The 57671-nt window shown below is 49.8% G+C and carries 53 protein-coding genes (2 of these 53 running past the window's edge); 31 read left to right on the forward strand and 22 right to left on the reverse strand.

The genetic code is table 11. From position 1 onward, the window contains the following. From GN278_09590 to GN278_09600, 3 genes are all read right to left on the reverse strand, one after another. Positions 1-1782, reverse strand: partial view of a sarcosine oxidase subunit alpha family protein gene (locus GN278_09590; GenBank protein ID XAT60962.1) — the 5' portion only. 1218 nt of this gene lie to the left of the window's left edge; only the first 1782 of its 3000 coding nucleotides appear in the window; its start codon is at positions 1780-1782; its stop codon lies off the left edge, out of view. Positions 1783-1849: 67 nt separating this feature from the next. Next, positions 1850-2179 carry a sarcosine oxidase subunit delta gene (locus GN278_09595; GenBank protein XAT60963.1) on the reverse strand — a complete coding sequence of 110 codons (330 nt, stop codon included), beginning with the start codon at positions 2177-2179 and terminating at the stop codon, positions 1850-1852. 51 nt (positions 2180-2230) lie between these two features. Next, the gene (locus GN278_09600; protein XAT60964.1) at positions 2231-3475 is read right to left on the reverse strand and encodes a sarcosine oxidase subunit beta family protein; all 1245 of its coding nucleotides are present in this window, start codon (positions 3473-3475) and stop codon (positions 2231-2233) included. A 177-nt stretch (positions 3476-3652) separates the two neighbouring features. Here GN278_09600 and ccmI point away from each other — a divergent pair, with 177 nt between their 5' ends. The 3 genes from ccmI to GN278_09615 are packed head-to-tail and all read left to right on the forward strand — an operon-like array spanning position 3653 to position 5609. Next, entirely contained in the window at positions 3653-4894 is a 1242-nt protein-coding gene (gene ccmI, locus GN278_09605; GenBank protein ID XAT60965.1) for a c-type cytochrome biogenesis protein CcmI, read from the forward strand. Beyond that, positions 4891-5364: a Holliday junction resolvase RuvX gene (gene ruvX, locus GN278_09610; protein ID XAT60966.1), complete on the forward strand. Its 474-nt coding sequence runs from the start codon at positions 4891-4893 to the stop codon at positions 5362-5364. Before ccmI ends, ruvX begins: the two co-directional genes overlap by 4 nt. A gap of 11 nt (positions 5365-5375) precedes the next feature. Continuing rightward, entirely contained in the window at positions 5376-5609 is a 234-nt protein-coding gene (locus GN278_09615) for a DUF1289 domain-containing protein (protein ID XAT60967.1), read from the forward strand. Between the two features lie 38 nt (positions 5610-5647). Here GN278_09615 and GN278_09620 read toward each other — a convergent pair whose 3' ends face one another. Next, positions 5648-6415, reverse strand: a complete 768-nt coding sequence (locus GN278_09620) for a hypothetical protein (GenBank protein XAT60968.1) — start codon at positions 6413-6415, stop codon at positions 5648-5650. Positions 6416-6481: 66 nt separating this feature from the next. Continuing rightward, the gene (locus GN278_09625) at positions 6482-6778 is read right to left on the reverse strand and encodes a hypothetical protein (protein ID XAT60969.1); all 297 of its coding nucleotides are present in this window, start codon (positions 6776-6778) and stop codon (positions 6482-6484) included. A 173-nt stretch (positions 6779-6951) separates the two neighbouring features. On the opposite strand from GN278_09625, the gene GN278_09630 reads away from it, so the two are divergent. Next, a complete protein-coding gene (locus tag GN278_09630) occupies positions 6952-8481 on the forward strand; it encodes an AMP-binding protein (GenBank protein ID XAT60970.1) in 1530 nt (509 codons plus the stop codon). A gap of 1 nt (position 8482) precedes the next feature. Continuing rightward, positions 8483-9520, forward strand: a complete 1038-nt coding sequence (locus GN278_09635) for a 2-dehydropantoate 2-reductase (GenBank protein XAT60971.1) — start codon at positions 8483-8485, stop codon at positions 9518-9520. A 32-nt stretch (positions 9521-9552) separates the two neighbouring features. Here GN278_09635 and GN278_09640 read toward each other — a convergent pair whose 3' ends face one another. From GN278_09640 to dusA, 3 genes are all read right to left on the reverse strand, one after another. Further along, positions 9553-10083, reverse strand: coding sequence for an NUDIX domain-containing protein (locus tag GN278_09640; protein ID XAT60972.1), 531 nt, complete (start codon positions 10081-10083; stop codon positions 9553-9555). 82 nt (positions 10084-10165) lie between these two features. Continuing rightward, positions 10166-10741: a hypothetical protein gene (locus tag GN278_09645; GenBank protein XAT60973.1), complete on the reverse strand. Its 576-nt coding sequence runs from the start codon at positions 10739-10741 to the stop codon at positions 10166-10168. Beyond that, complete coding sequence (dusA, locus tag GN278_09650; protein XAT60974.1) at positions 10741-11751, reverse strand: tRNA dihydrouridine(20/20a) synthase DusA; 1011 nt, start codon at positions 11749-11751, stop codon at positions 10741-10743. The genes GN278_09645 and dusA overlap by 1 nt, the downstream gene beginning before the upstream one ends. 135 nt (positions 11752-11886) lie before the next feature. Between dusA and GN278_09655 the strand changes: the two genes are divergently transcribed. From GN278_09655 to kdsA, 4 genes are read left to right on the forward strand one after another with little or no spacing between them, the layout of a single operon-like run. After that, positions 11887-12885, forward strand: a complete 999-nt coding sequence (locus GN278_09655) for an NAD-dependent epimerase/dehydratase family protein (protein XAT60975.1) — start codon at positions 11887-11889, stop codon at positions 12883-12885. A 59-nt stretch (positions 12886-12944) separates the two neighbouring features. Beyond that, positions 12945-13907, forward strand: a complete 963-nt coding sequence (locus tag GN278_09660; protein XAT60976.1) for a KpsF/GutQ family sugar-phosphate isomerase — start codon at positions 12945-12947, stop codon at positions 13905-13907. Next, positions 13904-14695 (forward strand): 3-deoxy-manno-octulosonate cytidylyltransferase, encoded by a 792-nt coding sequence (gene kdsB / locus GN278_09665; protein XAT60977.1) that lies wholly within the window; start codon positions 13904-13906, stop codon positions 14693-14695. The genes GN278_09660 and kdsB overlap by 4 nt, the downstream gene beginning before the upstream one ends. A 2-nt stretch (positions 14696-14697) precedes the next feature. Next, on the forward strand, positions 14698-15525 hold the full coding sequence (gene kdsA, locus GN278_09670) for a 3-deoxy-8-phosphooctulonate synthase (GenBank protein ID XAT60978.1): 828 nt from the start codon (positions 14698-14700) through the stop codon (positions 15523-15525). A gap of 29 nt (positions 15526-15554) precedes the next feature. On the opposite strand, the gene GN278_09675 is transcribed toward kdsA, so the two are convergent. Beyond that, positions 15555-16385, reverse strand: coding sequence for an EamA family transporter (locus tag GN278_09675; protein ID XAT62623.1), 831 nt, complete (start codon positions 16383-16385; stop codon positions 15555-15557). Positions 16386-16732: 347 nt separating this feature from the next. Here GN278_09675 and GN278_09680 point away from each other — a divergent pair, with 347 nt between their 5' ends. The 4 genes from GN278_09680 (at position 16733) to GN278_09695 (ending at position 20274) form a co-directional block, all read left to right on the forward strand. Continuing rightward, a complete protein-coding gene (locus GN278_09680; GenBank protein ID XAT60979.1) occupies positions 16733-17602 on the forward strand; it encodes an ATPase in 870 nt (289 codons plus the stop codon). 30 nt (positions 17603-17632) lie between these two features. After that, positions 17633-18556: a homoserine O-succinyltransferase gene (locus GN278_09685; GenBank protein XAT60980.1), complete on the forward strand. Its 924-nt coding sequence runs from the start codon at positions 17633-17635 to the stop codon at positions 18554-18556. After that, the gene (locus GN278_09690) at positions 18540-19499 is read left to right on the forward strand and encodes an alpha/beta fold hydrolase (GenBank protein XAT60981.1); all 960 of its coding nucleotides are present in this window, start codon (positions 18540-18542) and stop codon (positions 19497-19499) included. Before GN278_09685 ends, GN278_09690 begins: the two co-directional genes overlap by 17 nt. Positions 19500-19653: 154 nt before the next feature. Further along, complete coding sequence (locus tag GN278_09695; protein ID XAT60982.1) at positions 19654-20274, forward strand: TetR family transcriptional regulator; 621 nt, start codon at positions 19654-19656, stop codon at positions 20272-20274. 106 nt (positions 20275-20380) lie between these two features. On the opposite strand, the gene GN278_09700 is transcribed toward GN278_09695, so the two are convergent. Then, positions 20381-21046 (reverse strand): response regulator, encoded by a 666-nt coding sequence (locus tag GN278_09700; GenBank protein XAT60983.1) that lies wholly within the window; start codon positions 21044-21046, stop codon positions 20381-20383. A gap of 601 nt (positions 21047-21647) precedes the next feature. Here GN278_09700 and GN278_09705 point away from each other — a divergent pair. From GN278_09705 to typA, 3 genes are all read left to right on the forward strand, one after another. Beyond that, the gene (locus tag GN278_09705) at positions 21648-22136 is read left to right on the forward strand and encodes a hypothetical protein (GenBank protein XAT60984.1); all 489 of its coding nucleotides are present in this window, start codon (positions 21648-21650) and stop codon (positions 22134-22136) included. 269 nt (positions 22137-22405) lie between these two features. After that, complete coding sequence (locus GN278_09710; GenBank protein ID XAT60985.1) at positions 22406-23950, forward strand: methyltransferase; 1545 nt, start codon at positions 22406-22408, stop codon at positions 23948-23950. Positions 23951-24147: 197 nt separating this feature from the next. After that, complete coding sequence (gene typA, locus GN278_09715; GenBank protein XAT60986.1) at positions 24148-25968, forward strand: translational GTPase TypA; 1821 nt, start codon at positions 24148-24150, stop codon at positions 25966-25968. 68 nt (positions 25969-26036) lie between these two features. Here the strand turns inward: typA and GN278_09720 are convergent, their stop codons facing one another. The 3 genes from GN278_09720 to recA form a co-directional block, all read right to left on the reverse strand. Then, positions 26037-26324 carry a DUF1330 domain-containing protein gene (locus GN278_09720; protein XAT60987.1) on the reverse strand — a complete coding sequence of 96 codons (288 nt, stop codon included), beginning with the start codon at positions 26322-26324 and terminating at the stop codon, positions 26037-26039. Further along, entirely contained in the window at positions 26324-28993 is a 2670-nt protein-coding gene (gene alaS, locus GN278_09725; GenBank protein ID XAT60988.1) for an alanine--tRNA ligase, read from the reverse strand. Before alaS ends, GN278_09720 begins: the two co-directional genes overlap by 1 nt. 155 nt (positions 28994-29148) lie before the next feature. Then, positions 29149-30225, reverse strand: coding sequence for a recombinase RecA (recA, locus tag GN278_09730; protein ID XAT60989.1), 1077 nt, complete (start codon positions 30223-30225; stop codon positions 29149-29151). 181 nt (positions 30226-30406) lie between these two features. Between recA and GN278_09735 the strand changes: the two genes are divergently transcribed. Next, positions 30407-31012, forward strand: a complete 606-nt coding sequence (locus GN278_09735; protein ID XAT60990.1) for a gamma-glutamyl kinase — start codon at positions 30407-30409, stop codon at positions 31010-31012. On the opposite strand, the gene GN278_09740 is transcribed toward GN278_09735, so the two are convergent. From GN278_09740 to guaB, 3 genes are all read right to left on the reverse strand, one after another. Further along, positions 31009-32811 carry a response regulator gene (locus tag GN278_09740; protein ID XAT60991.1) on the reverse strand — a complete coding sequence of 601 codons (1803 nt, stop codon included), beginning with the start codon at positions 32809-32811 and terminating at the stop codon, positions 31009-31011. The two genes, GN278_09735 and GN278_09740, sit on opposite strands and share 4 nt — an antisense overlap. A gap of 178 nt (positions 32812-32989) precedes the next feature. Next, positions 32990-34150 (reverse strand): RsmB/NOP family class I SAM-dependent RNA methyltransferase, encoded by a 1161-nt coding sequence (locus tag GN278_09745; protein XAT60992.1) that lies wholly within the window; start codon positions 34148-34150, stop codon positions 32990-32992. 3 nt (positions 34151-34153) lie between these two features. Continuing rightward, on the reverse strand, positions 34154-35602 hold the full coding sequence (gene guaB, locus GN278_09750) for an IMP dehydrogenase (protein ID XAT60993.1): 1449 nt from the start codon (positions 35600-35602) through the stop codon (positions 34154-34156). Positions 35603-35779: 177 nt separating this feature from the next. Here guaB and speB point away from each other — a divergent pair, with 177 nt between their 5' ends. Together speB and GN278_09760 are read left to right on the forward strand one after the other, a co-directional pair. Next, entirely contained in the window at positions 35780-36742 is a 963-nt protein-coding gene (speB, locus tag GN278_09755) for an agmatinase (protein XAT60994.1), read from the forward strand. Positions 36743-36848: 106 nt separating this feature from the next. Continuing rightward, entirely contained in the window at positions 36849-38891 is a 2043-nt protein-coding gene (locus GN278_09760; GenBank protein ID XAT60995.1) for a DUF4445 domain-containing protein, read from the forward strand. A 13-nt stretch (positions 38892-38904) separates the two neighbouring features. Here the strand turns inward: GN278_09760 and GN278_09765 are convergent, their stop codons facing one another. After that, entirely contained in the window at positions 38905-40425 is a 1521-nt protein-coding gene (locus tag GN278_09765; protein ID XAT60996.1) for a cryptochrome/photolyase family protein, read from the reverse strand. Between the two features lie 21 nt (positions 40426-40446). After that, positions 40447-40884, reverse strand: coding sequence for a tetratricopeptide repeat protein (locus tag GN278_09770; protein ID XAT60997.1), 438 nt, complete (start codon positions 40882-40884; stop codon positions 40447-40449). Positions 40885-41165: 281 nt separating this feature from the next. On the opposite strand from GN278_09770, the gene GN278_09775 reads away from it, so the two are divergent. The 3 genes from GN278_09775 (at position 41166) to GN278_09785 (ending at position 43985) form a co-directional block, all read left to right on the forward strand. Beyond that, positions 41166-41786, forward strand: coding sequence for a hypothetical protein (locus tag GN278_09775; GenBank protein XAT60998.1), 621 nt, complete (start codon positions 41166-41168; stop codon positions 41784-41786). A gap of 223 nt (positions 41787-42009) precedes the next feature. Beyond that, positions 42010-42387 carry a hypothetical protein gene (locus tag GN278_09780; GenBank protein ID XAT60999.1) on the forward strand — a complete coding sequence of 126 codons (378 nt, stop codon included), beginning with the start codon at positions 42010-42012 and terminating at the stop codon, positions 42385-42387. A gap of 317 nt (positions 42388-42704) precedes the next feature. After that, entirely contained in the window at positions 42705-43985 is a 1281-nt protein-coding gene (locus GN278_09785; protein ID XAT61000.1) for a DUF3422 family protein, read from the forward strand. A 63-nt stretch (positions 43986-44048) separates the two neighbouring features. On the opposite strand, the gene GN278_09790 is transcribed toward GN278_09785, so the two are convergent. From GN278_09790 to GN278_09800, 3 genes are all read right to left on the reverse strand, one after another. After that, complete coding sequence (locus GN278_09790; protein XAT61001.1) at positions 44049-44960, reverse strand: ABC transporter permease subunit; 912 nt, start codon at positions 44958-44960, stop codon at positions 44049-44051. Beyond that, positions 44953-45960, reverse strand: coding sequence for an ABC transporter permease subunit (locus GN278_09795; protein XAT61002.1), 1008 nt, complete (start codon positions 45958-45960; stop codon positions 44953-44955). Before GN278_09795 ends, GN278_09790 begins: the two co-directional genes overlap by 8 nt. 78 nt (positions 45961-46038) lie before the next feature. Continuing rightward, positions 46039-47739, reverse strand: a complete 1701-nt coding sequence (locus GN278_09800) for a peptide ABC transporter substrate-binding protein (protein ID XAT61003.1) — start codon at positions 47737-47739, stop codon at positions 46039-46041. A 314-nt stretch (positions 47740-48053) separates the two neighbouring features. Between GN278_09800 and GN278_09805 the strand changes: the two genes are divergently transcribed. The 9 genes from GN278_09805 (at position 48054) to ilvN (ending at position 57331) form a co-directional block, all read left to right on the forward strand. Then, positions 48054-49883 carry a dipeptide ABC transporter ATP-binding protein gene (locus GN278_09805; GenBank protein ID XAT61004.1) on the forward strand — a complete coding sequence of 610 codons (1830 nt, stop codon included), beginning with the start codon at positions 48054-48056 and terminating at the stop codon, positions 49881-49883. A 2-nt stretch (positions 49884-49885) separates the two neighbouring features. Beyond that, positions 49886-51055: an acetylornithine deacetylase gene (argE, locus tag GN278_09810; protein ID XAT61005.1), complete on the forward strand. Its 1170-nt coding sequence runs from the start codon at positions 49886-49888 to the stop codon at positions 51053-51055. A 3-nt stretch (positions 51056-51058) separates the two neighbouring features. Next, positions 51059-52222 (forward strand): amidohydrolase, encoded by a 1164-nt coding sequence (locus tag GN278_09815; GenBank protein ID XAT61006.1) that lies wholly within the window; start codon positions 51059-51061, stop codon positions 52220-52222. A 569-nt stretch (positions 52223-52791) separates the two neighbouring features. After that, a complete protein-coding gene (locus GN278_09820; GenBank protein ID XAT61007.1) occupies positions 52792-53079 on the forward strand; it encodes a hypothetical protein in 288 nt (95 codons plus the stop codon). Between the two features lie 159 nt (positions 53080-53238). Then, positions 53239-53595 (forward strand): 30S ribosomal protein S6, encoded by a 357-nt coding sequence (gene rpsF, locus GN278_09825; protein XAT61008.1) that lies wholly within the window; start codon positions 53239-53241, stop codon positions 53593-53595. 23 nt (positions 53596-53618) lie between these two features. Beyond that, complete coding sequence (gene rpsR / locus GN278_09830; protein ID XAT61009.1) at positions 53619-53846, forward strand: 30S ribosomal protein S18; 228 nt, start codon at positions 53619-53621, stop codon at positions 53844-53846. Between the two features lie 12 nt (positions 53847-53858). Then, entirely contained in the window at positions 53859-54497 is a 639-nt protein-coding gene (gene rplI, locus GN278_09835; protein XAT61010.1) for a 50S ribosomal protein L9, read from the forward strand. Positions 54498-54948: 451 nt separating this feature from the next. Beyond that, positions 54949-56706 carry an acetolactate synthase 3 large subunit gene (locus tag GN278_09840; protein XAT61011.1) on the forward strand — a complete coding sequence of 586 codons (1758 nt, stop codon included), beginning with the start codon at positions 54949-54951 and terminating at the stop codon, positions 56704-56706. Positions 56707-56755: 49 nt separating this feature from the next. Next, the gene (gene ilvN / locus GN278_09845) at positions 56756-57331 is read left to right on the forward strand and encodes an acetolactate synthase small subunit (GenBank protein ID XAT61012.1); all 576 of its coding nucleotides are present in this window, start codon (positions 56756-56758) and stop codon (positions 57329-57331) included. Between the two features lie 23 nt (positions 57332-57354). Here ilvN and GN278_09850 read toward each other — a convergent pair whose 3' ends face one another. Further along, positions 57355-57671, reverse strand: the 3' portion of a protein-coding gene (locus GN278_09850; GenBank protein XAT61013.1) for a hypothetical protein. It continues 31 nt past the right edge of the window; only the last 317 of its 348 coding nucleotides appear in the window; the start codon falls outside the window, past its right edge; the stop codon is at positions 57355-57357.

Raw genomic sequence — 57671 nt, forward strand, 5'->3', positions numbered from 1 at the left:
TGAAATCGGCGTATAGGGAGGGCGGAATGTTGTCGTACCAACGTTAGGAATTTCAGCGTTCAGCGCGCCGGCCAAAGTAGCTAGACCATTAATATTGGACAGTTTACCCTGATCTGTGGCCATGCCCAAAGTGGTATAGCGCTTGGCGTGCTCGACACTTTCAAAGCCTTCTTGCGCCGCCAGTTGCACATCATTAACTTTCACATCGTTTTGATAGTCTAAAAAGGCTTTGCTGCGTAGTTTGATCCCCGCCCCTTGCGGCATCATCCAAACTGCTTGGATCGGAGCTTCGACACGCGGGCTAGCCTTGGTCCGTTTAGGCTTCTTTTTAGATCCGGTCGCTGAAGCTGTCTGAGCGGCAGCATCCGCCAGATTCTCGTCCAAATCAAAACACCCATTTGCCGCACCTGCAGCATATACGAAAGGGTTGCCTTCCTGATCTAAAGGGGGGTTATGCACATCCGGGCGAAAGAAAATTTCACGGTCATCCCACAGCAGTTTTCCCCCGCAATGCGACCACAGATGAACAACGGGCGACCAGCCGCCGGACATAGCAACACAGTCGCATGGAATTTCTTCCAAGATCGCGCCCTCACCGACCTGCGCGCAGATAGAAACGGATTGAACCCGCTTGCTGCCATGGACTTTGGCAATCCCTTTGCCGGTTTCGACCCGTATGCCAAGCGCCCGAGCATCATCTGCCAGTGCGCCGCCACCATGCAAGCGCGCATCAACGATCAAAGGCACCTCTAGACCTGCATTTTTTAGTGTAATTGCAGTACGATAGGCATCATCGTTATTGGTCACAATGACGGTTCTATCACCTACCGAAACGCCAAAGTTTACCACATAATCACGTAAAGCTGACGCCAATATAACACCAGGTATATCATTTCCGGCAAAACTCAGAGGACGCTCAATAGCCCCTGTGGCTGTTATGATGCGGCCAGCACGAATGCGCCACAAACGATGACGTGGTTTCGCATCAGAAGGATCGTGATCATTGATCCGCTCATACCCAATCATATAACCATGATCATAGATACCTGCAGCCATCCAGCGCGTGCGCAACGTTACATTACTCATCTCTTTCAAGGCCGTCAGAGTTTGATCCACAAAGTTATCCACAGGCTCACCGGCTATTTCACCGCCGTCCACAGGCGCCCGACCACCCCAGTTTGAGGCTTGCTCAACCAAAAGCACCCGCGCGCCGGTTTCACCAGCGGTTTTTGCCGCCTGCAGGCCCGCAACTCCCCCACCAACAACAACCACGTCATAGAAACTATAGATATGCTCATAGGTGCTGTCGTCAGTGTCTTTCGGGGCTTTTCCCAACCCCGCCGAGTACCGAATGATCGGCTCATATATATGTTTCCAAAAGGGTCGAGGATGGATGAACATTTTGTAATAAAATCCCGCGGGCAGAAAACGCGCGAGAGCGTTGTTAATAACTCCAACATCAAAATCGAGGCTCGGCCAGTGATTTTGCGAGGTTGCAGACAAGCCATCAAAGAGCTCGGTCGTGGTAATGCGCTGATTGGGTTCAAATTGACCACCTCCGCCAAGATTGACCAAACCGTTAGGCTCTTCTGATCCGCTCGCCACAATACCCCTTGGACGATGGTATTTAAACGACCGGCCAACCAGCATTTGATCATTTGCAAGCAGAGCCGAGGCCAAACTATCCCCCGCATAACCTGTCATATGCTTACCGTTAAAACGAAACTTGATTTGTTTGCTTTTATCAATCAGGCGGCCACCTGCAGAAAGACGCGTACTCATGTGACTTCCTTTTTAAGTATCATCAAAAGAGTGCCTTTTATAAAAGGCATTAAATCCAGAGACAGCATTATGAAAACTCCCTCCATGACCAACCCGGGCGTTTTTTAGAAATTTTAACTTTAAGGTCTTTGGGCGGCTCAAGGCTTTGCGCCGGATATGTGCCAAATACCTCAAGGGTGACGGTGCATCGCGCAGCATGAAACCACTTGCCGCAGCCGTTCGCATGGCGCCAGCGCTCAAAATGCACGCCTTTTGGGTTTTCGCGTTGAAACAGGTAGCCTTCAAAATCCGCATCCGAAGATCCCGGTCCATAGCGCTTAAGATGGGCCTCGCCGCCGGGCGTCAATTCGGTCTCTTCGGCGTCAACGCCGCAATAGGGACAATTAAGAATAAGCATACTGCAATCTCCCGAGTGCAATGAGAACAGTAAAAAACACAAAACGCTCCATCAGTGAGCCACCCCAGCTGCGACGCTTTCATCGATAAACTTGCCTTCTTGAAAGCGGTCGAGTGAAAATTCTGCGGTTAAGGGTGAATGACCTTTAGCCATCAATTCGGCCATCCCCCATCCAGATCCCGGGATTGCTTTAAAGCCGCCGGTTCCCCATCCACAATTGATAAAGCAATTCTCAAGCGGAGTTTTGGACAGGATCGGCGAGCGGTCGCCAGTCATATCCACGATACCGCCCCACCAACGCAGCATTTTAAGCCGCGATATCATCGGAAATGTCTCAACCAGGGCGCGAACGGTTTCTTCCACATGGTGGAAGCTTCCGCGCTGGGTATAATTGTTATAGCCATCCGCACCGCCACCGATGACCATTTCGCCTTTGTCTGATTGGCTCATATATCCGTGCACCGTGTTGGCCATCACCACAACATCCATACAGGGTTTAATCGGTTCGGATACCAAGGCCTGCAAAGCCACAGACTCGATGGGCAACCGAAACCCTGCCATATCAGCAAGCACACCAGAGTGTCCGGCCACAACGACGCCCAGTTTATCGCAGTCTATCGCGCCTTTGGTAGTGTCCACTCCGACGACCTTGCCACCAGACTGACGCACGCCCTTGACCTCACACTGCTGAATAATATCCATACCCATATCCGAACAGGCCCTCGCATACCCCCAAGCGACCGCATCATGCCGCGCAGTACCGCCTCGCGGCTGCCACAGCGCACCAAGCACCGGATAGCGCGGTCCGTCAATATTCATGATTGGGCAAAGCTCTTTGACCTTTTGCGGACCTATAAATTCGGTGGTGACCCCCTGCAGGGCATTGGCATGTGCCGTGCGCTGATATCCGCGCACCTCATGGTGGGTCTGCGCCAACATCATCACGCCCCTCGGGCTGAACATTATATTATAGTTGAGGTCCTGACTGAGGTTTTCATAGAGCCCCCTGGCTTTTTCATAAATTGCCGCGGATGGGTCCTGCAAATAATTTGAACGAATAATTGTGGTGTTACGCCCAGTATTTCCACCGCCAAGCCAGCCTTTTTCAAGCACAGCCACATTGCGAATGCCAAAATTGCGGCCAAGGTAATAGGCAGTAGCCAATCCATGTCCGCCAGCGCCAATAATAATCACATCGTATTTTTTCTTTGGCAGAGGGCTGCGCCAAGCGCGCTCCCAACCGGAATGAAAGCGCAATGCTTCACGGGCCACAGCAAAGGCAGAATACCGTTTCATAAAGCCTAGCTCCAATTGACTTGTTATCTCATTGACCTTTTGACAAAATCTACTGCATGCGCCGCACCCCAGAGCGTCACAAACTCAATGACTTGCGACATCTGGCGCAGAATCGGATTTTGCCCTTTTTTCTATACACAATCAGCGCTACATACAGGCTATCACAGCGGGGTCTGAATGACATTTTGGCTTTTTACCATTGGATTATCGACCGTCATTGCCGGTTTTTTAATTCTCGTGCTGCGCAGTACGCGCACAGCGCAAACAGGTACTGAGGCCGAAATCAGCTTTTACAAAGCGCAGTTAACCGACATTGAGCGCGACACCGCTCGCGGTATACTTGACCGACATGATGCAGAACAAATGCATGCCAAAATAGGTCGCAAAATTCTACGGCTTGATAGCTCAAGATTTGAAACTGCGCCGCCCAAGGCGCTTAAGCCGTCCATTTTATTGAGCTTTATTATCGCACTGGCTGTTATTGGCGGCTCACATCTGCTTTATCTTCAGCTTGGCGAGGCGTCCTATCCAAACTTACCGCAGGCTGATCGCATCGAAAGAGCGGCATTCCTACTTGAAAACCGTCCAAGCCTTGAGGAATACGCAAAATCTTTTGCCTCGCAGCAGCAACCGCGAGAGATATCAGAGGATTATAGCGGCTTGGTCGCCGAACTGCGCAGCGCTATTGCAGAAAACCCATCGGATTTGAAAGGTCTGCGGCTTTTGGCGCGCGTTGAAGCAGGATTGCAGAATTATTCTGCTGCCAGCACCGCGCAAAGGGAAGTTCTCAACCTCTTAGGCGCGCAAGTCACAGCAGAAGACCATTTGGATTATGCAGAACTGCTTATCCTGTCCGTTGGCGGCTATGTTGCGCCAGAGGCCGAAACCGCACTGCAAGCCGCATTGCAACTAGATCAACAAAATGGTGGGGTGCGCTATTATATCGGCCTGATGTTTACGCAAAACGACCGCCCAGATCTTGCCTTTAAATTATGGCGTGATCTTTTGTTTAAGGGCCCCGAAGATGCGCCATGGATTGACCCCATCCGGGCACAAATTCAAGAGGTTGCTTTTTATGCCGGCGTTCATAACTTCTCTTTGCCTGAGCAGTCTTCTACAAGCGCGCTCGCACCTGTGGCCCCTGCCCTAAGCAATGACGCGATGGAAGCAGCGGCACAATTAAGCCCTGAAGAACGCTCTGATATGATCCAGAGCATGGTTGCTCAGTTGGAGCAGCGATTGCAAGGCGAAGGTGGGTCCGCCGAAGACTGGGCACGACTGATTTCAGCCTATGGTGTTCTTGGGGATGACACGGCACTGCAAACCACTTATCAATCCGCAATAACGAAATTTTCGACAGACCCAGCCGCGCTAGTGCTATTGCAAAATGCGGTTGAATCTGCCCGAGGCTCGCCGTGATTTGTGAGGATATTGACAGTTTTGCTGCCGCTGTGCGGCCACTTCAACCTTTGATCGGGCTCGATCTCGGGACCAAAACTATTGGCGTTGCGATATCAGATAGCTTGCGCCTCACCGCGACCCCAACAGAAACCATAAAGCGGGTTAAATTCACCACTGATGCGGCCCGGTTGACGGATATGATCACGGAACGTGAAATCGGTGGAATTATCCTTGGCCTGCCCCGCAATATGGATGGCAGTGAAGGGCCACGGTGCCAATCCACCCGCGCTTTTGCCCGCAATCTATCGCGTATTTGTGATCTTCCGATCGGGTTTTGGGATGAACGCCTGTCAACCGTTGCCGCCGAAAAAGCGCTGCTTGAGGCGGATACTTCCCGAAAACGTCGCGCTGAGGTAATCGATCATGTGGCAGCATCGTATATTCTACAAGGGGCGCTCGATAGATTGCGCCATATGGCCAACAACTAAGGGCGAATGTTTTGAGCAATCAAATATGGAAGCGAGATGAGATCGCATCACCCTGTATCAAAATCTGCGTTGTGCATCCGGTAGAGCGCATTTGCACCGGCTGTTACCGCAGCATTGACGAGATTGGCACTTGGTCAAAGTTAAGCCCCGAGGAACGCGCTGCGATCATGCAAGAGCTGCCCAATCGCGCTGCTTTATTGAAAAAACGCCGTGGGGGGCGCGCCGCACGGATCACGCGCGCCTAAATGGAAAAGGATTTCTGACACAAGGCGGCGCTCATTGACTAAATATGGTTCCAAAGGGCTTTCTCCCTTAATTCAGGGCGGAAATAGGCTATCATCCGTCCTTCGTCTGGGGTTTTAGCGCCACTTCCCCATGGGGCAATCCCATGCAGGGCCAAACGGTGCACGACATAGGCTTCGCCCGGTTGGGCATGAACTGCCACTCTTTTGCAGCGCTCGAAAACCTGCCGCCGTGCAGTTTGATACACCTCGGTGACATCAAGATCTGCCCAACTGGGGGCTTCAATGCGCTGAAATGCCCTTTGAAATGCCTCAGCCATAATCAGGTGTGAGCCTTCCCAAACCACCATCGGGCTGGCAGCAGGCGAACAAGTATTTAGCGGCAGACCTAAAATAAACGCATGCGGTTCTTTGAGCATACGGCGGCGGTCTGGCCCCACGGCCAAAAGCCCGTCCACATGCGCCGCATCACGGTTTTTACGGTATCTAAAACCGGCCTCGGTCTCACCTTGTCGGGGTTTTGGATAACCGGGATAGATCACGGATAATTGCGCCGGATGAAACGGCAAATAGTCCATTTCTGACAGCCAATCAATTACTTTACCCGCTAAAGGAACCCCGCCCAAGGCGCCCTGCCCGTCCGATGCCAGCGCATCGACCCCGACAAACCAAGTGCCTTGGCATTGCAGCCATTTTTTGCGCATTTCGGGCTGCTCAACAACCGCCTTTGCCTGAATTAACGCCTCTTGCGCCCATGCGGCAATAGCAGGGTCATAGGAAAACCGCTTCCAGCCTTTTGTTGCGAACACTTATGCCTCCTGCCGTGGTTTAGCGAAGCGTATCGCAGAGGCCACACGCACGGCAATAGAACAGACTCAAAAATGCGAATTTGTAAGTATTTTATAATCATCCAAGAGTGCGACTGGCAGCCCAAGCGACATGGTTTCAAACCCACGACCCTGCATCAGCACGCACATTTTACCTTTACGATCAGTTCTTGCGGCAAACCAAGCGCGGGTTTTTTCATTGCGGTAAATTTCCACCAAGTTTCCACCTTTTGATAGGCCTCGAAATAAAATCCGATAGGTTTTGGTTTTACCAAGCACCACTTCGCGCGGATCACAGGCAAATGCTGGTGTAGCCATCAACAAAATAATCAACAAATATTTCATGTAGCCTCCACATTGCGCTGCTGCGATTCTGGCGGAAAATGCACAGAACTTGGTTAAGCCAGCGTGCGCAGTTTATGCTATTAGGCGCTCTGGGCTTTCGCCTATTGAAGTTGCTTGGTTTTTGGCTGTAGCCTGCTCACAATTACCCAAAGCACGAGCAGACAGCGGCAGCAATGACACAAACACTTGCAAAAATGATCTCGCAGCATCCAGATAGCGCCCCAGCATTGGGCGGCACTGGGGCTGATTGGCTTAGCTATGGCGCCTTGCGGAAATTAAGTGCTGAGATCGGTAAACAATTGCATAGCAGCGGTCTTGGACGTACGGATCGGGTTGCCATTGTGCTTCCAAATGGGCCTGAAATGGCGGCTGCTTTTATTACTTTGGCACAATGGGTGGTCACTGCTCCGCTTAATCCAAACTATACACAAGATGAATTTTTGTTTTACTTTAATGACTTGAAGTCCAAAGCTGTTGTGTTTCCGGACGGCTATAGCGGCCCTGCATTGGCCGCTGCGCAAGCGTTGGGCACTCTGGTTTTGCGCCTTAAACCTACACCAGAAATCGGTGCAGGTGGCTTTGCGCTTACCGCCGAAGGCGCAGGGCTAACAGGGGCAGATGCAAATGCACCCAGCGTTGGAGACGAAGCGCTCATCCTGCATACATCTGGCACCACATCACGGCCAAAAATTGTGCCGCTATTACACCAAAATATCTGTGCTTCGGCAGATCATATTGCCACATCGCTTGCTTTAAGCCCGGCAGACCGCTGCCTGAATGTAATGCCGCTATTTCATATTCATGGGCTCATTGCGGCAGTTTCCGCATCGCTGTGTGCTGGCGCCCAGATTTTTTGCACACCGGGGTTTGATGCGCTTAGATTTTTTGGCTGGATGTCTGAGCAGCGCCCCACGTGGTATACGGCTGTGCCGACAATGCATCAGGCGATCCTGTCACGGGCAGCGCGCAATGAAAGCATCATCGCAGATGTGCCGCTTCGCTTTTTGCGGTCGTCGTCAGCCTCTTTGCCGCCGCAGGTTTTCGCAGCGTTAGAGGATGCTTTTAAGGCCCCCGTGATCGAAGCCTATGGTATGACAGAAGCGGCGCATCAAATGACAGCAAACCCGCTGCCGCCAAAGCCGCGCAAACCGGGCTGTGTCGGCATTGCCGCTGGCCCGCAGGTGTGCATTGCAGATGAGACTGACAATAAGCTTATGGACGGGTTGGGCGAAATTGTCATTTCGGGTCCAAACGTCACACCCGGGTATGAAAACAACCCGGATGCCAATGCAAAAAGCTTTTTTGAAGCCGGTGGCGCGCGGTGGTTTCGCACCGGCGATCAGGGACAGCTTGATGCTGACGGCTATTTGACCATCACCGGCCGGCTCAAAGAAATCATAAACCGGGGCGGCGAGAAAATTTCGCCGCGTGAGGTTGACGAAGTGCTGATGGATCATCCGGCAGTGGCGCAGGCTGTCACCTTTGCAGTGCCGCATGACAAGCTGGGCGAAGATGTGGCCGCCGCTGTGGTCTTGGCACAAGCGGAAACTGCTTCGGAACAAGAGCTGCGAAACTTTGTACAAGAGCGGCTAGCGCGGTTTAAAGTGCCGCGCAAAATTATCATTGTGGATGAAATTCCCAAAGGGGCAACAGGCAAGCTGCAACGCATAGGGCTGCACGAAAAACTGGGATTGGAGCTTTGAGTTGACCAAAGTTTGTATTTTCGGCGCAGGGGCGATTGGCGGCTTTCTTGCCCATGCGCTGCATGAAGGCGGCGCTGAGGTATCGCTAATTGCGCGCGGCGCGCATCTGGCTGCTATGCAGGAAAACGGTCTTACTGTGATCAAAGAGGGTATCAGCAAAACACATAAATTGAACGCAACTGACGATCCGCAGACCCTTGGGCCTCAAGATTACGTCATTTCTTGCTTAAAAGCCCATTCTGTCGCTCCGGTCATAAATCAATTCACCCCTCTTCTGGCAGATCACACTGCTGTTGTATCTGCGGTAAACGGCATTCCTTGGTGGTATTTTTATAAAGCCAATAGCGGCACAGCGCTTGAGGGCCAATGGCTTGAAACGGTGGACCCGGGCGGCGTGCAATGGAAAAGGTTTGGACCAGAGCGTGCCATAGGCTGCGTGGTCTACCCAGCTTGCGAAGTCATTGAACCCGGTATAATCGACCATAAATCCGGCGACCGCTTTAGCCTCGGCGAGCCGGATGGACAGCGCAGCGAGCGCGTTATGATCCTATCAAAACTGATGCGCGATGGCGGCTTGCGGGCGCCAGTAAAACCACGCCTGCGAGATGAGCTTTGGATCAAGGTTTGGGGTAATGCGACTTTCAATCCTGCCTCGGCGCTAACCGGTGCAAGCCTAGATATGCTTGGCAGCGATCCGGCAAGCCGCGCCTTGATCTATGCAGCCATGGATGAGTGCCGCAAAGTCGGTGAAGCAGTCGGCGCACGGTTTAACGTCGATATAGATCGGCGTATTGATGCCGCCGCCGCAATCATCGGCCATAAGCCTTCCACCCGTCAGGATGTCGAGCAAGGCCGCCCGATGGAGCTTGATGCGCTCACCAGCAGCGTTTTAGAACTGGCGCGCAGGCTGGATATTGCAACGCCAACACTTGATGCTTTGGGCACGCTGGTGCGGCTACAGGGCGAGGTTTTGGGGCTTTATCAGCGCCGGCCAGAAATTGAGGCGGCGATTGCCCCAACACCCGGCACTGGGGCATAACCATAGCTGTTTACACTGCAGCGCTCAAAAGTTCAGCTTGACATATGTTCGCTGATAAAATGCTCAATCACAGGTCTAACCGATCTGGGAATATCAAGGGTTTTCAACTGCATAGGGGTGAATACTCCAAAGCCTGCACCCTCCCCAAGCGAAATTTGGCTAACCTGAATGCGCTCGCGCGTTGTAAAAACATAAATCTGATCCACCAACTTCGGTGGATCAGATACATATTTTGCAAAAGGCGTGAGGCTTTTTAGGTCCAAATCAATCCCCAGTTCTTCGTTAATTTCCCGCCCACAGGTTTCGCGCAAATCTTCACTGCCCTCGACATGACCGCCAAACATGCTCCATCTGCCGGGGTGTGCGATATGAGTGAAGCAATCCCGAAACTGTAGTAAAAGCCGATCATGTTGGTCCATCACTAAAAGTGCTGCCACCCGCTCGGCGCCGTAACCCTGCCAGTCACCAATGGCGATAAAATCATCTTGCTGCAAAATGCTTGCCTGTTCATTCATAAAATAATGAGACAGGCATAAAGCCTTCTGTGCATCAAGTACACGCATATCTTTATGGATCAGCAGCCTGACAGCTTATTGGCGGGGGCATGTACTGGTAAGGACAAACTGCAGATCAAAGTCATATATGCTAGGAAAGCTCAACATCTGCTATGCCTTGCTTTAGAATTATATCTGACTGTGAAATAACACCATCCTTATAAATACTGCACAAAAGTCCGCGCAGCCTTAGGGGGCGGTATTCGGGCGTATTGACCCAATCAAAAGCCGCTGCGCCATACCGCGCTTTCCATTTGACACAGGCGGTGTTGAACACCCCAGACACCCGTAGAACTGCCGTGCCGACTTTCAGTAAAGTTCCGGCTGGCATATTGGCGTCAGAGCAATCAAGATCAGCGATAATGGTATCGCCTGGGTGCAGCGATTTTTGTGGGTCCGGCCGAACTGCATCATGCACTCGGCGCCCCAGAATAGAAACTTGTATTGCCGGGTCAGGGGATCCATCGGGCAATTTCATCCAAGGAGTTTTAAGCCAACGTTCGCCGGTGATTCCTCCAGCGCGGGTAAGATTGATTTCATGGGGAAACTGGCGTTCGCCAAACCCGGGCCTAAAACACAACATATCAATAGCCACATCATCTTTTGGTGCGTTTTTAATCTCTGCGATTGCTACATCAAGCGCGGCTTTTGCAACAAAATCCACCATTATGCAGCCGCCTGTCCGATCACATGACCGAGCGCCTCTTCCACCAATTCGATGCCGCCGATATGGCCACGCTCGGACAAGATACGCCGCCACGCCCGCGCTCCGGGTTGGCCTGCAAAAAGACCCAGCATATGCCGTGTCACTTGGTTAAGTTTTCCGCCCGATGAAAGATGCGCATCGATATAGGGCAGCATTTGCTGCACCACTGTGACCGGATCTGCGCCTTGACCCTGTCCAAAAATCCGCTGGTCGGCCGCCGCGAGGATATCGCTCGGCTGATGGTAAGCCGCGCGGCCAATCATTACCCCATCCATTCCGGCCTCAAGAAACGCGGCCGCCTGATCAAGCGATGTAATACCGCCATTGACCGATAGGTGCAGCGCGGGAAACAAACCCTTCATCTGCTGAACCAAAGGATAATCAAGCGGCGGTATATCGCGGTTTTCTTTTGGGCTTAACCCCTGCAGCCAAGCTTTACGTGCATGGATCGCAAAGCGCCCGACACCGGCCGCAGATACCTGCGCCAAGAACTCGGGTAAAATTTCCTGCGGCTCTTGGTCATCAACCCCGATACGGCATTTTACCGTGACCTCAACATCCACCGCAGCGATCATTTCGGCGCAGCATTCTGCTACCAGAGCCGGGGTTTTCATTAATACGGCCCCGAAAGTGCCCGATTGCACCCGATCCGATGGGCAGCCCACATTGAGATTGATCTCATCATAGCCCGCCTCGGCCCCAAGCCGCACCGCTTGCGCCAATTCTTTGGGGTCAGAGCCGCCAAGCTGCAAAGCCACCGGATGCTCGGCCGGGTTAAAGTCAAGCAAATGCAATGCGCCGCCCCGCACCAAAGCCGGCGCTGTGACCATTTCGGTGTAAAGCAGAGCATTTTTACTCAGTAACCGATGTAGGTACCGACAATGCCTATCCGTCCAATCCATCATTGGCGCTACTGAGAATCGGGCCGCGCGTTGCAGGGATTTAGGGACTAAAGTGGCGGATGTTGTCATGTTAAACTACGGTTATTTTAGGGATTTAGTCCTTTTACACGGCTCAGCTGCCGTTTGTCACCCCTGCAATGGGCAGGTGACAAAGAAACCAAGATGGCTTAACAGCCAAACAAAGACCCTATAAGAGTTTTATTCATGCATATATTTATCACAGGCGTGGCTGGGTTTATCGGGGCAAATGCCGCCGGTCAACTATTGGCCTCTGGCCATCAGGTCACTGGTATTGACAATCTAAATGATTATTACGACCCAGCGTTAAAAAAGGATCGCCTTCAAAGACTTGAAGGCAATAATAAATTCCAATTTGTCACAGGCAGCATCCAAGATCCATGCGTTTTAGCCGACCTATTTGCCGATAATGGCTTTGATGCGGTGATCCATATGGCAGCACAAGCGGGCGTGCGCTATTCAATTGACAACCCGCGCAGCTATCTGGACAGCAATCTTATCGGTACATTTGAGCTTTTAGAGGCCGCGCGTGCGCATCCACCAAAACATATGCTTTTGGCCTCTACCTCTTCTGCCTATGGCGCCAACACCGAAATGCCCTATCAAGAGGTGCAAAAAGCCGATCATCAAATGTCGTTTTATGCAGCTACCAAAAAGGCCACGGAGTCAATGGCGCATTCCTATGCCCATCTTTATTCGCTGCCGATTACCATGTTTCGGTTTTTTACAGTTTACGGCCCCTGGGGGCGGCCAGATATGGCACCGATAAAATTTACCCGCAACATCCTAAATGGCGACCCAATCGATGTTTATAATTATGGCAATATGCGCCGTGATTTCACCTATGTTGATGATCTCGTTCAGGCGTTGACACTTCTGCTTCCGCAGGCGCCCACGGAAACTCCGATTGCCGATGTAGCGGACAGTCTTTCGCCCGTCGCACCTTTTCGTGTGGTTAATATTGGCAATAACAAACCCGTGGAACTGATTGATTTTATTTCTGAAATTGAAAATGCCATTGGTAAACCTGCGGTGCAAAACCTGATGGAGATGCAAGCTGGTGATGTGACGGCCACATGGGCCGATACCACCCTGTTAGAGGCTTTAACCGGCTATGTTCCGCGCACGGATATCAAAACCGGTGTCAAAGCCTTTGTTGATTGGTATCAGGACTACTATGGTTAAGCTCTGGTCAAAGCCCCGGCAATCAGGCTAATAAAATGCAAATATCAGGAATAGCACCCATGAGCGCACCGCACAGCGAAACAGTTGATCATGCCCGCCGGGTTTTGACCATTGAAGCAGAGGCTTTGCAGCAATTAGCAAATCATTTGCCAGATGATTTTTCGCCGCTTACTGAAGCAATCTTGACTTGTACCGGACGGGTGATTGTTTCAGGTGTCGGAAAATCAGGTCACATCGGGCGCAAAATTTCTGCCACGCTTGCAAGCACCGGTACGCCCTCGTATTTTGTGCATGCCACCGAAGCCAGCCATGGTGATCTGGGAATGATTGTCGAAGGCGACCTTTGTCTGCTTATTTCAAACTCTGGCGAAACTGCCGAACTGCGCGATATCGTGGCCCATACCCGCCGGTTTTCAATTCCAATGGCGGCAATTTCTTCCAAAGCCGGCAGCACATTGATGAAAGCGGCAGATTTCGCGCTTTGCCTGCCTGATGCGCCTGAAGCCTGCGCCATTGGTATGGCCCCTACCACGTCAACCACGATGATGATTGCCTTGGGCGATGCCTTGGCGGTTGCGCTAATGAAAAAGCGCAATTTTAAGGCCGAAAACTTTTCCGTCTTTCATCCGGGCGGCAAACTTGGTGCGCAAATGGCCAGCGTTGGCGAGCTAATGCACGGGCGGGATAAAATGCCCTTTGTTGCGCCCAACACGTCTATGCAGGACACCTTGCTGGAAATGACATCGAAAGGTTTTGGGGTTGCGGTTGTCTTGGACAACGAGCGGATTACAGGGGTTATTTCAGACGGCGATCTGCGCCGCCATATGCATCATCTGATGGAGAAAACAGCCTCTGAAATTGCCAGCCCAGACCCGATTACGGTGCAGAGCGATCTTTTTGCCGCCGATGCCTTGCGGATTATGAACGATCATAAAATTGGCGTGCTGGTGGTGGTAGATAGCGAACAAAAGCCTCAGGGCATTTTCCATATCCAAGACTTGCTAAGAGCAGGTGTCGCATGAAAACAGTTATCATCATCCCTGCCCGTTATGCCAGTAGCCGCTTTCCAGGAAAACCGCTGGCGATGCTGCAATTGGCCAATGGATCGCGCAAAAGTCTGATTGAGCTGAGTTGGGAAGCAGCCAAACAAGTTAAGGACATTTCCGAGGTTTATGTGGCAACCGATGATAGCCGCATTCGTGATGCCGCCCTAGATTTTGGCGCCGAGGTTATCATGACCAGCTCAAACTGCGCCAATGGCACAGAACGCTGCGCAGAAGCGCTTGAGAACGCAAATCTTGACGCTGATTTGGTGATTAATTTGCAGGGTGATGCGCCGCTTACGCCGCCGTGGTTTATCGAGGCACTGATTGCGGCAATGTCGTCTGATCAAACGGCTCAAATGGCCACCCCTGTGCTGCAAGTTGATCCCGTCACCTACGGTCTGTTCACAGAAGATCGCCGCAATGGGCGTGTCGGCGGAACAACCGCAATTTTTGATCGTAACAGCAATGCACTTTATTTTTCCAAAGAGGTTTTGCCGTTCCTGCAGCTTGAGCAACTTACCGATAAGGCCGATATTCCGGTCTATCATCACGTCGGCGTTTACGCCTATCGGCCTGCGGCGCTAATGGCCTATATGCAATGGCCCGAAGGCCGTTTGGAAAAGCTTGAAGGGCTTGAGCAGCTTAGGTTTTTAGAAAATGCCACACAAGTTAAATGCGTCGAGGTTGACGCGCGCGGAAAGGTCTTTTGGGAGTTGAACAATCCAGAGGACATCGCCCGCATTGAAAAAGTTTTAGAGGCTTAAGAATGCTACAGAAAACTGTTAAAGTTGGTAATATTGAGATTGGTGAAAATCACCCCATCGCCTTTATTACTGGCCCCTGCCAGCTTGAAAACCGAGATCATGCGATGATGATGGCCGATAAAATTTCAAACCTTTGTGCAAAAAATGGGGCGCAGTTTATATTCAAAGCCAGCTATGACAAAGCCAACCGGTCATCCATTTCATCCGCACGCGGGATAGGTATGGAAGAAGGCCTGCGTATCCTACAAGATATTTCACGCGAATTTAACTGCCCAGTTATCACCGATGTGCATGAGGCAAGCCAATGTCAGCCAGCCAGCGAAGCAGTTGATATCTTGCAAATACCGGCCTTTCTATGCCGGCAAACCGATCTGCTTCTGGCCGCTGGTAAAACGGGAAAGCCCGTCAATGTCAAAAAGGGTCAGTTCATGGCGCCTTGGGATATGTGGAATGTGGCCGAAAAAATCGCCAGTACCGGCAATCGAGATATTCTACTGTGCGAGCGCGGCACATCGTTTGGCTATAACACTTTGGTCAATGACTTTCGCGGTCTGCAAACCATGGCTGAAACAGGATATCCGGTTATTTTTGATGCCACCCATTCGGTGCAGCAACCCAGTGGTCAAGGCAATACATCGGGCGGTGAGCGGCAGTTCGTGGCCGGATTGGCCCGCGCTGCCTGTGCTATGGGGGTCAGCGGTGTTTTTATTGAAACCCATCAGGATCCTGATAATGCCCCCTGCGACGGCCCAAACATGATCGATATTGGTCAAATGGGGGCTTTAATGGACGAGTTGCTGGCCTTTGACGCGCTGCGCAAGAAATTATAATCAGTTTACTGGTTAAAGCGGGGATGGGTTTAACTTTGGTTCCTTTCGCCTAGGATGTTAAGGTAGTTGGCCGCAAAGATAATCCCTGCCCCCAAAATCACCAGTGCATCCACAGGTTCAGAATAAAAGATAAATCCAATCACGACGATGGCCGGCAAACGGATAAAATCTATGGGCGCAATCAGCGTGGCCGGTGCAAGTGAAAGTGCGGTGGTCAGCGAAAAATGAGCGGTCAGGCCTGCACAGGCAATAAGGATCACCCAAGGCAGGTTTTGGGCAGATGGCAGCGCTATATCGCCGTCATAGCCTGCGCAGATTAGACCAAAGCCCAGTTGAAAAAGCGTCATGTAAAAAAGTACGGTTAAAATTGTTTCGCTTTGCGTTAACTTTTTGGTCAATACAATTGAACCCGCAAAACCAACCGCCGCAAGCGCTGCGCTCATCACCCCGAAGCTCAGGCCCGACATCGCCGGTTGAGCAACCAGCAAAGCGCCGCCAAAGCCAATGAGACCAACTGAGATGTTTTTGCGGGTCAACCGCTCGCCTAGAATAAACGGTGACAGGAGTAAAATCCAAAGTGGCGTGGTAAACTCAAGCGCAAAAACCTGCGCTAGCGGGATCACAGTGATGGCAAAGAACCACAGGTTCTGGCCAGTAAAATGAAACAGATTTCGGATCACATGGATACCCATGTGCCGCCGCGATATATTTTTCCCCTCATCCCGAACCAAAATAAAGCCAAGAACAAGCAAAAATCCGATAAAACTACGAAAAAGCATTATTTCAAAGGTATCAAGTTGAAAGCTGACAGCACGCCCGGCCACGGCCATCGCTACAAACGAGGCAATGGCACCAGTCATATAAAAGATTGCTTTAGTATGCTGAATTTGGCTCTCGGCCATAAAATTAAACCTTATTGTATCGTTGCCAAGGGGCACCTGACCAATCGGCGGCAGAAAATTTTGATCACGCGTTAGTTTTGCCAAGGTCAAAGCGATCCTATCTGGGATATAAACTGTTCAAAAATTTTTCAATCAATAGTTTTGCTAGCGATACTGCAACTTCAACAGAGGCTTGGCGAAGGCTGGTGCAAATATTGTGACTTTCTCAGATCTTTTGGATAAAATCAGGCGCTCTTACATCAGATAAGATTTGACCCACGCCGCTAGTCTGGCTACCTAGCTAGAAAAACCCTTGGGATACTGGCATGATCTACGACTCTTCATCGCATTGGCTCGGAGCGCAGCATAAACGCGTGATGCTTTTTGGCATGTCAGGACTGGGTAAAACCCATGTATCCTCGCTTTTGCGCGGCTCGGGAAACTGGTTTCACTATTCTGTCGATTATCGCATCGGCACGCGGTACATGGGGGAAAATATCGCGGATAATTTCAAGCAGATTGCGATGCAAAACCCTGAGCTTCGTGATCTGTTGCTATCAGACTCGATTTATATCGCGTCTAATATCACCTTTGACAATTTAACGCCGCTCTCGACCTATTTGGGAAAACCAGGAGATCAAAGCAAAGGGGGCTTGCCATTTGCAGAATATTTGCGCCGCCAAGAACAGCATCGGCAGGCGGAAATATCGGCCCTAATGGATACCACCCGCTTTATATCGCGGGCAGAAGAAATTTATCACTATGATAACTTCATCTGTGATACCAGCGGCTCGATCTGTGAAGTCGTAAATCCTGAAAATCCAAATGATCCGGTTTTAAGCGCGCTCGCGGATCAGGTTTTAATGGTTGCCATAGAAGGCTCAGACAATCATACAGCCAAGCTGATCAAAAGGTTCGATCGTGCGCCCAAGCCAATGTATTATCAGCCCCAGTTCTTGGCCGAAAAATGGTCGCAATATCTTGCACTAAACAAGGTTGAAGAGGCCGCCGTAAACCCGGATGACTTTATCCGTTGGGCCTATGCGCAGGCACTGGCACATCGCCAACCCCGCTATGCTGCGATGGCAAAATGGGGCGTTAAAATCACAGCCGATGAAATAAGCCAAATACAAAGCCCGACGGATTTCAATGATTTGATTGGTATGGCACTTGATCGCCGCGCCGGCACTCAATAAATTTCCATAAATTTTACAGGATTAAAACCAATGCCGATTAAAATCCCATCCGACCTTCCTGCCTTTGACGTGCTGACGCGCGAAGGCGTTATGGTGATGGGGGAAGATCAGGCATCGCGTCAGGACATCCGACCCATTCGCATTGGTCTTTTGAATTTGATGCCCAAGAAAATTCAAACGGAAAATCAATTTGCGCGCTTGATCGGGGCCACTCCTTTACAGATTGATCTATCGCTTATCCGTATGAGCGAGCATCAGACAAAAAATACTGCTGCGGACCATATGGAAAGCTTTTACCGGCCATTTTCAGAGGTGCTCGCAAGTGATGATAAATTCGACGGTTTGATCATCACTGGGGCTCCAATTGAACATTTGCCCTTTGAGGACGTTTCCTATTGGGAAGAGCTTAAAACTGTTTTTAACTGGACTCAAAGCCATGTCCATTCGACCTTTGGCGTATGCTGGGGGGGGATGGCAATGATCAAGCATTTCCATAAAATTGATAAACAGATGCTGGATGCCAAGGCTTTTGGATGCTTTCGTCATAAGAACCTAAAGTCAAACTCACCCTATTTGCGCGGGTTTTCAGATGACTGTGTCATTCCTGTCAGCCGCTGGACTGAAATCCTTGAACCAGATGTAAAGGCTGAACCCGCACTTGAAATTTTACTGGGCAGCGACGAGGTCGGTCCCTGTTTGATCGAGGATGCAGCCCACCGAGCGCTATATATTTTCAATCATTTTGAATACGACAGCGATACGCTTAAACAAGAATATGATCGTGATATATCCGAAGGTCGAAGCATTAACGTGCCGAATAACTATTATCCTGATGATAATCCACAAATGCCACCCCAAAACCGTTGGCGCAGTCATGCGCATTTATTATACGGCAACTGGATCAATGAAATTTATCAATCTACACCCTATGACATGAATGACATTGGTACTTAGCACCCTTGTAGTTTTAGTCGCCCTTGTTGCAATTGGGGCTTATTTCCTTGCAATGTATAAATCGGCGCAAGCGGTCAAGAATTTCCCCATCACTGGGCAATTGATTGATGTTACGGGCACAAAAATCCATGTTGCTGTTATGGGCGCGGGCGCTGATCTGGTGATGATACATGGCTCAAGTGGAAATCTGCGTGATTTTACAACATCACTGGCATCGCGTTTAGCCAAAGCCTACCGTGTTATATTGCTAGACCGGCCTGGCTTGGGACATTCTGAGGGCTTTGATGCACGCGGAGAAACACTGCGAGACCAAGCCCTCATGCTGCGCGATGTGTCGCTACAGCTCGGAGTGAAAAAACCTCTGGTGCTGGGCCACAGCTTTGGCGGTGCCGTGGCCTTGGCCTGGGCGCTACATGCCCCAAAAGATATTTCCGCCTTGATACTGCTGTCCGCGCCCTCTCATCCCTGGGACACCGGGCTCAGCGCATATTATAAAATAATGTCCGCACCATTCTTTGGGAATTACACAAGCCGTCTTGTTTGTGCTTTTGCGCCCGAGCGCGCCATCCAGAAAAACCTAAAAGAAACCTTTTCCCCCCAAACGATCCCAGAAGATTATCGGGATAAAATAGGACTTGAGCTTTATCTGCAGCCAAAAGTCATGTTGGCAAACGCCCGCCAAAGACGCAATTTGAAAAAACAAATCCGTGAAATGACACCACACTATCCGAAAATATCAGTGCCAACGGAAATTGTGCATGGAACCTCAGATCATATTGTGCCACTCGAAATTCATGCAAAACTACTCGCAAAAGACTTACCAAACTCAAATCTGACAGCGTTAACAGGAATTGGCCATATGCCGCACCATTGGTCTCAAGAAGCCGTTTGCGAGGCAATTGACAATGCAGCCATACGTGCTGGATTGCGCTCAGATCAATAAACCTCCATATTGAAAATAAATCAGGAGCTTTAAATGCCACTGCCCCCCTTAGGCCCACCTCGCAGAATTATTTTGCGCAAATCGGCAGAAACTAAGTGTTTAATGTTACATGGATATATCTGGCTAAATTGCCATGAAAACCTACGGCGCCTAAATGCCTAAGCGCGGCTATCATCACGGAAATCTTCGGCAGGCATTGATTGAAGCGGTCCTGACTTTAATCGAAGTCAAAGGCCCGACAGGCTTTACCCTGTCCGAGGCTGCGAAACTGGCAGGAGTAACCCCTGCGGCGGTCTATCGTCATTTTGAAGGGCGCGAAGATCTCATTGCAGAAGTGGCACTGCAAGGATATGAAATTTTCGCCGATTTGATGCAATTTGCCTATGATAGCGGGCAACCTTCGGCGCTGAGTGCGTTTGAAGCGACCGGGCGGGCGTATCTAGCATTTGCGCGAAAGTATCCTGGTCACTATATCGCAATGTTTGAAAGTGGCATTTCTGTTAACCGCACTCCGGAACTTGCGGCCTCTTCTGCGCGCGCGCGCAGTGTTCTTGAAGTCGCCGCAAATGATCTTTGCCAACATATCCCGATTGATAAGAGGCCGCCGGCTTCCATGTTTAGTGCTCATATCTGGGCTCTGTCACATGGAGTGGTTGAATTGTTTGCCCGTAATTCCCCGGGGGCTGCCAGCCCCTTTGCGCCAGAAGATCTGCTTGAAGCTGGAATTGGGGTATATTTGCGAGGTGTTGGGTTAATTGATAAAGATTTTGATTAATCTAAAGGGATTAAAATAGCCCTTGCCGGACGTATAATAGTTTACAGAGCAAATCTATTTTCAATATTCAATTTTGGCCTTACACCAGAGCTTTCAAGGCACTCTCTTATAACAGCCCTGTATCACGTGCCAAAACCACTGCATGGGTACGATTAGTGGCCTTTAGTTTCTTGCAAATCGACATGACATGCATTTTCACTGTCCCTTCGGAAAGCCCCAAGGCTGTAGCAATCTGTTTATTTTTATTTCCATCGCCAAGAAGCTGCAATACAGTCATTTCACGGCCGCTCAAGGGTCCTTTACTAGCCGCTCTTACTTCCGGTTCTTGTTGCAGCAGATTAAGCGGCAAAAAAACTTCGCCAGCATGAATAAAGCGTATTGAATTTGCCAAGGACTTAATCGGCTGCGCTTTGGAAATTATCCCAGCCCCACCAACGGCCAGAACCTCATCCATTAAGTTTCGGGTGGCCATGCCTGTAATAATCCCAACTGGGACCGAACCACTGCATAAATCTAATATTTTGGCCAAGCCATTTAGACCATCCATACCGGGCATTTGATAATCCAGTAAGACAACATCAAATGGACCTTCCGTTTGAAATTTATCAAAGGCCTCTGTTGCTGATATAGCTGTTGTAACATCCATATCACTTTGCTGATCTAGATACATGCGTGCAATATCAAGCACCAACTCATGATCATCTGCAATCAATAGCCGAATAACATCAGGCTTTTGTTCATCACCACTTTTAGTAAAGTCTTGAAGTACCATTACCTCACCTAACAAAATCTTATAATAGCCTTTGTCTGTTGGACTTTTGCACTTTAGGGCGTTGGACTAAACGATAAGATCTAGATAGATATTAAATCTTCTAAGACCGTGTGGCCTATGCCTTCATACATACATTCACAAATATTGACGTTATAACGTAACTTCTATTTCGTCAAAACGTGTTTAACTTCTGAAACCATTGTAATTTATCCGGCACTATCTAACACTAAATCCTCACTAGCCTTACTTAAAAGCACAAGTTTTAGGGATAATTTCCTTTGAACCCCGGTTAAAGATTGATCCCAAGCGCCAAAAGACATTCGGGCTGTTTTATGACATGCTGGCTCAAATACATATTGGACTATTGGCTTGCCAGCTGAACACTACAACATTCTGATTAAAACACAATCATTCAACTAAAGAAGATTATATTTCTTAAAAAAATAATAAATTGCGAGTTTGAGGGGATATATTTTAAAATATTGCTCCATTCAGAAATTAAATAAACACTTCAATTTACCAAGGGCTTTTAAATTACACCAAACTCTAAAGTATTAAATTCATTTTCACAGAATTAGGCCAGAGAGCATTACATCATTGAGTGCTCAAGCTCGCATTCTGGTGGTTTTGGCTGAGTGATGTTCCACATCACAATTCTGTGCATTTAAAAATAAAAGATTATGCGTTAACATCAAATACTACTTTTGAGGGTATATTTCCACCGAAAGGCTATTCCATGAAAAAGTTTTTACTTTTAACACCTCTTGTTCTGGCACTGAACGCCTGCGGAACAATTGGTTATGAAGCCGAAAAAAGCTATTGCACTGCGCTCTGGATAGAAAAAATACCTGAAATTTCCCAACAGCGCATTACGACGCACTACCGTTATGAACTTCAGCCGACTGGTGAATTCACCCATGAATTAGACCAAAACGGAAACTCGGTGGCCGTGCCCAACTATAAACGAGTTAGGATACCCTATCCGGTTATTGAAAGCGTTGATCTTAATGCAAAGCGGCGCAACAGCCATATAACAGCTTGTGCAAAGCGGGCCTGTCAGGCCAAATTTGGTAATCCTAATTGTGAGTAACCAAGGCTAGTGTTTGCACGCACAAATTTGCTCTAAATATTCAGCATAGTTCATTTGCGACCAACTGTCGCAAATTGAACAGATTGAACCTGCAGATGGTTGCTAAAAATTACCATGCAATGAGTGAGATAAGATGCAAGCGGAAGCCTCAAAAATTCAGTTGGTAGTGATCACCATTGGGGCAGATCGAGGTCGGGCTGCAAGGGGAGGCCCTGCCGCTCCGTGATATCCCGCGCGCCTTTCTTTGTTACTGATTTTTGGATTTACATATGACTGCTAGTTTATCTCGCCGCGCCGGTGGGCGCTCTGCCCGCCGCTCCGCGCGCTCTGCACCTTTGGCCGAACATCTACGACCCGTCCGCCCCGGCATGCCCGGGGGCACCTATGCCCCGCTGACTATTGAGAATGAACAGCGCATCCACCATGCTGTTTTGGATGCGCTCGAACAAATTGGGCTGGCTGATGCCCCCCAAAGTGGCATTGATTATCTTACCCGGGCCGGTGCCCTCCTCGGTGATGACGGTCGCATCCGGTTTCCACGCGCTCTTATCGAAGATACCATTGCCTCGGCCAATCGTTCAATTAAACTTTTTAGCCGCGATGGTGGCCATGACTTAGAGCTCTCAGGAACCAAAGTCCACTATGGAACTGCGGGCGCTGCAGTGCATATGGTGGATGTAGAGGGACGCAATTATCGTGAAAGCTCGGTGCAAGACCTGTTTGATGCAGCGCGGATCACAGATCAGCTTGATAATATCCATTTTTTGCAGCGCCCTATGGTCTGCCGCGATATTACCGACAATCGCGAAATGGATTTAAACACCATTTATGCCTGCTGCTCAGGAACCACCAAACACGTTGGCACATCTTTTACCGAACCGGCCTTTGTCGCCGATGCATTGAAAATGCTGCATATGATAGCAGGAGGGGAAAAAGCCTGGCGTGCGCGGCCCTTTTTGTCAAATTCAAACTGTTTTGTTGTCCCGCCAATGAAATTTGCCACGGAAAGCTGTCTGGTAATGGAAGAGTGCATTCAAGGCGGGATGCCAATCTTACTGCTTAGCGCCGGACAAGCCGGGGCCACGGCGCCTGCGCCTATTGCGGGCGCTATTGTGCAGGCAGTGGCCGAATGTCTCGCTGGTTTGGTGTATGTGAACGCCGTAAAGCCCGGTCATCCGGCAATATTTGGCACTTGGCCGTTTGTGTCCGATCTGCGCACCGGCGCCATGTCGGGCGGCAGCGGCGAACAAGCGCTGCTAAGTGCTGGTTGCGCACAAATGCACCGGTTTTACAATTTGCCAGGCGGAGCCGCGGCGGGGATTGCGGATGCAAAACTGCCCGATATGCAAGCGGGTTGGGAACAGGCAACATCAAATGTCATGGCAGGACTGTCAGGCCTAAATATGGTCTATGAGGCGGCTGGAATGCATGGGTCTCTTCTTGGTTTTTGTCATGAGTCTTTGATTTTGGGCGATGACCTTATTGGTCAGGCTTTGCGCTGCGTGCGTGGCATTGAGGTGAATGAAGACACTGTGAGCCTTGAGGTGATCAAACAAACCTGTCTTGAGGGACCCGGGCATTATTTGGGATCCGATCAAACACTTGCGCTCATGCAAACGGAATATATCTATCCAGCTCTCGGAGACCGCTCTTCACCCAAAGAGTGGGATGAGCTGGGCAAACCTGATTTGGTTGAAAAAGCAAAAGCCCGTAAAACTGACATCCTGAGCCAACCCTCGGCGGCGCAATTCAGCCCCGATATCGATCGCGATATTCGCGCTGCCTTTAACATTCATTTGCCCACTTCAGCATAAATACGCTTTATGGCCCGCCAGACGGGGGCCAGCCCCCGGACCCCCGGGAGTATTTCGGCAAAAGAAAAATAGTAGCTGAATTTTAGTACTCTGGGCGCACAAATGTCAGGTTTTAAAACTTAACGCATGATTGCTCTGGTGTTTTGCCAAAAGAGCCGCTAGGGCACGCCCAACAAAACCAACTAAGGACGCGAAAGATGGACCTGCGCAATATTGCGATCATCGCCCATGTTGATCATGGCAAAACCACATTGGTCGATGAATTGCTAAAGCAATCGGGCGCCTTTCGGGCCAATCAAGCTGTAGCCGAGCGGGCAATGGACAGTAATGATATTGAACGTGAGCGCGGCATAACAATTTTGGCCAAAGCCACTTCGGTAGAATGGAAAGGCACACGGATTAATATCGTTGACACGCCGGGCCATGCCGATTTTGGCGGCGAGGTAGAGCGCATTTTAAGTATGGTTGATGGTGTTGTTTTGCTTGTGGATGCAGCCGAAGGTCCTATGCCGCAAACCAAGTTTGTAACGGCAAAGGCGTTGGCGCTTGGATTGAGACCTATCGTGGTGTTGAATAAGGTTGATAAGCCAGACGCCGAACCGGACCGGGCGCTTGATGAGTGTTTTGATTTGTTTGCTGCGCTGGATGCCAATGAAGATCAACTTGATTTTCCACATCTTTATGCCTCGGGGCGCTCGGGCTGGGCAGATCATTCGCTTGACGGTCCGCGCAAGGATTTGGCCGCGCTGTTTGATTTAGTGCTTAATCATGTGCCAGCGCCGCGGCAGGTTGCGCGTCAGGACGAAGATTTTCGAATGTTGGCCACCACTCTAAGCACAGATCCTTTTGTGGGGCGTATTTTGACCGGGCGGGTTGAAAGCGGACGGCTGAAAGTTGGCGCAACCCTGCAGGCGCTAAGCCGTATAGGACAGAAAATCGAACAGTTCCGGGTCACCAAAATCCAAGCGTTTCGCGGACTGTCGCAGAGCGATATTGAAGAAGCCGTCGCCGGCGATATCGTCACGCTTGCAGGTCTATCGAAGGCAACAGTTTCAGACACGCTCTGCGCGTTGGCCGTTGATACACCGCTTCCGGCACAACCCATTGACCCACCAACAATTTCAGTGACCTTTGGCATCAATGACAGCCCGCTTGCGGGGCGTGATGGGAAAAAAGTGCAAAGCCGGGTCATCCGTGAGCGTTTGCTCAAAGAGGCCGAAAGCAACGTCGCGATCAAGGTAAGTGACACCCCCGGCGGTGAAGCCTTTGATGTGGCTGGACGCGGCGAGTTGCAAATGGGGGTTTTGGTCGAAAATATGCGGCGTGAGGGTTTTGAGCTTTCCATTTCCCGGCCTCAGGTACTGATGCGCGAAGGCGAAAACGGTGAACGGCTAGAGCCAATTGAAGAAGTTACCGTGGATGTTGACGACGACTATTCCGGCACTGTTATCGAAAAACTGACCGGCAGCCGGAAGGGCGAGCTTGCCGAAATGAAACAGGCAGGGTCTGGCAAAACCCGGATCATCGCACATGTGCCATCGCGCGGTCTTATCGGCTATCATGGCGAGTTTTTGACCGACACCCGGGGTACTGGCGTGCTAAACCGGGTATTTCATGACTGGGCGCCCTACAAGGGTGAAATTTCTGGTCGCCGTGCCGGGGTGCTTATTTCCATGGAAGATGGAGTATCGGTTGCCTATGCGCTTTGGAACCTTGAAGATCGCGGCAAGATGTTTATCAGCGCGCAAGAAAAAATATATCAAGGCATGATTATTGGCGAGCACAGCCGCGAAAATGATCTTGAGGTTAATCCGCTCAAAGGGAAAAAGCTAACCAATGTGCGGGCCTCCGGAACGGATGAGGCTGTGCGGTTGACCACTCCGATCACCCTATCTTTGGAAGAGGCCATCGCCTATATCAACGATGATGAATTGGTCGAGGTTACGCCGGGGTCTATACGCCTTCGAAAGCGCTATCTAGACACGCACGAGCGCAAGCGGATGGCCAGGGCCAGTTAGACTTTTAGGGATCGCACCTGAAGAGCAATTAGAGTTGAGTGCGCCGCCAGAACACGGCGCAGCGATAATTATTCAGTGGTTTCAACCACCATCAATTCACGCTCCGCAGCGCCGCGTGCATGGTCAAGAGCGGCTTGATATTCTTTTGAGTGATAGCAGGCCTCGGCCGCCTCAAGGCTTGGAAAACGCGCGACAACATTGCGGGCACGGTCAGTGCCTTCAAGCTGCACATAACGTCCGCCACGGGCAATAAAATGGCCGCCATGGGCCGCAATCGCCGGACCGGCAAGTTTGGCGTATTTCGTATAGCTTGCTTCATCTGTTACTGTCACATGGGCAATCCAAAGTGCTGGCATTAGCGTGCTCCTTCTAATATTTGCTGCGCCGCTGCTATTGCGGCCTCGGCGCCGTTTATATCATTTCCACCGCCCCGCGCCAAATCGGGCCGTCCACCGCCGCCTGCGCCGCCTAAAAGCGGCACCGCTGCCCGAACCAGATCCACCGCCGAAAGGCTTGCTGTTAAATCTTCGGTCACACCTGCACAGACTGCCACTTTGCCATCAGCATCTGCAATAAGGAGCACAGCGCCAGATTTAAGGCGGGTTTTGTGTTCATCAATCAAAGCCGGTAACTCTTTGCCCGAGACACCCGACAGTATTTGGGCCACAAAACTTATGCCGCCAATATCTTTCGCCTCTGCGCCGCCACCGTTTGACGCACCGCCCGAAAGCGCCAGTTCGCGGCGCAACTGAGCAACTTCATTGCTTAGGGATTTACGCTCGTCAAGCAGAGCTTTGACTCGTTCAGGAACATCGGAAAGTGGTGATTTTAACTCTGCTGCAGCCTCGCTAAGTGCCGCAGTTTGGGCCATCAGATGGCCATGTGCGGCCTGCCCTGTGAGCGCTTCGATCCGGCGCACACCTCCGCTGCTTGCGCTTTCGCCGGTGGTGACAAACATACCAATGTCGCCCGTCTGTTTGACATGGGTACCGCCACACAGCTCAAGTGAATAGGTTGCCCCATCGTTGCCTTTACCAGAGCCTTCAAGATGCCCCATAGAGACAACCCGCACTTCATCTCCGTATTTTTCACCAAAAAGCGCTTGCGCACCTAGACCGCGTGCATCTTCAGGGGTCATAATCCGTGTTTCCACCGATGTATTTTGACGGATAAAAGCGTTCACCTCAGATTCAACAACGCGCAAGTCTTCTGCGCTAAGAGCTTTGGCATGGCTAAAGTCAAACCGCAAACGATCATCGGCATTGAGCGATCCGCGCTGCGCCACATGATCACCAAGGCGGCGGCGAAGTGCTTCGTGTAGCAAATGCGTGGCCGAATGATTGGCTCGGATTGCGCTGCGCCGTGCATGATCGACCGCAAGCTCAGCGCCAAGACCTACTTTTAAGTCGCCCTCTAAAACTTCTCCAATATGAATGAACACATCGGCAACCTTCTTAGTATCGGTGATCTGGACCACCACGCCATCCGCTTTTAAAAGCCCGCTATCACCAACTTGCCCACCGCTTTCGGCATAGAACGGTGTTTGATTAAGCACAATTTGCACCGACTCTCCTGCTGCCACGCTGTCAACTTCTAAGCCGTCCTTAATCAAAGCCACAACTTGGCCCTCAGCTTTTTCGGTCTTATACCCAAGAAAGTCGGTCACACCGTGGCGATCTGCTATATCGAACCAAATGGTGGCATCCGCTGCCTGACCCGATCCGGACCACGCCGCGCGCGCCTTTGCTTTTTGTTCGGACATAGCCTCATTGAACCCATCCGTGTCGACCTGCAGACCTTTTTCGCGCAGGGCATCTTGGGTTAGATCAAGCGGGAAGCCATAGGTATCATAGAGTTTAAATGCCGTCCCACCCGGCAAAGTTCCGTCTTGATCCAAATCAACTATTTCGTCTTCCAAAAGCCTTAAACCGCGATCGAGCGTGGTTTTAAAGCGGGTTTCTTCGAGCAACAGAGTTTCTTCAATAAGCGCCTGCCCTTGCTGCAGTTCTGGATAGGCCTGCCCCATTTGCTTGACCAAAGCGGGCACAAGGCGGTGCATCACCGGATCTTTGGCGCCTAGTATATGCGCATGGCGCATCGCACGGCGCATGATGCGGCGCAAAACATAGCCCCGACCTTCATTTGAAGGCATGACGCCATCTGCGATTAAAAACGACGTCGAGCGTAGATGATCTGCAATCACGCGGTGCGAGACATTCATATCCCCGTAAGGATCAACCGAGGTTGCCTCGGCCGACGCCTCGATAAGGTCCTTCATCAGATCGGTGTCATAATTATCATGGCTGCCTTGTAGGAGTGCTGCGATGCGCTCAAGTCCCATACCGGTGTCAATTGACTGCATTTCAAGCGGTACTTTAGACCCATCTGCAAATTCTTCGTTTTGCATAAAGACAAGGTTCCAAATTTCGATGAACCGATCGCCATCCTCTTCTGGGGATCCCGGAGGTCCACCCCAGATATGATCGCCGTGATCATAAAAAATTTCGGTACAAGGCCCACAAGGGCCAGTTGGCCCCATGCGCCAGAAATTATCGTCTGTCGCAATTCGGATGATCCGGTCATCGGAAAGACCAGCCGCTTTTTTCCAAATTTCGGCGGCTTCGTCATCATCATGGTAAATGGTGACGCATAACCGGTCCTTGTCGATGCCAAACTCTTTGGTGATCAATTCCCAAGCAAAAGGAATTGCATCAGATTTGAAATAATCACCAAAGCTAAAGTTTCCGAGCATCTCAAAAAACGTGTGGTGGCGCGCGGTGTATCCCACATTATCCAGATCATTGTGCTTTCCGCCCGCGCGCACACATTTTTGCGCCGATGTCGCCCGCTTGTAATCGCGTGTTTCCACTCCGGTGAAGAGGTTTTTGAACTGAACCATCCCCGAGTTTACGAACATCAAGGTGGGATCGTTACGCGGCACCAGAGGGCTCGATGCAACGATCTCATGCCCCTGCTTTGAGAAATAATTCAAAAAGGTCGAACGGATATCGTTTAAACTGGGCATTTGGCTGGCTTTCAAACAAGTATTTTTCGTGTAGACGAGGTATAACCTAGGCCCTTAATTGTCCACAGTTAACCGTCGATTGCCGCCTTGTGCCAAGAAAAAGCCGCTGCAAATATAACAGCGGCTTTCCATTTAGCTTAATTAATAGGCCCGTTTTAGGCTTCGATCACATCATCGCCCTTTGTGCCCGCTTCTGATTTTGGAATTTCAAAATCAAGCCCGTGGGCTGCCCGGATTTTATCTTCAATCTCATAGGCAATATCTGAATTGTCTTTCAGGTATATTTTGGCGTTTTCACGCCCCTGCCCGATACGCTCATCGCCATAGCTGTACCAGGCACCGGATTTTTCCACCACGCCGGCTTTGACACCAAGATCGAGCAGTTCCCCCATTTTTGAAATGCCTTCACCATACATGATATCAAATTCCACCTGTTTAAACGGTGGCGCAACTTTATTTTTAACCACTTTGACCCGCGTTGCATTGCCAACCACTTCGTCGCGGTCTTTGATCGCACCAATGCGGCGGATATCAAGACGGACCGAGGCATAAAATTTCAATGCATTGCCGCCCGAAGTTGTTTCAGGGCTGCCAAACATGACACCAATTTTCATCCGGATCTGGTTGATGAAAATAACCATGCACTTGCTGCGGCTGATCGATCCAGTCAGTTTGCGCATTGCTTGGCTCATTAGACGAGCCTGAGTGCCAACACTGCTATCGCCCATATCGCCTTCCAGTTCAGATTTTGGCGTGAGCGCCGCAACCGAATCGACAACCACCATGCTTACGGCGCCCGAGCGCACAAGCGTGTCGGTAATTTCCAAAGCTTGCTCGCCTGTGTCCGGTTGACTGATCAATAGCTCATCAAGGTCCACACCTAGCTTTCTTGCATAAAGCGGATCAAGCGCATGCTCGGCATCAACAAAAGCACAAACGCCACCCTTTTTTTGCTCTTCCGCCACACAGTGCAAAGTCAAAGTTGTTTTACCGGAACTTTCTGGCCCGTATACCTCGATAATACGCCCTTTGGGCAGACCACCAATGCCCAAAGCGATATCCAATCCCAAAGACCCAGTAGACGTGGATTCGATTTCCTGTATCGGGTTTTCCCCGCCCAGCTTCATGATCGAGCCTTTGCCAAACTGCCGCTCAATCTGTGCCAGTGCGCTATCCAGCGCTTTTTGTTTTTCCGTACCGCTCTTATTTGTCATTGAAAGAATATCTGCCATTTTGTTTTGCCTTTCTTATTTCACAGCCACACCCATAGGGCAATCGCTGCATTGTTCCGCTCTTGTTCTCATTATGGGGTCAAACCAAGAACATTTCAAGAAAATTTTAATAAAATGACTTTCAACTGAAAATGTTAAGGAGTAATGTAAAGCTCTCAATTTTAATTTTTGGCATCTCATTATGTTAGTATTTACTGAAAAAAACCTTGTTTTTCTATCTATGCCCAAAACGGCTTCCACTGCTTTCATCGCCGCTTTGACGCCCTATGCGTCAATGATTATTAAATCCCCACCTGGGCTTAAACATATGGGCCTAAGGCGGTTTAATAACCGTATTCGACCCTTGATTGAAAAAAATCAAAGCGCCCCTTTCGAGACACTGGCAGTCATTCGCCATCCAATTGATTGGCTCGGAAGTTGGTATCGGTACCGCCAACGCGATGCGATTAAAAACAAATCAAATTCCACACAAAATATCAGCTTTGATAGCTTTGTGCAGGAGTATATGGGCCAAACCCCACCAGATTTTGCCAAAGTTGGCGACCAGGCAAAATTTTTACACTCTTCAAAAGAATCAGCGCCAATCACATATTTGTTTCAATATGAGGACCAGTCAGGGCTAAAGCAGTTTTTAGAACAGCGATTAGAGATCAAATTTAATCTTCAGAAACGAAATGTATCACCGAAAAAAAACCTTATCCTTCACCCCGAAACCGAAGAAAAACTGCTCAGAAAATGCCAGCGTCAATTTGATATTTGGCAAAATGCCGGCCCCCATAGGCTTTAATGCATTTGGTTACTCACCGTTGTGGTGAGTTGTTCAAGCGAAAATGGTTTTGGCAAAAAAACAGAATTTGGAATTCGCGCCTGATGGGTTTGAAAATTATCCTCGGCGTAGCCTGACACAAATACCACGCCAACATTTGGCCGATCCGCCAAGGCTTCTTTTACCCAACTGGGTCCATCAAGACCGGGCATAACCACATCGGTGACAAAGACATCAATTTTTAGACTTTGATCGCTGAGCGTCTTTAACGCCTCTTCACCTGAGCAGGCCTCAATCACTTTAAACCCTCTAAGCTGTAACGCTCGCGCTGCAAAGGTCCGTACAGTTGCTTCGTCTTCGACCAACAAAATGACATTGTCGCAAACTTTGCGGTTCGGCTTGAGTGGGCGAGGAATAGTGGTTGGTGTGGGGCGCAACTCGGCAACACTGGCCGGCAGTAATAAGGTGAATTGCGTACCCTTTGCCACTTCACTGTCAACAAAAATATACCCCCCACTTTGCTTCACAATTCCGTAAACAGTCGACAACCCTAGGCCCGTTCCTTCACCGGTTCGTTTGGTTGTATAGAAAGGCTCAAATATTTTCTGGAGCTTATCAGAAGAAATCCCGCAGCCCTCATCCGACACCGTTACGGATACATACTGTCCAGGTTCCACCACCACACGGTCGCGCAAAAAAGGCGCGGTAATATTTGATGCTGCAGTGGAAATAACAATCTTTCCACCCTGCGGCATCGAATCGCGTGCATTCACCACCAAATTCATCAATACCTGTTCCAATTGCCGTTTATCGGCCCGAACTCTATGCAGGGCTGGGTCATAATTGAGGCAAAGCTCAACCTTTTCGCCTACCAAGCGGTTTAGCAAATGGGTAAAATCCGACAGCATGTCCCGAATATCCAAATGTTCTAAACGCAGGGTTTGTTTGCGTGAAAAAGCCAAAAGCTGTGCGACCAAGGCCGCAGCGCGATTGGCGTTTTGATTGATCTGCATCAGATCAGAGTAATTTTGATCATCTGGGCAATGACGCAATAATAACAAATCACAATGGCCCGAAATGGCGGTCAGAAGGTTATTAAAATCATGCGCAACGCCGCCCGCCAGTTGTCCGATGGCCTGCATTTTCTGGCTTTGGACAAATTGCGCCTCGAGGGTTTTGAGTTCAGTGGCATCACTTAGAACCGCAATCAAAGATGGATCACCCGGCTCTGAACTACGATTAAGAGCAACCTGCACATAAATATCCGAAGCATGCCGCGTCAGGCGCAAAAATTCGGGATGCTTCAACCCCCGCCCCAACAGTGCATCATCAAGCCAATCTGCGATCGATCGACCCAGACCTTCCATCAATTCCGACAAAAGTGGGCTTTCATCAGGCTCAATCCTTAAGAGGTCACAGGCTATTTGATTTGCGCAAACTATCCGCCCGCTGGCAGCCAGTTTGATCATCGGTACCGGCAATGCTTCAATATCAGCCCGCACCCCGGTTGAGGGCACCCCATCGCTCTCTGGCGTCAGCAATAAAATTTGAAACCGCCCGTGGCTTATTGGTTGGCGCATTACAAAATATCGCTCAATACCGAATTTGGTCTTTATATAATTGATCCCACCCCACTGGATATCCGGATCAGAAAACAGTCCCAACAAAGAATTTAGCTTAGCGCCAATTAATTTTTTAGCTGCTGAGTTCATGCGCCAAATTTCATGCGATGCATTGACTGTTAAACTTGGCACATGATCGAAGAACCGCTTTTCCTTCATAATCTGCAACCCACGGGCGACCACTTCAACCACGACCATTTACAAAAAGCTATTGAGGCAGTGAAGAGATTGAGAGGCAACCGATCATTTAGGACGAGCAAGTTTTTATTATTCTGCTGCATGTAATGTCCTTATTTGAATCGATGCGCCCATAACGCCAGCCAATGGTTAAGCTGATGTTAACGCCTATATACAACCTATAGTTGTTTTTTGCAAATTATTGGTTTTGCAGGATGGCGAAATAAAATCCATCACCGTCAGCATCAGGTAGAAATTGCCTTGAGTGAGCAAGAGACCACTGGCCGTTCTTATTCAAAAATCGGCTAATTTGTTGCCCATTTTCACGTTCAAGAACCGAGCAGGTTGCATAGAACAACATGCCATCGGGGGCCACGAGATCAGCCGCCTTTGAAAGGATATCGAACTGCGTGGTCAAAAGATCGTCCAACTGGTCTGTGTTTAGATTCCACTTGCCACTGGGATCCCGGCGCCACGCCCCACTGCCAGAGCAGGGCACATCGCAAAAAACCAGACCGTATTTTGCGTTCTGAATCTGATCCACAGTCTTGAGCACAATATCTGCTTGGGCGCGTTTTGCGCGAACAGGAAGGTCCTTCATGCGCTGCGCCTGCGCGTCATGGGCATGAACTTTCTTACCCAGCCAGGCGGCGAGCGCCAAAGCCTTACCACCGCCGCCCGCGCAATAATCAAGAACCGGTCCCTTAATGTCTGATGTCAGGGCACAGACACTGGCTTGGCTAGAGGCATCCTGCAATTCTACCAGCCCCTGCTTGTAACTATCTGAAAGAGCGACTTTTCGCGCACCATCTATGACTTTAAGCGCCGTCGGAACAAAGGGATGGGCTTCGGTATTTATACCTTCATCGCAAAGCTTTTGACAGGCCACTTCCCGCGTTGTTCGGGCGATATTGACCCGAAGAAAAACCGGAGCTCGTTGGCGTAAATTATCGGCCACCTGCTCTGCGTGATCTGCTAAATCCTGACACCAAATCGGCCAGAGCCAATCTGGTATATCAAACTTTTCGGCCTCTGATTTGAAATCACTTTTCTCTTGCTCTTTGGCAGACAAAGTTTCGGGCGCAAACCGATCACCAGTAAATATGCTTTGGGGATCAATACCGTGCTGGTGCAGTGCAGCAATCATAATAGGACGGCCGCTCATGCCGCCGCCGCGAGCTGCGTAAGATCGTAAATGGCGCAGCGCATCATAGACATGATCGCGCACTGCTGCGCGGTCACTAGAGCCGGCGTATCGGCTACGCCGTGCCCATGCGGTCAAAGCCACCTCGCCCGACCGCCCGGTTAAAAAGTCATCGATTACCTCAATGGCAGCCTGAACTCGGGCGGCAGGCATCATGGCCTACATAACCCGATAGTTGGGGCTTTCGCGGGTGATCTGAACGTCGTGTACATGGCTTTCTTTCAAACCCGCGCCAGTGATTTTTACAAATGAACAGTTTGTGCGCATCGCATCGATTGTGCTGCAGCCGGTATAGCCCATTGCAGCCCGCAGCCCGCCAACCATTTGGTGAACGACCGTGCTGGCCGAGCCTTTATAAGGCACCTGCCCTTCGATGCCCTCGGGCACCAATTTGTCACCCGCCACATCTTTTTGAAAATACCGGTCCGCAGAGCCCCGCGCCATTGCCCCAAGCGAGCCCATGCCGCGATATGATTTAAAAGAGCGGCCCTGATAGAGGATCACTTCGCCGGGGCTTTCATCGGTCCCGGCAATCATTGAGCCGACCATGGCGCAGGATGCACCGGCGGCGATTGCCTTTGCAAAATCACCCGAAAACTTAATTCCACCATCTGCGATGACCGGCTTATTGCCGGCCGCCCCTGCACAGTCCATAATCGCAGTCAGCTGCGGCACGCCAACCCCTGCCACCATCCGTGTTGTACAAATCGACCCTGGCCCGATGCCCACTTTAATCGCATCTGCGCCCGCGCCAATCAGCGCCCGCGTGGCTTCCGCTGTGGCAACATTGCCAGCGACAACTTGAACCGTATTCGATAACTTTTTGATCCGCTCTACAGCCTCTGCGACACCATCAGAGTGGCCATGCGCCGTATCGACCACCACCATATCAACGCCAGAATCAATCAAGGCTTCGCTTCGGGCAAATCCGGCGTCTCCGACTGTGGTGGCAGCTGCAACCCGCAAACGTCCCAAATCATCTTTACATGCGGTTGGGTTCAGCACCGCCTGCTCTGTATCTTTCAGGGTAAGCAAACCTGTCAATTTACCGGATTGATCCGTAATCAATAGCTTTTCAATACGCCGCTCTTTCATAAGGCTAATTGCCTCTTGGCGATCTGCCGGCTCATGCAGAATTGCCAAATTATCAGCGCTCATCATGGCTTTCACAGGAGTATTATCTTCGCTTGCAAAGCGCATATCACGATTGGTTACGATGCCCACAACGCGCCCATCACTATCCACAACTGGAAAGCCGGTCACATTATAACGTTCCTGCAATACTTTTGCATCTGCCAGTGTTTGATCAGGCTTCAAGGTAATCGGATTATAAACTATGCCACTTTCAAATCGCTTTACACGGCGCACTTCGCGGGACTGCGCCTCTATATCAAGGTTACGGTGAATAACCCCCATACCTCCGGCTTGGGCCATGGTAATGGCCATTTGGGCCTCGGTGACGGTATCCATTGCCGAGCTTAGCAATGGTATGTTTAACGAAATGCTCTGGGTTACTTTAGTACGCGTATCAGCTGTACCGGGCAAAACATCCGAAGCGGCTGGCACTAACAACACATCATCAAAAGTAAGAGCCTCGCGAATCTGCATCGATCTATCCTTATGGCAGGGAACACTTGGCAGTTTCCTATTTCACGATTATGGCAAAAAGAAAAGAGGCAATAGAGCCCTAAATGAGGTTTTATAATTTGCGCCAAGTCGGCGCTTGCACTTAAAAGGCGCAAACCCCATGGTGACGCAAGCGCTTTCAAGGCGAGGGAACACAATATGAGCGAACACGGCTACTCAAAAGGGCGTCTGGATTTGCCATTCGTAGGCATATCCACCTTTGGCAAACGCCCCTATGTGGCGGACTGGTCTGCTCTAGATGCAGATGTGGCCGTTCTTGGTGCGCCGTTTGACGGCGGCACCCAATGGCGCGCCGGCGCTCGGTTTGGACCCCGCGGCGTTCGCGAGGCCTCGACCCTTTTTAGTTTCGGCCATGCCGGAGCCTATGATCATGAAGATGACGCAACCTATTTGCCCGGCGAGGTGCGCATTGTTGATATGGGCGATGCGGATATAGTCCATACCGACACCCTTAAAAGCCACGCCAATATTGAAACCGGCGTGCGCGCTGCTTTGACGGCGGGTGCGTTGCCCGTCGTTATTGGCGGAGATCATTCGGTGAATATCCCATGCATAAATGCGTTTGATGGCCATGAGGCGTTCCATATTCTGCAAATAGACGCCCATCTTGATTTTGTTGACGAACGGCACGGGGTGCGCTTTGGGCATGGCAACCCAATGCGCCGAGCGGCAGAAAAACCCTATGTATCGGGGCTTACCCAGGTTGGCATCCGCAATGTTAGCTCGACCGCAAAAGAAGGCTATGAAGACGCACGAAAGATGGGCTCGGATATTCTATCTGTGCGCCAAGCGCGTCAATTGGGTCCAGTGGGCGTCGCTGAGCGGCTGCCAAAAGCGGCCAAAATATACCTCACCGTTGATATTGATGCCTTTTGCCCGTCAATCGCGCCGGGAACTGGTACCCCAAGCCATGGAGGATTTCTGTATTATGAGGTGTTAGAAATTCTGCAGCATGTCAGCCAACGCCATGAAATTATCGGGATAGACCTTGTCGAAGTTGCACCTGACTATGACCAAAGCGGATCAACCAGTATCCTTGCTGCACAACTTTTGCTCAATATGCTCGGATTTATTTTTCACAACAGACCCAAGCAGAAATAAAGAATGCCGCCATTGGTCATTTTTATGACGCTTGCGGTCTTTCCTTACAGCCGATAGTCCCTATGCTTTGCCCTCTAAGTTGGGCTTTATTCAAAAGGCGCGAAATATGAGCCAAGATCCTCTTGTGGTGTTCACCCCATCGGGAAAACGGGGGCATTTTCCAAAAGGCACGCCCGTTCTAACAGCCGCGCGCCAGCTTGGCGTTGACCTGGACAGCGTTTGCGGCGGGCGCGGCATCTGCAGCAAATGCCAAATAACCCCTTCCTATGGGGAATTTCCAAAACATGGGGTTACAGCAGTGGACGGCGCGCTGTCTGACTGGAATGCCGTTGAGCAGCGCTATGATGATAAACGCGGGCTGACCAAAGGTCGACGCTTGGGGTGTCAGGCAAAAATCGAAGGGGACATCGTTATTGATGTTCCAGCGGAAAGCCAAGTGCACAAACAAGTTGTGCGCAAAGCCGCCAGTGACCGTGTTATTGCAATGGATCCGGCGACAAAGCTCTATTTTGTCGAAGTGGCCGAACCGGACATGCATGAGCCGAGCGGTGATCTTGAGCGCTTAAATGAAGCGCTGAAATCCCAATGGGGCCTAGAGGATGTTTCGGCTGATCTGCGGGTGATGAGAAAATTGCAGCCAGCGCTACGCAAAGGAAAGTGGCAGATCACAGCCGCTGTATTCCAAGATCATAAAGCCGGAAAGGGCCGTATTCTTGAGGTCTGGCCAGGGCTGCACGAAGACGGAATTTTCGGGCTGGCAATAGACCTTGGCTCCACCACAATTGCAGCCCATTTGACCGATTTGCGCAGTGGCGCAGTGATTGCCAGTTCCGGACTTATGAACCCGCAAATCCGCTTTGGTGAAGATCTAATGAGCCGTGTGAGCTATGCGATGATGAACCCCGGCGGTGATATTGAAATGACCACTGCGGTGCGAGCGGCCATGAACACCCTGATTGCAGAGATTGCAAACGAGGCCGGGATCAATAAGGATCTAATCGTTGAGATTGTCTTTGTCTGCAATCCGGTAATGCATCACCTTCTGCTTGGTATTGATCCGGTTGAACTTGGGCAGGCGCCCTTTGCCTTGGCCACGTCCGAGGCTTTAAACTTGGCTGCGCAAGAGCTAGACATTACGTCGATAAATGGGTCCGCGCGGGTCTTTATCCTGCCTTGTATTGCCGGACATGTTGGCGCAGATGCGGCCGCTGTTGCGCTTTCTGAAGAGCCCGGGCAATCGGAAGATTTAGTGTTGGTGGTTGATGTGGGAACCAATGCAGAGATTTTACTTGGCGATCAAACGCGGGTCTTGGCCTGTTCATCCCCGACAGGGCCGGCATTTGAGGGCGCGCAAATCAGCTCAGGCCAACGCGCAGCCCCCGGCGCTATTGAAAAAATTGGAATTGATCCGGTGAGCAAAAATCCACGGTTCCGCGTTATCGGCTGCGATTTGTGGTCTGATGAACCCGGTTTTGACAGTGCTACATCAGCTTCGGGCATTACCGGCATTTGCGGTTCTGGCATTATCGAAGCGGTGGCCGAATTGCGCATGGCGGGATTGATGGACGACAGCGGTTTGCTGGGCTCAGCCGACGCGACAGGCACGCCGCGGATGATCCCGGATGGCCGCACCCATAGCTATGTTATTCACGATGCAAGCGCCACCGGTGGACCCGTAATTTCGGTAACACAGGGCGACATCCGCGCCATCCAACTTGCCAAATCGGCTCTCTATGCCGGCGCGCGGCTTTTGATGGATGAAATGGGTGTCGATAAAGTTGACCGGGTGGTGCTAGCCGGTGCTTTCGGGGCGCATATTTCCAGCAAACACGCCATGGTGTTAGGAATGATCCCCGATGTGCCTTTGGATAAGGTCTTTTCAGCCGGCAATGCCGCTGGCACCGGCGCAAGGATCGCGCTTTGCAATAAAAAAGCCCGCGCTGATATCGAGCGCATTGTGCGCGAGATCGTCAAGGTTGAAACCGCTATCGAGCCCAAATTTCAAGAGCACTTTGTGGCCGCCAACGCGATCCCGCATAAAACCGACGCTTTTGAGGAACTTGCTAAAATTGTTAGCCTTCCAGCAGTCTCGTTCAACACGGGGGCAGATAGCAGCAAGGGGGGCCGCAGACGGCGACGGCGGGGTTAAGCACAACCAACATTTATAGCAGCTCTTCACGTAAAACATCTGCATAAGCGCGGTAGGTCGCTTGCTTTTCCGGATCAAACTTATCCCAGATCCGATAGATATTCCCCAAACGAGGGTTGCCACGCAGCTTATCTGAATTTCGATCCAAAAAATCCCAGTAAAATGTATTAAACGGACAGGACCCCGGGCCAGTTTTCTCTTTGACACTATAATGACAGGACCCACAATAGTCTGACATTTTATTGATGTAATTGCCACTTGATGCATAGGGTTTTGACGCGACCACACCGCCATCTGCAAACTGGCTCATGCCCATTGTGTTTGGCAACTCAACCCATTCAATGGCATCTGCATAGACGGCCAAGTACCATTCATGCACCTGAACCGGATCGATGCCCGCGATCAGGGCAAAATTTCCAGTCACCATCAGACGCTGAATATGATGTGCATAGGCGGTTTCTCGGGTCTGGGTCACGGCTTGCCGCACACATTCCATTTTGGTTTCACCCGTCCAGAAAAAGGATGGCAGATTATAATGAGCATCTAAAAAGTTTTCGGATTTAAATTCCGGCATACGCAGCCAGTAAATGCCGCGCATATATTCGCGCCAGCCCAACACTTGGCGCAAATAGCCTTCTACAGAATTCAAAGGCGCTGTGCCGTCATAATAGGCTTGAACGACTTGGCGGCATACTTCATCTGGCTCTAACAGTCCGGTATTGAGGTAAAGCGAAATCAAGCTGTGATATAGATAATTTTCACCGCGTAGCATCGCATCCTGATATGTTCCAAAGTCGGCAAGGGAATACTGAACAAAATGCTCAAGAGCCTGCCGTGCCTGAGCGCGCGTGACGGCAAATTCAAACGGTTCAAGGTCGCCAAAATGATCTGAAAAATGCGCATTGACATATGATATCACAGCTTCAGTTTCAGCATCGGGAGCAAATGTTAGCGGGCCGGGAAACGTCAGCCCCTTGGGGGCTTTTTTCCGGTTGTCATGATCAAAATTCCACTGACCACCCAGAGGCTGTTCACCCTCCATTAAATAGCCAGTTTTCCTTCGCATTATCCGATAGAAGTTTTCCATCCTGAGCTGCCGCCTGCCCTCTGCCCATTCTTCAAATTCGGAGCGGCTGCAGAAAAAGCGCTCATCCGGACGTATCTCGAATGGGATTTCCAGCGTCTTTGAAAGATCTGCATATAATTGCGCAACACGCCACTCGCCAGGCTCAATACCGACCACCGCATCCGGGCAGCATTCCGCAACATGGTTTTTAATCTCTTTGCTTAAATCGCCCTTATTGCCTGCTGCATCAATTTTCGTATATAAAACCGTCCAGCCATCCGCCCTCAACTCTTCCGCAAAGTGCCGCATGGCTGCAAAGTGATACACAATCTTTTTTTTATGGTGGGCAACATAGGTGGCCTCACTGGCCACCTCAGCCATCATAACGTGATCTGTTTTACGATCTGCAAAATGTAGCAATGACGGGGAAAGTTGATCCCCGAGCAAGACAATTAATCGCTTTTCCATGGCAAACTGGCTTTGGTTATTTTATTGCAGCGCTTTTCCAATCGCTTTTCGTAAAGCTTTGGTTTCATCACACTCTGAACCACAATACTGCATAAGCTTGGATAGGTTTGCTTGCGCTTTTTTGAATTGGCCCAGTTCGAGGAACAGCTCGCCTTGATATTCCAACGCCCCTAGATGACGCGGATTTAATGCCAAAGCCTCTTCGTAATGTTGCCCTGCTAAATCAAATTTACCCTGTTTGCGTGCGCTAAAACCAAGTAGATTTTGCCGATCATCTTCTGGCGCACCGTTAATGCTCGCAAGTTTTTGATAGGCATCAGCATAGCGCCTTTGCTTGAGCAATTGTTCCGCTGGTTGCAACACACTTACAGTAGAACTGGAGTAATCAGAACTCCCAACTGCACTGGCAGTTGTGACAAACGACATCATCGCCGCCGCCATCAGAATAACTTTCAACATGGTCACCTCACCAAAGCGTTCATAAGACCGTTTAGGTAATTTAAGCAGCCCAAACGTCAAGGTCGCCTGCCCAAAGATCGGAAATTGATGTTTGGTAAATTCTTTCAGATGTGCCTAAAGCAAACAATTCCCGACAAAATACGGGATATTTTACTAATTTTTGCTCATATTTATAGCAATACGCTATTATTTAAATATGTTGACCAATTAATTTATTACATTTCAATATAAAATTAATTATATTTGAAAATATTGAAATAAAATATGAATGGGAGAAAAATATGTCTGAAAATTTTGTCACAGTTACTGCCGCAAACTGTCCAGCAGAAAATCGTTCTGCTGCGCTTGAGCAAATGGCAAGCGTTGCCCAAGATGCGAAATCAGCCGGAGCCAGCCGCGTCACCTATGGCGCTACCCTCAGCGGGCTCAATCCCGGCGCTTTGGTTTTTATTCAGTTTTTTGATAGCTTGTCGAGTTTTGAAAACGTCATGGGAGCGTTTGCAAATTCCTCGGCTTATGCAGGTATTTTAGACCTTGGTGTCGAGGTCTATTTGCGAAACATAGCTAAATTAAGCGATGTCGCTTATACGCCAAAATTAGACCCAAGGCCCAATTATCTCGTGATGACCAAAGGTAAATCTTCAACGTCTAACCCAGAACTTACATCTTTGATGCAAGAGTGCACGGGTATTTTTGCACAGAGCGGCGCTCAGACGTTTCGCTTTGGACAAATTTTAACAGGCGACAACCCCGGCCAGTATTTGTTAGGTATTACCTATCCGTCGATGAACGCCATTCAAACAGCTTATGATGCGCTGCCCGCAAACCCGTTGGTTCAAAGGGTCTATTCGGAAATTGATGTCAATATGCGCTCAATTATTCAAATTCACGGAATGGCTTAAAAAACTATAGAAGTTACTCAAATCAAGAGCCTTATTCGAATTGGCTCTTGATTACTTATTTAATTAAAGAACACTCACTAATTAAATAAATTCACTTAGTAGAATGTAATACACTCAAATAATATCTACATCTGCATTATTTTAAATCTATTTTTTTCAAACGGGATTGTTTATCTATACTAATATGTGGTTTCATGTCGCAAGACAGTTCAGAGGTTGTTTTATGATCCGACTAACAAGCAGTACTCTCATCGCTCTGATCTGCACTGTGCAGATCGGCTTTGCCAATCAGACAATTGAGTTTGGCCAAGCTGACAAAGCCGAACAAATTCGGATTTGTCAGGATATGTACATTGCTTTTAGTGAAAAAGGGTCATTTTATAACATCCGCTCAGATGAAACCTACGCTGAGTTGTGGCAAGCCTTTGATGCGAGATCAAAGCATGGCTTTTTTTGCAAGTTTAATGTCAAAAAAGTGCAGTTCACTTTGCAGGCAGGCGGAAGCTGGCGCTATTTCCCGATCCTAGAGCCTGTTGAGTTCGAACAAGCCATGAAGGAATTAAATCAGATTGCGAAAGTGTCACAAGGACAATTGCGGTAACTGGATGCTTACAAAGCCTCTGCTTCAAACCGATTTCTATAAAATCGTTTTAAGGACCAACTCAGCGCAAATATCTTACGCTCTAAGTTGCTGCATTTTGCCGCGCTCAAAGCTCTTTCCCTGATCATGCTTTTGTCTTTTACTGTTGGCTAAGGTCGCATGAACGAACTTTAAGCGCATCGGTCAACAGATATCAAATGTGAACTAACGGAAAACCTGCGGGAATTTCTGAGGGACAAGCTGCGGAGTGAGACCTTGATTATTTTGTTCATAAATAACCCAAAATGGCTATAATTACGGCAGGAGAGTTTGATTTCATGAAGCAATTAATAGATCATCCTTTACGGTTCGAGATGACCAATGAGATGCACGCGCGCCCATTTCCCTCTTTGAACGCGCCCTCAAGCGTGGCATTTCTAGCATTGATGCATCCAACAAAGGCAGCAACGCGAGACCGCGATCTTGATCGAGCCCAATTGATCAAACTGCTGGATCGCTTTGGAGCACCACACCCCCAACCTAATGCGACGCATTATTCCGAGCCTTTGGGCCGATATAATCTTAAATGGGAACAACATACTGAGTTTGTTACTTACACTTTGTTTCAAGACGGTCTTTCCGAGCGCGCCTTTGATCCTGCAGAATTTTATGGCTTTCCCGAAGATTGGCTTTTAGATTTGCAAGACGTCTGTGTAACGTCGATTAACCTACGTGTCGAACAACGGCCAGATGATGCTACAATTCAGAAATGTCTAAAAAATTGGTTTGTCCAAGAGAGCGTCGCTGTAAGCTCCGTACTGGACGGCGCGGCAGTAGCCGCCGGTGATTTTCGTCTTGATGCCAGTGGCCATCAGCGCTTTGCAGTGTTTATTTCAAAAGGTACCGGCAGCCGGCGTATCGGCAGAATTGTCCAAAGAATTTGTGAAATTGAGACCTATAAAACAATGTCAATGCTCGGCTTTTCAGCCGCGCGAAATATGAACAGCGAGATGGAACAGATTAATACGAAACTCAGCGCCTTGATGTCTGATATGACAAATGCAGAAAGTTCCGCCGAGGTTACGCTTGGAGCGTTGTTAAATGTTTCTGCTGAACTTGAACATATTTCCGCACAAAGTGCGTTTCGCTTTGGAGCAACCGGAGCTTACGAAGCAATTGTGAACCAAAGGATTGCTGTTTTACGTGAAGAGCGTTTCGAGGGTCGGCAGACCTTCCATGAATTTATGCTTCGACGTTATGATCCCGCCATGCGCACGGTGAAGTCCTGTCAGAATAGGCTTGTAACAATGGCAGATCGCGCCATGCGATCGGGTGATTTGCTTCGTACCCGTGTTGATGTCGAACGCTCAGCGCAAAACCAAGCTTTGCTCAAAAGCATGGATCGACGCGCCGATCTACAGTTACGATTGCAAAGAACCGTCGAAAGTCTATCAGTCGTCGCAATCAGCTATTATGCAGTTTCTTTGACCGGTTATCTGGGCTATCCACTCGCTGCTCATTTGGGGATTAGCAAAGGGACGCTCACCGCAGCTTTAACCCTGCCGGTTGTGGCATTGGTCGGGTGGGCTATCCGGCGGATACGCAATCAAATGACGTGACTGCCCCATAGTGCAGTGCACATTTAGAAGCCTCGTTTCTTTGGCGGCCCAAATAGCTTTTGCTTACCGGCCGCGAATTCGCGGATCCATGGCATCACGTAGACCATCGCCAAGGTAATTAATGCTCAGAACAGTCAATGAAATCGCCAAGCCTGGCCATAAGACACGCTCAGGATAGAGCTGAAGATAATCCACTGCATCGTTTAACAAGCGGCCCCAGGTTGGGAAATCAGGTGGAAACCCAAGGCCCAAAAACGATAGTGCGCTTTCTGTGATAATCGCATTGGCAATTCCCAACGTTGCAGAAACCAATATTGGCGACAACACATTGGGCAATATATGCCGCATTATAATCTTACGGTCTGTGGTTCCGATTGAACGGGCTGCAAGCACAAACTCGCGCTCTTTCAATGCCATGACATCACCCCGCACAATGCGCGCTGTTGGCATCCAACTGGTGATACCAATGGAGACCACGATCAAAACAAACATGCCACGCTCGGGCCCATAGGCTTGGCTGAGCGGCTCACGAAATAAAAGCATCATCACCAACAGCAGAGGCAAAAGCGGAAGCGAAAGGAACAGATCCGTCAATCGCATCAGAATACCGTCTAATCGGCGATAGTACCCTGCGCACACTCCGATTAAACTGCCCAGCATGAGCGAAAGCGTCATCGCTGCGATTCCGACTGAGATGGATGTTTTTCCACCTGCAATCATCCGCGCAAAAGTATCACGCCCCAACTGATCGGTCCCAAACGGATGCGCCCAACTTGGGCTTTGATTGCGCAATCGGATATTAATCTCATTAGCTTCATAGGGCCACACCCAAGGGCCCACCATCACCAATATAACGATGGTGAAAAAGATTATGCCGCCGATTAAAGCGCCTTTGTGTTTTTTAAACTGGTCCCAGACATCACGCCACTTGCTGCGCGCGGGTTGCTGAGGAAGTGGCTCGGCGGTGTTAGTCATAGCGTATCCTCGGATCCAAAAGCCCGTATAAAATGTCTGCGATTAGGTTAAAGGCAACGATCAAAAACGCGAACATAAAAGTCAATGTTTGCACCGTTGGCAAGTCATTGGCATAGATCGCATTGATTAACTGCCCACCTATTCCGTTTACTTTAAAAATCTGCTCGGTGATAATCGCGCCGCCAAAAATATAGGGCAGATTAAGCGCAATTACAGTGACCACTGGGATCATCGAGTTGCGCAGAACATGAACCATCACCACCGTCCACTCGCTTAGACCCTTGGCCCGCGCGGTTCGCACATAATCCTGATTAAGGTTATCAAGCATAGATGCACGCATATAGCGGCTGATTTGAGCTGTGGTTTGCAGCGCAAGCACCATTACCGGCAAAACCATCTGTTTTAGTTGAATGACAAAGGTGTCCCAGTTAATCACCTGATGCAATGTATCATAGGTAGAAGGCAACCAGCCAAGTTGAACCGCAAAAATCACAATCACAAGCGGACCTGTGAAAAATGGCGGGATGGAATAGCCAATCATTGTCACAAAAGTTCCGGCCTGATCAAAAACCGAATAATGCCGATAGGCAGAATAAATACCGATCGGCAGCGCGATTAAAATGCCGACCACATAAGACATCCCAACCACCCATAGGGTTTGCGGCATTCTCTGCACGACAATATCCATCACCGGGCTGCGGGTCTGCCAGCTTATCACGCGCAGATCACCTTCGGAAAAGGTTGTCCCAAACATATGATCTATGAAAACCTGCGGTTCGATCCAGAAAAACTGCATCAGCCATTTGGCAAATTGGATGTAGAGAGGTTGGCCAAGGCCCAAAGCCTCGCGCATTTTTTCTTTGACCTCTGGGGGCACGGTTAATGGCACCTGTGCCATCGGATCGTTCGGTGCAAGGTTTAGAAGAAGAAAAATAACCAAACTGATGAACAAAAGCGTCGGGATAGAGATCAGCAGACGACGAATAGTGAATGTCAGCATTTAGTGACGCCTTAGTATTTCAGTTCAAAGGAAAACTGCGCCCCTCACGACGAGGGGCGCAGCAAGAAAGACTAGCTATTAGTCGATACGATGCCAGTCGGCAACGTTCCACAGCTCTGAATCAAACGTGTTCAGAACAACACCACCAAGTGATTTGGCATGCGCAGAAACACGACCGCGGTCAACGAGAGGCACAATTGTGTAGCTTTCATTGGTCAGCATATCGTTCATCTTACGGCCAAGTTCACCGCGGCGCTCGATGTCGCCTGTGCGGGCCATTTCATCAATCAGCTTGTCATACTCTGGATCACAGAAGCGGTTGATGTTTGCACCTTGCCACTGGCTGTCTGGCTTTGGCTCATTGCCACAGCGATAAGCTGCCAGATAGGCTTGTGGGTCGGTTCCATCAAACACGTTGGCGTACATTTCAACATCAGCATAGAACTTCTGGTATGTGTCAGGCGAACCTGGATCACCACCAAAGAAGACTGACGCATTCAGGTTACGCAATTCGGTTTCGACACCGATTTGGCTCCACCACTCTTTGATAAGAGCTTGGAAATCCTGACGTACAGCGTTGGTTGATGTTTGATACAGAATAGACAAACGCACGCCGTCTTTGGCGCGGATGCCATCACCACCACGGGCCCAGCCTGCTTCGTCGAGCAATGCGTTTGCGCCTGCGATATCTTGTGTCAAACAATCAGTGTTGCCTGACGCATAAATCGCGGGTGCAGGAACCAGATCACATGTTGGTCGTCCCGCTTGGCCATAGCCGATTTCAACGAGCAACGGACGGTCAATCGCCATGGACAGCGCTTTCCGAACATTGATATCGCTGAGGAATGGGTGCGGTGCTGCGCGTGTTGAGCGCGTATCTGCATCCAGATCAGGCGATGGGTTTGTCATGTTCATTTCAAGACGCTCAACAAGAGCACCAAATGCTGAAATCGGTGTACCTTTGCCACCTTCGGCCAGCTTGGCAAGCACATCTGGTGCGAGTTGCAGGTTCCAGGCATAGTCAAATTCACCTGTTTCCATTACAGCGCGACCGGCTGCAGTGGCGTCACCACCACCTTTGAAGGTCAGCGTTGCGAAGGCCGGCTTGTTTGCGACGCGGTAATTGTCGTTGGCTTTCATCTGAATCACATCGTTTGGACGGAATTCTGTTACCACGAAAGGACCTGTGCCGATTGGGCCAAAGTTTTGATCTGTACAATTTGGCGCAGCTGCACCCATGCAATTTTCAAACTGTGCCTTCTGGATGATTGGTGTCTGACCACCAACAAATGGACCATAGGGGTTTGGCTTTGGCTGGTTAAAGCTAACTTTAACTGTCAAATCATTGATGACTTCAATAGAAGTAACACCATCAAATTTTTCCAGCTGAGCGCAACCACCTTCTGGGTGCATACAATAATCCCCAGTAAATTTTACGTCCGCCGCAGTAACTGCTGATCCGTCTGACCAGAGCAGGCCACTTTTCAGCGTCCAAGTGATCGATGTCAAATCTTCGCTCACCCCACCATTGGCAACAGTTGGAATTTCCTCTGCCAAAAATGCCACCATAGCACCTGTTTCATCAAAGCGGCCCAATGGCTCGATGACGAGACTAGATGATTCGATGTCCTTTGTTCCCCCGGACAGATATGGGTTCAAGATCGACGGAGCTTGCCAGTAAATAATACTGACGTTGCCATCTGAGCCACGCTCAGCGAAACTGGCCGGTGCAAACGCACAGGCAGCTACGGCCCCCATCATAAGTGATTTGATTTTCATTTAAACCTCCTTGCGGTTTTCACATCAGGCAAAACATCAAACGTTAGTTATAAATTTTCCCCATTTTCTTTCGATCGTATTGTTAAAGAACAGAGCGCATGTGAGCGCTAACTATTCGGATTACGAACATTCGACTATCGAAGCAGACTTTTCTCAAAATGCAAGCCCAAATGATACTAGAATGCATCAATAAAGCGGGTCGAGGAATAATATTCCACTTTTGCAATATCGCAAACCTCCGAATTTAAGCGATGTGTTTGACATCAATAGACTCAATTCGCTACCAATACTTTCTAAAGCATAGGAGCACTGTAATGCTGGATCACCCCAAAACTCCCGTCGCAAGCTTTGAAAACCTGCGGGTTGAATTTGAAACCAAAGACGGAACAGTCGTTGGGGTTGAGGATGTCTCTTTTGAGATTAACGCAGGGGAAACCGTTTGCGTTGTGGGGGAATCAGGCTCTGGCAAATCGGTTTCATCGCTCTCAATGATGCGATTGGTGGAATTTGGCGGCGGACGTCTGGCGGGCGGCAAACTTGAATTTGACCGAAAAGAATCAGGCATAGTTGACGTCACAAAAGTGGACCAGTCATTGATGCGTACGATTCGTGGCAATGAAATTGGCATGATCTTTCAAGAGCCTATGACAGCTCTTAACCCGGTGTTCACGGTGGGCCGTCAATTGACTGAGGGCCTTAGGGTGCACAAGGGTATGACGAGATCAGCGGCGGCTCAGCAGGCGCTTGATCTGCTACGGCAGGTGCGCATACCCGAACCTGAGCGACGGCTGAAACAATTTCCGCACGAGCTATCGGGCGGCATGCGTCAACGGGTGGTTATTGCCATGGCGCTAGCCTGCGAGCCAAGATTGCTCATTGCGGATGAACCAACCACAGCGCTTGATGTGACCATTCAGGCTGAAATCCTTGCCCTGATAGACCGCCTTAAACGGGAAACTGGCACTGCCGTGATGTTTATCACCCATGATATGGCGGTGGTCGCACAGATGGCAGACCGTGTTGTTGTGATGTACCGTGGCAATAAGGTAGAGGAAGGCTTGGTCGAGCAGATTTTCAAAGACCCACAGCATAGCTACACCCAGTCCCTACTCGCAGCGGTTCCAAAACTTGGCGAGATGAAAGGTAAGGATTTTCCTGAGCCAATGCGCCTTTTTGGTGATGAAGACACTGTTCGAAAGCCCATTGAAGGGACGAATGAACCCCTGCTCGAGGTTAAAAATCTTGTCACTCGCTTTCCAGTCAAAGGCGGTATTTTACGGCGCACGGTCGCCAACGTTCACGCTGTCGAAGATGTTTCCTTTACCTTGATGAAAGGGCGCACTTTAGCGTTGGTCGGCGAATCGGGTTGCGGCAAATCCACCGTTGGCAGATCACTTCTTCGTTTGGTTGAACCTTTATCTGGCGAAGTCAGCATTGCCGGCAAAGATATCATAGCCATGGCTCCCGAAGAGTTGCGCACTGCGCGCGTTGATATGCAAATGGTATTTCAAGACCCCTTTGCATCACTAAACCCGCAAATGCTGCTCATGGATCAGGTCGCCGAGCCAATGCGCAATTATGACACGCACAGCGGCGATGCATTGCAAAAACGCGTTGAAATGCTGTTCGATCGGGTCGAGTTGCCACGCAGCTTTTTGCGCCGCTATCCGCATGAGTTATCTGGCGGCCAGCGCCAAAGGGTTGCCATTGCGCGCGCTCTGGCACTTAATCCAAAATTGATTATTGCTGATGAAGCTGTGAGCGCGCTGGATGTCTCGGTTCAGGCACAGGTTCTTAATCTTATGATGGAATTGCAGGCAGAGCTTGAGCTGTCCTTTCTATTCATCAGTCATGATATGGCTGTGGTGGAACGGGTTAGCCATGATGTGGGCGTAATGTATTTGGGGCGTTTGGTCGAAATAGGGCCGCGCAGCAAAGTCTTTGAAGCACCGCAACATGCTTATACGCAGGCATTGATGAAAGCGGTTCCGATCGCAGATCCTACCCAACGCAAGTCCGAAAAAGATCTTAACTTCAAACCAATCCCCTCACCAATCCACGGTATGAATTATGTCGCAGAATCCTCTGAGTACCGTGAAGTGTCGGATGGACATTTTGTTTTAACCACAGATAGCGGGTACTAATTATGAGCAAAGAACGTCTTTCGCCGCTGCAGTTAATGCGTAAACTTGTATCCTTTCCCACAGTCAGCCGCGATAGCAATCTAGATCTTGTGGCCTGGGTTGAAGCGTATTTAGCTGATCACAATATAATATCGCACCGCCATTATAACGAGGCTGGAGACAAAGCAGCGCTTTTTGCCCATGTTGGCCCGGATATCGAAGGCGGTCTGGTTCTATCGGGTCATACGGATGTGGTTCCGGTCGACGGGCAGCCTTGGGACAGCGATCCCTACCAAGTGACCGAACGTGATGGAAAATATTTTGGTCGCGGTACATGTGATATGAAAGGCTTTGATGCCTTGGCGCTTTGGGCATTGGTGGAAGCTTCTTATCTGCCCCTCACCCGACCTTTACAAATCGCTTTAAGTTATGATGAAGAGGTTGGCTGCACTGGCGCGCCGCCAATGATTGATCAAATACTCAAAACCCTGCCCAAAGCCAGCGCTGTGATTGTAGGAGAACCTTCAACTATGCTGGCGGTCAACGGTCACAAGGGCGGTTTGGCCTTTAGCACCCATTTTGTTGGTTTTGAGGTACATTCGTCGATCCTGCACACAGGGGTCAATGCGATTATGTCTGGCGCAAAGCTGATAGACTGGGCCAATCACGTCAACGCCGCCAACAGCGCAGCGCAACCCACTGAAATTGCTGCCATGTTCGACCCGCCCTATACCACAGCGCATGTGGGAATGATCAGCGGCGGCACAGCCCATAACATCACTGCAAAAGATTGCCACTTTAGTCTAGATTTCAGAATTGTGGCCGATGAAACAGAAGCCGAATGGAAGGGCCGCTTTGAAGAAAAAGTGCGGACGATAGAAGCGGATATGAAAGCCTCTCATCCAGAGGCGCATATTGAAATTGAACCGCGCTTTTTTGTGCCCGGATTGCGCCCCGAACAAGACGGGGAAGCCGAAACATTGGTACGCCAGATAACCGGAGATAATGCGATTCATGTAGTGTCATACGGAACCGAAGCCGGCCAGTTTCAAGCGCGCGGATACTCTGCTGTCATCTGCGGCCCTGGTGACATTGCGCAAGCGCACCAACCTAATGAATTTATTGAAAAATCACAATTTGAAGCAGGGCATAAATTTATGCAAAAACTGCTTGAAAGACTGACAGGAGATTAAGCTATGCCCGTAAAAAATCGTTTGGCAGAATTGCATCCCGAAATTACTGAATGGCGCCGCGACATTCACCAGCATCCAGAAATTCTTTTCGACACACAGCGCACCTCTGCGCTGGTGGCCGATAAGCTGCGCAGCTTTGGTGCAGATGAGGTTGTGACCGGCATTGGTCGCACCGGCGTTGTCGCAGTGATCAAAGGCAAATCAAACGCCTCGGGCAAAACCATTGGACTGCGCGCTGATATGGACGCTTTGCCGATCGAGGAACAAACCGGACTTGAGTACGCCAGTAAAACGCCAGGCGCGATGCATGCCTGCGGCCATGACGGCCACACCGCGATGCTTTTGGGCGCGGCGAAGTACCTCAGCGAAACACGTAATTTTGACGGAACTGCAGTGGTGATTTTCCAGCCCGCCGAAGAAGGTGGCGGCGGCGGCAAAGAAATGTGCGACGACGGCATGATGGAGCAGTTTGGCATTGATGAGGTTTACGGCATGCACAATTGGCCGCAAATGCCGGCTGGTCAGTTTGCCATTCGCTCAGGCGCATTTTTTGCTGCGTCAGACATGTTTGATATTAAAATTACCGGTAAAGGCGGTCATGCCGCTAAACCGCAAGAGACCATTGATCCAACCGTCGTTGCCAGCCATCTAGTGCTTGCACTGCAATCTATTGTTAGCAGAAATGCAAACCCCGTGGACCAAATGGTGGTTTCTGTCACCTCTTTTGAAACCTCTTCCACCGCGTTTAATGTGATTCCAGAATCCGTCCACCTGCGTGGTACGGTACGCACATTAAGCGTGGAAATGCGCGATTTGGCAGAAAAGCGTTTGATCGAGCTTGCGGAAGGCACCGCAGCGGCGTTTGGCGCCAGTGCGGATGCAGAATATCGCCGCACCTATCCAGTTATGAGCAACTCAAACGCTCAAACCGAGTTCGCGGCCAAAGTGGCTGAAAGTGTATCCGGCGCCTGTGCAGAAGCCGATTTGGTGATGGGCGGCGAAGATTTTTCTTTCATGCTGGAAGAGCGCCCTGGCGCATATATCCTAATTGGCAATGGCGATACCGCTGCGGTGCATAATCCGAACTACAATTTTAACGATGATGCGATCCCCGCCGGGTGCAGTTGGTGGGCCGAGATTATTGAGCAACGTATGCCGGCGGCCTAAAATAGAGTTCGTTTCTTTGGGTAAACTTCGACCGAAGCAAACACCAATTAGACAACTGGCGTGTCTTTGAATGAAAATAATAACCTTTGATCAGTGCCAAATCCCCTGCGGCCACTTTCAAAGCTGGCACCTCACATTAGACGCAAGGCCACAGGGATATTTTTTGGTTCCCTTTAGCGGGAATTAATGCAGGGGGTCGCTTTAATAACGCGCCACTACCCGCTGCCTTACTTCCTTTTGAAAGGGCTAAAAAGACCAGAAACCAAACGCCGAAATTCTTCTGAGCGAAGTTTCCGTGCTTTAAGTTCATAAGCCTGCAACTCATCATGAAAATTTCTATAATCCATCTACCAAGTCCTTTGATTGTTGATAGGATTGAAATAATCCCATCACTAAGCAATGTGCAGAGGAGTTTTATTCATTCCCGCTATGCGTCTGGCTCATGGCCAAATTAGCAAGTATTGAATGCTGACAACTGGCGGTTACTGGAGCATCGCACCGCTCGGTTGTTTGGTTTATCGGGTTATATTGAAAACAGACCAAGTGCAGTCAGGACAAGCCCAATAAAAATGCCCAGCCTAATTAACTCTAGCTTAGCGGCAAGCGGTGGAAAAGGGAAAAACCAAAAGCCAATCGCAGCAAGAACAAAGGCAACGGCAAGCAGTCGTGTGAAAAAAATAAGGACGGCAGAAAAACTGCCGCCCCTGCTACTAAAATACGGTGGAAAATTGACCACCCCTAAAATATTCTTCTGCATTATAGCTGCATCCCTCAGCCTTATGGGTATGAATACTATCCGATTGCGTCATAAATGTGACGCGGATGTGAAACCTTTACGACCGAAAATATTTTTTTAGGAGGCTTCTCAGACATTAACTATCGCTTGCGCGGCCAATAAAATCGTGTAGAAGAGGCGTCTCTTTCCGCGATATCGGTTTTATCGCGCGGACTCTCGTGGGTGGGTGCGGAAAGATGACCTACCCTTTGAAACGCGCCAGAACATGAATGGAGCACACATGCCGCTTTATGAGCATGTCTTTATCTCGCGTCAGGACTTGTCCAACGCGCAGGCTGAAGGCCTAGTTGAACACTTCACTACAGTATTGGCAGACAACGGCGGCAAAGTCGTCGAAAGCGAATATTGGGGGGTCAAAACAATGGCCTATAAAATTAATAAAAATCGCAAAGGGCATTACGCTTTTCTGAAAACCGATGCCCCCTCAGAAGCGGTCCAGGAAATGGAACGCCTGATGCGTCTGCATGAAGACGTGATGCGCATTCTGACCATCAAAGTCGATGAACATAATGCGGGACCATCCGTGCAGATGCAAAAACGCGAAGAACGTGGCGAACGTCGCGAACGGCGCGCGTGATTCAGGAAAAGGACGCTTAAATTATGACAAATAAACCATTTTTCCGTCGTCGCAAAGTGTGCCCCTTCTCTGGAGACAACGCACCGGCGATTGATTACAAAGACACCAAACTGTTGCAGCGCTATATCTCAGAGCGCGGCAAAATTGTTCCCTCGCGGATCACTGCAGTTTCGGCAAAAAAACAACGTGAATTGGCCCGCGCGATCAAACGTGCACGGTTTCTGGCGCTGTTGCCTTACGCTGTGAAATAAGGAGACATTGATATGCAAGTTATCCTCATGGAACGGGTCGCCAAATTGGGCCAAATGGGTGATGTGGTCGATGTAAAATCGGGCTACGCACGCAACTATCTTTTGCCCCAAGGCAAAGCACTGACCGCGTCGAAATATAATATCGCCCAGTTTGAAACCCAAAAGGCTCAGCTGGAAGCACGCAATCTCGACACACGCACAGAAGCAGAAGATCTTGCCTCACGGCTTGATGGTCAAACCTTTATCGTGATTCGCTCTGCATCAGATAGCGGTGCGCTTTACGGATCAGTGACCCCGCGTGATGCAGCAGAAGTTGCCAGCGAAGGTGGTTTTAGCGTTGAACGCAAACAAATCACATCGCTTAGACCGATCAAAGAATTGGGTCTGCATGAAATGAACGTCAGGCTGCACCCAGAAGTTGCTGCAACGATCGTGTTGAACGTAGCGCGTTCTGCTGAAGAAGCTGTGTTGCAGGCAGAAGGTAAATCCATTCAGGAACTGGCCGCCGAAGAAGAGGCAGCCGCTGAATTCGAGATTGCAGAACTGTTTGACGATATGGGCGCTGCCGCTGCTGAAGACTTTGGATCCGATGACGACCAAGGCCCAAGCAAAGATGCAGCCCCTGAAGCGGAGCCAGCCGCCGAGAGTTAATTTTAAAACCGGCTGCCCCCGTCAAGGCAAAAAAGCACTAAAGCCCACTGCGCGCCCCGCAGTGGGCTTTTTTATTTTCGAACCGATACAGACTATAAGTGATCCGGCGGCAAGGCCTCGATACGGCAGCATATTCATCCTCAAATAGTGTAAAATTTCACTAAACAGCCCCTGAACGCAATATTTAGAAAGAAAAATGCAGGTTTTCTTTTCATTTATCCGTCAATTCGCTGTTGACCTCGTCGCAAGGGGTTCATATTGTCTTGCCGTGGATATGAAAGGAGCTCTAGATGCTACAGCCCCTAGTGGTTATTGTAAAACGAAAGCGCATGGGTCGGTAAAACGTACCATTTTAGACCTCATGCGCCCTCGAAACTTCGGGGGCTTTTTTGTATCTACAACGAAATGAATTATGATCCCTTGGATCACGCAGTCAAAACGGAGCAAGAGTATGACACGCCAGATGAGCGGAGCAAAAATGGTAGTTCAAGCGCTGAAAGATCAGGGCGTTGACACAGTTTTCGGATATCCCGGCGGCGCTGTGCTACCGATTTATGACGAAGTGTTCCAGCAAAACGACATTCGCCATATTCTTGTGCGGCACGAGCAAGGCGCGGTTCATGCAGCCGAAGGCTACGCGCGGGCAACCGGCAAGCCAGGCGTTGTTTTGGTCACCTCGGGTCCGGGCGCTACAAATGCTGTCACCGGTTTGACCGACGCTTTGATGGATTCGATCCCGATCGTTGTCCTCACGGGACAGGTTCCCACCTTTATGATCGGCTCTGATGCCTTTCAAGAGGCTGATACCGTTGGCATCACCCGCCCCTGCACCAAACATAATTGGCTGGTGAAAGACACAGCAAAGCTGCCGGATATAATCCATCAGGCTTTTCATGTCGCAACCGCTGGCAGGCCCGGTCCCGTTTTGGTGGATATTCCAAAAGATGTTCAATTTGCTTCCGCGGAATACACCCCAAAAACTAAAGCAAAAACAAATCACTACCAACCCCGCACCAAAGGCGATCTAGATCAGATAACCGCTTTGGTAGAAGCGCTTGAAATTGCTGAACGGCCGATTTTATATACCGGCGGCGGAGTGATAAACTCTGGCACCTCTGCAAGCCAGTTGCTGCGCGAATTGGTTGCAGCCACGCACTTTCCCATCACCTCTACCCTAATGGGGCTTGGCGCTTATCCCGCCTCGGGAAAAAACTGGCTTGGAATGTTGGGGATGCATGGTCTTTATGAAGCCAACTTGGCGATGCATGATTGCGATTTAATGATCAATATAGGCGCGCGCTTTGACGATCGGATCACCGGACGGCTTGACGCCTTTAGCCCCAATTCACGCAAGGCCCACATCGATATAGACCCCTCATCGATTAACAAGGTGATCCGTGTCGATATCCCGATCATCGGTGATATTGCCCATGTCCTAGAGGATTTGTTGAACATCTGGAAAGCGCGCGGCCGTAAAACAAACTCAGCTGCCCTAAAATCATGGTGGAGCCAAATAGAAGAGTGGAAAAAAGTTAGATGTCTTGATTTCCAACCGAGCAAAAAGACCATAAAACCGCAGCATGCGCTAATGCGGCTCGAAGAACTGACAAAACATCGCAAAGACCGGTTTATTTGCACCGAAGTTGGCCAACACCAAATGTGGGCCGCGCAGTATTTAGGCTTTGAGGATCCAAACCATTGGATGACATCAGGCGGTCTGGGCACTATGGGCTATGGGTTTCCAGCCTCGATCGGTGTCCAAATGGCCCACCCAGAGGCGTTGGTGATCAACGTTGCCGGCGAAGCTAGTTGGCTGATGAACATGCAAGAGATGGGCACCGCCGTGCAATACCGGCTGCCGGTTAAACAGTTTATTCTTAATAATGAACGGCTTGGAATGGTGCGCCAATGGCAAGAGCTGCTGCATGGTGAACGGTATTCGCACAGCTGGTCCGAGGCCCTGCCAGATTTTGTGAAATTGGCAGAAGCCTTCGGTGCCAAAGGCATTTTATGCACAGACCCTAAAGATCTTGATGATGCAATTATGGAAATGCTCGCCTATGATGGGCCTGTCATCTTTGATTGTTTGGTGGAAAAACATGAAAACTGTTTCCCAATGATCCCTTCTGGCGAGCCGCATAATAAAATGCTCTTGGGCGAAGCCAACACCAAAGATGCCATCGGCAGCAGTGGCGCTGTAATGGTATAAGCAAAAGCCAACCCTTGATAATTTATTTGATACAGCAAAAGGCAACAAAATGTCCGCTTTGAGAATTAAAAAAGGTTCGTCCAAACATTCGGCCTATAACCTAAGGTCAAACTTTGGGGAAGAAAGCGAAACCCATACATTGGCTGTGCTGGTGGATAATGAAGCCGGGGTTTTGGCCCGCGTTATTGGTTTATTCTCCGGGCGCGGCTATAATATCGACAGCCTGACAGTAGCAGAGGTTGACCATCAGGGCCACCTAAGCCGGATCACCATTGTCACCACTGGCACACCTCAGGTTATTGAGCAAATCATAGCTCAACTGGGCCGGATAGTTCCAGTTCATGAAGTCCATGACCTTACGGTAGAAGGCACTTCGGTTGAAAGAGAACTGGCGCTGTTAAAAGTAGACGGGAAAGGCGAAAAACGCGTTGAAGCGCTGCGCCTGGCGGATATTTTTCGCGCAAATGTAGTTGATAGCACATTGAAAAGCTTTGTGTTTCAAATCACAGGGACACCTGATAAGGTTGACGCCTTTGCCGAATTGATGCGTCCCTTGGGCCTGAGTGAAATTGCTCGAACAGGGGTCGCGGCGCTGTCGCGTGGCGGTGCCGAGCCAACTGAGTGACTTTTGCGATAAGGGCTGCAGATCTATGCGGTAGCCCGTTGGCTTCGCTCAGATGTCTTCCGAAATGCGATCACATTTCCAAAATCTTCTGGTTGGCCAGAGTGTAATTCAACGTTAGCACCTGCCAATCCGCCTGCTAAATCTGGAAATCGAGCGGCTGCAATCAACTCAACTTTTGATGCCCGCCGCACTGAACACCAATCCCGCACATTAAACTTTATAAGATCACCGACCTCTAATGGTTGTTTTTTAGCCGTTACCGGCGCAATAGCGTCAGTTTGGGGGTTAAAATACGCGAGTTTTCCATGGTCTTCACACCATATTACGGCTCTTTGGGCTG

It is taken from the genome of Rhodobacteraceae bacterium Araon29, from assembly GCA_039640505.1.
Classification (GTDB): Bacteria; Pseudomonadota; Alphaproteobacteria; order Rhodobacterales; family Rhodobacteraceae; genus CABZJG01.

Excerpts from the sequence above, each read along its gene's own strand:
- GN278_09625 (XAT60969.1), bottom strand. The coding sequence starts at position 6,778 with ATGAAATATTTGTTGATTATTTTGTTGATGGCTACACCAGCATTTGCC.
- kdsB (XAT60977.1), top strand. The coding sequence starts at position 13,904 with ATGAAAACAGTTATCATCATCCCTGCCCGTTATGCCAGTAGCCGCTTT.
- rplI (XAT61010.1), top strand. The coding sequence starts at position 53,859 with ATGCAAGTTATCCTCATGGAACGGGTCGCCAAATTGGGCCAAATGGGT.
- GN278_09710 (XAT60985.1), top strand. The coding sequence starts at position 22,406 with ATGACTGCTAGTTTATCTCGCCGCGCCGGTGGGCGCTCTGCCCGCCGC.
- GN278_09760 (XAT60995.1), top strand. The coding sequence starts at position 36,849 with ATGAGCCAAGATCCTCTTGTGGTGTTCACCCCATCGGGAAAACGGGGG.
- GN278_09815 (XAT61006.1), top strand. The coding sequence starts at position 51,059 with ATGCCCGTAAAAAATCGTTTGGCAGAATTGCATCCCGAAATTACTGAA.
- GN278_09645 (XAT60973.1), bottom strand. The coding sequence starts at position 10,741 with ATGGTGGATTTTGTTGCAAAAGCCGCGCTTGATGTAGCAATCGCAGAG.
- GN278_09695 (XAT60982.1), top strand. The coding sequence starts at position 19,654 with ATGCCTAAGCGCGGCTATCATCACGGAAATCTTCGGCAGGCATTGATT.
- GN278_09655 (XAT60975.1), top strand. The coding sequence starts at position 11,887 with ATGCATATATTTATCACAGGCGTGGCTGGGTTTATCGGGGCAAATGCC.
- argE (XAT61005.1), top strand. The coding sequence starts at position 49,886 with ATGAGCAAAGAACGTCTTTCGCCGCTGCAGTTAATGCGTAAACTTGTA.
- GN278_09675 (XAT62623.1), bottom strand. The coding sequence starts at position 16,385 with ATGACTGGTGCCATTGCCTCGTTTGTAGCGATGGCCGTGGCCGGGCGT.
- GN278_09770 (XAT60997.1), bottom strand. The coding sequence starts at position 40,884 with ATGTTGAAAGTTATTCTGATGGCGGCGGCGATGATGTCGTTTGTCACA.
- GN278_09780 (XAT60999.1), top strand. The coding sequence starts at position 42,010 with ATGATCCGACTAACAAGCAGTACTCTCATCGCTCTGATCTGCACTGTG.
- GN278_09790 (XAT61001.1), bottom strand. The coding sequence starts at position 44,960 with ATGACTAACACCGCCGAGCCACTTCCTCAGCAACCCGCGCGCAGCAAG.
- GN278_09800 (XAT61003.1), bottom strand. The coding sequence starts at position 47,739 with ATGAAAATCAAATCACTTATGATGGGGGCCGTAGCTGCCTGTGCGTTT.
- kdsA (XAT60978.1), top strand. The coding sequence starts at position 14,698 with ATGCTACAGAAAACTGTTAAAGTTGGTAATATTGAGATTGGTGAAAAT.
- ilvN (XAT61012.1), top strand. The coding sequence starts at position 56,756 with ATGTCCGCTTTGAGAATTAAAAAAGGTTCGTCCAAACATTCGGCCTAT.
- typA (XAT60986.1), top strand. The coding sequence starts at position 24,148 with ATGGACCTGCGCAATATTGCGATCATCGCCCATGTTGATCATGGCAAA.
- GN278_09630 (XAT60970.1), top strand. The coding sequence starts at position 6,952 with ATGACACAAACACTTGCAAAAATGATCTCGCAGCATCCAGATAGCGCC.
- GN278_09775 (XAT60998.1), top strand. The coding sequence starts at position 41,166 with ATGTCTGAAAATTTTGTCACAGTTACTGCCGCAAACTGTCCAGCAGAA.
- GN278_09745 (XAT60992.1), bottom strand. The coding sequence starts at position 34,150 with ATGATGCCTGCCGCCCGAGTTCAGGCTGCCATTGAGGTAATCGATGAC.
- GN278_09805 (XAT61004.1), top strand. The coding sequence starts at position 48,054 with ATGCTGGATCACCCCAAAACTCCCGTCGCAAGCTTTGAAAACCTGCGG.
- GN278_09600 (XAT60964.1), bottom strand. The coding sequence starts at position 3,475 with ATGAAACGGTATTCTGCCTTTGCTGTGGCCCGTGAAGCATTGCGCTTT.
- GN278_09700 (XAT60983.1), bottom strand. The coding sequence starts at position 21,046 with ATGGTACTTCAAGACTTTACTAAAAGTGGTGATGAACAAAAGCCTGAT.
- GN278_09660 (XAT60976.1), top strand. The coding sequence starts at position 12,945 with ATGAGCGCACCGCACAGCGAAACAGTTGATCATGCCCGCCGGGTTTTG.
- GN278_09640 (XAT60972.1), bottom strand. The coding sequence starts at position 10,083 with ATGCGTGTACTTGATGCACAGAAGGCTTTATGCCTGTCTCATTATTTT.
- GN278_09840 (XAT61011.1), top strand. The coding sequence starts at position 54,949 with ATGACACGCCAGATGAGCGGAGCAAAAATGGTAGTTCAAGCGCTGAAA.
- guaB (XAT60993.1), bottom strand. The coding sequence starts at position 35,602 with ATGCAGATTCGCGAGGCTCTTACTTTTGATGATGTGTTGTTAGTGCCA.
- dusA (XAT60974.1), bottom strand. The coding sequence starts at position 11,751 with ATGACAACATCCGCCACTTTAGTCCCTAAATCCCTGCAACGCGCGGCC.
- rpsR (XAT61009.1), top strand. The coding sequence starts at position 53,619 with ATGACAAATAAACCATTTTTCCGTCGTCGCAAAGTGTGCCCCTTCTCT.
- GN278_09690 (XAT60981.1), top strand. The coding sequence starts at position 18,540 with ATGACATTGGTACTTAGCACCCTTGTAGTTTTAGTCGCCCTTGTTGCA.
- GN278_09765 (XAT60996.1), bottom strand. The coding sequence starts at position 40,425 with ATGGAAAAGCGATTAATTGTCTTGCTCGGGGATCAACTTTCCCCGTCA.
- alaS (XAT60988.1), bottom strand. The coding sequence starts at position 28,993 with ATGCCCAGTTTAAACGATATCCGTTCGACCTTTTTGAATTATTTCTCA.
- GN278_09680 (XAT60979.1), top strand. The coding sequence starts at position 16,733 with ATGATCTACGACTCTTCATCGCATTGGCTCGGAGCGCAGCATAAACGC.
- GN278_09595 (XAT60963.1), bottom strand. The coding sequence starts at position 2,179 with ATGCTTATTCTTAATTGTCCCTATTGCGGCGTTGACGCCGAAGAGACC.
- GN278_09795 (XAT61002.1), bottom strand. The coding sequence starts at position 45,960 with ATGCTGACATTCACTATTCGTCGTCTGCTGATCTCTATCCCGACGCTT.
- GN278_09820 (XAT61007.1), top strand. The coding sequence starts at position 52,792 with ATGCCCAGCCTAATTAACTCTAGCTTAGCGGCAAGCGGTGGAAAAGGG.
- speB (XAT60994.1), top strand. The coding sequence starts at position 35,780 with ATGAGCGAACACGGCTACTCAAAAGGGCGTCTGGATTTGCCATTCGTA.
- GN278_09740 (XAT60991.1), bottom strand. The coding sequence starts at position 32,811 with ATGGTCGTGGTTGAAGTGGTCGCCCGTGGGTTGCAGATTATGAAGGAA.
- GN278_09735 (XAT60990.1), top strand. The coding sequence starts at position 30,407 with ATGTTAGTATTTACTGAAAAAAACCTTGTTTTTCTATCTATGCCCAAA.
- recA (XAT60989.1), bottom strand. The coding sequence starts at position 30,225 with ATGGCAGATATTCTTTCAATGACAAATAAGAGCGGTACGGAAAAACAA.
- GN278_09785 (XAT61000.1), top strand. The coding sequence starts at position 42,705 with ATGAAGCAATTAATAGATCATCCTTTACGGTTCGAGATGACCAATGAG.
- ccmI (XAT60965.1), top strand. The coding sequence starts at position 3,653 with ATGACATTTTGGCTTTTTACCATTGGATTATCGACCGTCATTGCCGGT.
- GN278_09720 (XAT60987.1), bottom strand. The coding sequence starts at position 26,324 with ATGCCAGCACTTTGGATTGCCCATGTGACAGTAACAGATGAAGCAAGC.
- rpsF (XAT61008.1), top strand. The coding sequence starts at position 53,239 with ATGCCGCTTTATGAGCATGTCTTTATCTCGCGTCAGGACTTGTCCAAC.
- GN278_09685 (XAT60980.1), top strand. The coding sequence starts at position 17,633 with ATGCCGATTAAAATCCCATCCGACCTTCCTGCCTTTGACGTGCTGACG.